Genomic DNA, 55,531 nt, shown 5'->3' on the forward strand with positions numbered 1-55,531 from the left:
CGTATCTGGTGGAGCTGTGGTCGGGGTTGCTCGAGACGCCGGTGTCGCCCGAGGACAACTTCTTCGATCTTGGCGGACACTCGATGGCGGCCGTGCAGATGGCCAGCCGCGTCGCCAAGGAGACCGGCGCCAAGCTCAAGATGATGCCGCTGGCGACGCAGACGCTGGCGCAGCTGGCGATGGAGTTGCCGTCGTCCGCGTTCCCCGCGGTGGAAGAGACCGTCGTGGCGAAACAGGCCACGATCAATCCGGATATGGATGCCGGCCGTGCGTTCTACTTCGGTGCCCGCGAGCGTCGTCGATTCGGCATGTGGCACAGACCCGATGCCCCGACGGACGCATCGGGCCCTCGCGTGCTGGTGGCGCCGCCCTTGCTGCAGGAGGGCATCATGAGCCAGCGTGCGTTGTGGTCGCTTTGCGAATCAGTGGCGGGAGCCGGCACGCACGCGCTCCGTTTCGACTGGTATGGCGCGGGCGATTCGGCAGGCGATACCACCGACCTGAGCCTGGCCGGCATGCAGGAAGACCTGCGTGAGGCGCTTGAATCGCTCTCGACCGTGGCGGGGCAGCCCGGCCGCGTGCTGGCATTGCGCAGTGCCTGCCTGCCCGTGCTGCTGCAGGCGACCGCCGGCTCGGCGCCGGTCGATCTGGTGCTGTGGGACCCCGTGCTGCAGGGTGGACCGATGATCGAGCGCTGGCGCCACCAGCATCGGCAGCAGCTCGCCGGCGTGGGCCGCTACATCGTCCGCAAGCCCGCGCCCTGCGCCGACAACGAACTGCTGGGTTTCGAACTCGCTACCGGCTTTGCCGATGCGCTGGCGCAGCTCGATTTCCGTCAACGACCCTTGCCCCCGGGCAGCCGGGTGCTGATCGTGGCCTGGACGCCCGACGCCGACCTGCAGGCTTTCATCGACACGCAGCGTGCCGCGGGCGTCGTCGTCGAGGTGGCCGCACTGACGACGGCTGACCAGCCGCCCTGGGATGATCCCGTCCAGTTCGAGAACCAGGCGCTGCCGAGGCGCAGCCTGGTGCAGTTGGCGACGCTATTGACGGAGAGACGGGCATGACGGTGATGACGGCCTTGATGGAGCAGACGGCTGACGCGGCCGTGGATGTCGAACCGGTCGGCGGCGTGGTGGAGACAGCCCATACCTTCGGCGATGGACTGGTCGGCGTCCTGACCCGTCCTGCAGGCGCGATCCGGGGCAAGTCCGCGCTGATCCTGCTGAATGCAGGGCTTGTGCAGCGCGTCGGCCCGTTTCGCATGTACGTGCAGATGGCGCGTGCCTTGGCGGAGGCCGGCTTCGTGGTGTTCCGGTTCGACCAGTCGGGGCTGGGCGACAGCCCGGTGTCGTCGCGGGCAGGCGAGGGACGGAAGCTGGGCGAGGCGGTGGCGGCCATGGACCTGGTCACGGCGCTGACAGGAGTGCGCAGCTTCGTGCTGGGAGGACTGTGCTCCGGCGCCGATGACGCGTTCAATATTGCGCCCCACGATCTGCGCGTGAATGGCCTGTTGCTGCTCGATGGCGTGGCGTATCCCACCTTCCTGTACAAGCTGCGCCATGTCATGCCGCGCCTGCTGAATCCCGCGAAGGTCATGCGGGGCATCGGGCGACTCCTGCGAAGGACCTCGGGCGCGGCTGCGGCGACCATCGATCCCAACAGTTTCCGCGATTTTCCGAGCCGGCCCGAGGCGATCGAGCGCCTCAAAGCGTTGGAGACAAGAGGCGCCGACATGCTGCTGCTGTACACCGGCGGCGTGGACCGCTACTACAACCATCGGCGCCAGGCACGGGAGTGCTTTGGAGACGTGGCGCGTTCACCGCGCATCAGGACCGAGTACTGGGCTGATTGCGACCACACGTTCTACGTGGGGGCGCACCGTCGTCGTCTGGTGGATACCACGGTGGGCTGGATGACGTCCCGCTTCCGGGACTGAGCGGCGCGCAGCCGCTCAGTCGGCGGTGTAGGGCGGCTCGCGCTGCCGCAGTACGCGCGCCGGTATGCCGCCCACCGTCGCGCCATCCGGCACGTCCGCCAGCACGACGGCGTTGGCGCCCACGCGGCTGTGGTGGCCCAGCCGCACCGCCCCGACGATCTTGGCGCCCGCGCCGATGAAGACATGGTCGCCGAGCAGCGGGGAGACGTACTTCTCGGCGCCGATGGTGACCTGGTGTTCGATGTAGACATGTGCGCCGCCGCGCACGCTGCCGTTGATCACCACGCCCTGGCTGTGGATCAGCACGAAGCAGGGCCCGAAGTCGGCGTGGCGACCGATGATGCACTGGCCGAAGAACGCATTGAGCTTGTTGAACACCATCGCCAGCGGCGCCAGCCGGTGCCGCTGCGACCATTGCATCAGGCGATAGCACGCCATCGCGAAGGTCCCATCGGTCAGCAGCGCCTTCACCAGCGTGCGTGGACGGTCGTCCCCATAGCACCAGCGCGCCTTGGCCTTGAGGTCCTCGACAAACAGCATGGGTTCTCCCGGGTTGGTCCGTGTTCCGGTGGCAGGATACGTGGCCGCGGGGCCAGCGTCAGCACGGCTCCGCCGGCCGCTGGCCGGACTCACCTGCCGGATGCGTTTGATTATCAGTCGGGAACTGGGGAGAACGGGCATGAGGAAGGACGCACCACGAGCCGCTGCAACATCATCCGGAACCCGTTCCGGCATGCACCGTCTTCGGGCGGCGTGTCGCGTATCCCGTTGTCGCTGAGGGAGCGGGTCCATGACGGAGTCTTCCGGCGCAGGCAGGCGCCAGCAACTCGCGCGCTGGTTCCACCGTGCGAATGTCTTACCTCTGGCCGGTCGCGTGCGTGACGCGCTGTTCAACGACCTGCGCATCCTGGCCTATCACCGGGTACTCGATTCGAGTGAACCGGCGGACTTCGATTTCGACCTGGAGCTGATCAGCGCCTCGGCGTCGGATTTCCGCGACCAGATGACGGCGGTCAAGAAGGACTTCGTGCCGATGCGCTTCGACCAGGTGATCGACTGCCTGGATCGTGGCGAGCCGTTGCCCCCGCGGGCCACGCTGATCACCTTCGATGACGGCTACGACGACAACTACCGTATCGCCTTCCCGATCCTGCAGGAACTGGGCATGTCGGCGATGTTCTTCGTGTCCACCGGTCATATCGACTCCGGCGCGCCGTATGCCTACGACTGGGCCGTGCACATGATCTGCCGGACGCCGGCCGATCGCCTGCTGCTGCCCGAGGCCGGTATCGATTGGCCGTTGCCCCCGACCATTGCCGGACGGCGGCAGGTCGCGAGTCGATTCCTGAGCAGGCTGAAGGAATTTCCAGCCGTGGTGCAGGAGCGCCTGGTCGCCACCATGGAACAGGACTGGTCCCTGCCGCGTGCGCCCCACATGCACTGCCAGCCCATGTCATGGGCGCAGCTGCGAGAAATGCAGGCCGGCGGCATGGAAGTGGGCTCGCACGGCGTGCACCACCGCATGCTGGCCAAGATGCCGCATGAGCTGATGATCCAGGAGATCAACGAATCCAAGGCGATGCTCGACAGGAACCTGAATCTTCCTGCGCAGGTGCTGTCCTATCCCGTCGGCGGATTCGATGCTTTTGATGAAGTGGTCGTCCAGGCAGCCCGTTCCGCCGGCTTCCGGCTGGCATGCAGTTACGTGTCGGGGACCAGTCGCCTGCAGTCGGATACCATGTATTCGCTGCGTCGCCTGCACGTGGAGCGTTACGTGGACGCCGCTTGGTTCCGCGGCATGATGGAACTGCCGGAGTTGTTCGGATGACGGAAAGGCAAGTACAGGGGCTTGGCCGGATCCTCATATGTTCCCGATGATGATGGTTTACCTGGTGCTGGTCATCATCCGGCCCCAGGACTACCCCGAACTGCAGGGGGCGATACCGCTCCCGTTGCAGCAGGTGGCCCTGTTGCTGGCAGGCGTGGCCTGGCTGATGTCGGGCAGGCGCATGAACAGCGCGCCGCAGAATCTGCTGCTGCTGCTTTTCATGCTGGCGATGATGCTGTCGGTGGCCGTCAACGGGTGGATCGGCGGCGCGGTGCCCATCTTCCGCGACTTCGCGCCGGTGGTGCTGGCGTATTTCCTGCTGTGCAATGCCACCTTCACGGCCAGCCGCCTGCGTATCGCGATGGCCGTGTTCTGCCTGTGTGCCACGGTACTGGCGGTGCACGGCATCGAGCAGGCCGCGCTGGGCACCGGCTGGACCGGCATGAAACTGTCACAGGGAACGCGTATCCAGTACGTGGGCATCTTCAGCGATCCCAACGACCTGGGCATGCTCTTCGTCATCTGCGTGCCGATGGCCATGTACCTGGCACAGCTCGGTGGATGGCTGGGGCTGCGACGGCTGTTCTGGTGGGTGATCGCCGCGACGCTGGTGTACGGCATCTACCTGACCGACTCGCGTGGCACGGTACTCGCCTTGCTGGCGGTTTTCGGGATCTATCTGTGGCGGTCGCGGGGCCTGCTGGTGGCCGGCACGCTGGGCGCGGGAGCGCTGGTGGTGCTGATGGCCTTGCCTTCGCGCATGCAGGAGCTGGAGGTGGGCGAGGAATCCGCGATGGACCGCGTCTACTCCTGGTACGAAGGCATGCAGATGTTCAAGGACAATCCCATCTGGGGGGTGGGCAAGGGCGCCTACACGGACATCTACCAGCTGACCGCGCACAATTCGCTGGTGCTGGTGCTGGCGGAGATGGGTATCGTGGGTTTCACCCTGTGGCTGATGTTCATGGGGTACTGTTTCTGGATGATGGTCAGCATCGTGAAATGGCGGCCCACGCGCGCGATGCTCCAGGATGAAGAGAATTTCGGTCCGTCCGTAGTGCGCCAATGGACGGACGACCGTGCGATCGCCTTTGTACTGCTGCTCTCCTTGTCCGCCTTCGCGGTCTGTGCCTTCTTCCTGAGTCGCACCTACGTGTCCATCCTCTACCTGCTTGCCGCCCTGGTCGTGGCCCATTACTCGATGGTGAGGCGGCGCTATCCGTGGGTGGCCGAGATGCGCATCAGCGACCACCTGCTGGCATGGCCGTTTCTCTCCGCCGCTGCCGCGGTGGCGATGTACATCGTCGTGCGAATCCTGCTGGTCATGGCATGAACAAGCCCACTTCCATGCTCAGCAGGACGATGTTCTCGACGGTGGCGATCTACACCGAGTTCGTGCTCGGCATGCTGGTGTCGATCATCATCGCCCGCCACCTGCAGCCGGCGGGCTTCGGCATCTACAGCGTTGCGGTGTGGATGGTGGCGCTGGGCGTGGTGCTGGCCAATTCAGGCACCGGCACGGCCGCCATCAAGTTCGTGGCCGAATTGCGTGGCAGCGGCGAAACCGAGCTGGTCGCGCCGGTGCTTGCCTATATCCGGCGCGCGCAGCTGGCCTTCCTGGCCTTGGTGCTGGTGATCGGTTCGCTGGTGCTGTGGGCGGCGGGCGGGCGCGTGCTTCCGGAGCTCCATCATGGGCTGCTGTTCGCCTTCCTGGCGCTGTCGGTGGCCATGCGGTCCCAGTACATGCTCAACGTGAGCGTCGCGAAGGGCATGGAGGATTTCCGCTCCGTGGCGATGATGGTCGCGCTGGCGGCGCCCCTGACACTGGCGATGGTGGGCGTGGCGGTGCTGATGGACGCGCCCCTGCCGGCCTTCCTGATGATCTTCGTCGTCTCCAGCCTGTTGCTGTATGCCGTGTCGGGCCGCCGCATCCGGCGCTTGCTGCCACAGGCGAAGGCGGGCGTGGCGATACCGGAGGAGTTGATGGCACGCGTGCGCCGGCACATCCGTCTGACCGCGGTGACGGTCAGCATCGGGTTCCTGATCGGCAGCGAGATCGAGGTGGTCTTCCTGAAGATGTTCGTCAGTGAAAGCATGGCCGGGCAATTCAAGGTGGCCTACCAGCTGGCGAGCGGTGCGACCCAACTGGTACCGGGGGTCTTCGGTGCCATCCTGTTGCCGATGATGGCCAGTGCCCTCAGGCAGGGCAATGCCATCGCCGCACAGCGCTTCGTCACCTCCACGCGCTACCTGGCCTTGCTGGCGGCTCCGCTCATTGCCTTCTGCATGTTGTTTTCCACGGCCATCATCGACGTGCTGTACGGCAGCGCCTACGCGCCGGCAGCCCCGGTCTTTGCCGCGTGCCTGCTTGGGTCTGCGCTGTCGATGGTGATGCAGGCCGGCACCAGCCTGCTGGTCAGCGCGGACCGTCAGGGCAGCATCCTGAAGCTGCAGATCGTGCTTGTGGTCGTGAAGATCGGGCTGGGCATCGTGCTGATCAAGCGTTACGGCCTGCACGGCGCGGTCTATGCCTTCTGGGTGGTGACAGCGTTGTACGTGACCGTCGCCACGTCGCTGGCGGTCCGGACAAGCGGCGCGATGCTGGAGTGGGGCAGGCTGGCGCGCATCGCCCTGGCCGGTGTGGTGAGTGCGGCCCTGGCCTATCCCGTGCTGCGCCACCTGCCGCCGCTGCCCGCGATCGCCGTGGGCGGCGCGGTCGTGTCCATCGCGTACGCGTTGATGACCTTCCTGCTGGACTGCTGGAGTGCCAGCGAGATCGAGCAGATGCAGGCCTGGCATGGTCGCCTGGGCAGGCGCCGTCTCCGCGCCGTGGACCTGCTGCTGGACCAGGCCCATCGCCGCTCCGGCGCATGACAGCGTGTTGGCCGTGGCCTCGGCCCGGCGCGGTTTGCGTTCCTCCTAGATAACAGACCGCACGCCCAGGAGCACCTGGCTGCGGGCGGTCGATATCCTCAGGGGGTTGCCTTGTCCATGCTGGTCTGGTCGTTGGTCGTGCTGCTGTCGTTCGCCGTGCTTGCTGCCGGCGGGCTCTACATGGTGTTGCGACTGCGCAACATGCAGATCTGGATGGCGGATTACCTGCGTCGCCGTTCGCCGCCGCCGGTCACGGGGCCGGTGCACGTGATGTTCTGCTTCGTGGACCATTTCGAACCGATGTGGAAAGGCGCCGACCTGGACACCGAGCGCGCGCGCGTGGATCGCTGGTGCCGCGACTACCGCGCGCTGGCGGGCCGCCACCGCGATGCCGACGGGCGGCCGCCGCAGCACAGCTTCTTCTATCCGGAAGAGGAGTACCGCAAGGAGCACCTGGACAAGGTCGCGTCGCTGTGCGCGGACGGCTTCGGCGAGATCGAGATCCACCTGCACCACGACAACGATACCGAAGCCAATTTCCGCGAGTGCATGTCGCGCTTCGCGAAGACACTGAACGAACAGCACGGCGCGCTGCCGATCGATCCGGAAACCGGGCAGATCCGGTTCGCCTTCATCCATGGCAACTGGTGCCTGGACAACTCGCGCAAGGACGGGCGCTGGTGCGGGCTGAACAACGAGCTCATCCTGCTGCGCGAGCTGGGCTGCTATGCGGACTTCACGCTGCCCGCCGCGCCCAGCGAGGCGCAGACCTCCACCGTGAACCGCATCTACTACGCCAAGGACGATCCCCACTGCGCGAAATCGCACGACACGGGCATCCCTGTGCGCGTCGGCGGTCAGGCCAGTGGCGACCTGATGATCATCCAGGGCCCGCTGGGGTTGAACTGGAAGAGCCGCAGGATGGGCATCATCCCGCGCATCGAGAACTCGGACATCCGCCGCAGTTCGCCGCCCACGCCCGATCGCGTGGACGCCTGGGTCAATGCCGGCATCCACGTGGAGGGACGTCCGGAATGGATCTTCGTCAAGATCCACACGCACGGCACCCAGGAGCCGGACATGGACACGCTGCTGGGCGAGCCTTCGGAGCAGATGCACCGCTACCTGGAAGAGCGCTACAACGACGGCGTCCACCATGTGCTGCACTACGTCACCTCGCGCGAGATGTACAACATCGTCAAGGCGGCTGAAGCCGGGATGATCGGCAACCCGAATCAGTACCGCGACTACGCATTGCCGCCGCCGCCGTCATCGTGGGCCGGTGCCCGCGAAGCGGTCGCGCAGGGAGCGGCCGCGTGAAGCGCCTGCGCGGGCGCGTAAGCGTGGTGATGCCGGCCTACAACGCTGCGGAAACCATCGAAAGCTCCATGCGGTCGGTGCTTGACCAGCGCCATGCGGACGTCGAACTGCTGGTGGTGGACGACGGTTCGCGCGACGGCACCCAGGCCATCGTCGAACGACTTGCATCGCAGGACCGGCGCATCACCGCCATCCAGCTGCCGTCGAACGGCGGCGTCTCCACCGCCCGCAACACGGGTATCGAAGCCGCCACGGGAGAGTACGTCGCGTTCCTGGACAGCGACGATCGCTGGCACCCCGACAAGCTGAAAGTGCAACTGGCTGCCATGCGCGAAGCGGGCGTCCAGGTGGGCTACACCGCCTACCAGCGCGTTGACCCCGAGGGGCGCGTGCTGTCGACGGTACGGCCGCCGGCCAGTGTCCGCTATGCGGGCATGCTGAAAGGCAACTGCATCGGCAACCTGACCGGGCTGTATGCGCGGGCGCTGGGCGAAGTGCGTTTCCCGCGCGCGGGCCATGAGGATTACGTGTTCTGGCTGCGCGTCGTGCGGCTTGCGGGCCAGGCGATCTGCGCCCAGCCCGACCATCCGCTGGCGTACTACCTGGTGCGGTCCGGCTCGCTGTCGGCCAACAAGTGGCGCGCCGCGCGCTGGCAATGGCGCATCTATCGCGATTACGAAGGCATCGGCGTGCTGCCGGCCAGCTGGTATTTCGTCAACTACGCGGCCAACGCGGTGATGAAGCGGATGTAGCGGCCACGGCCGCGCTCGCCAGGGCCGTGCCGGATGTCGCTTTCGCGCACGGACGGGATACCGCCTCTCACCGCCGGTAGATCACCGCAAGCATCAGAGAGTTCTCAACATAGCTCTCGGTGGAGCCGGAGCTGTCGCGTTCGGCACGCTGATAGTAGCCACGCACATGCCAGTGGCGCGAAAACTGCTTGGTCAGGGCGACGCTGTAGATGGAGTAGCGGTCGTTGCGGAACTGGTTATCCAGCTCGCGCTCCTGCCTGACGGCGGCCGCGGAGAGGATGAAATCCGAACGCAGCTTGTAGTCGGCATAGAAGTTGAGCGACTTGATGTCCTGGTCTTCGTCGGAGTTCGTCTGGTAGCGGATACGGTCGTAGTAGGGATTGACCTGTACCATCAGGCGCTCGCCTTCGAACCTGTAGTTGAGCAGGATACGGCGTTGCTTGAAGGTCTGTGGCCCGATGGGAAGCAGGGGATCGGACGGATCGTCGATGATGGGCCCCTCGCCGTCCGTGAGCGGGTCGCGACGCCAGATGAGGTACTCGGCCGCATCCGAGAACTCCATGTTGAAGCCCGCCGACAGGGTTGTGCGTGGCGCTACCTGCCATTCCACGTTCCCACGCAGCAAGGGCGCGGAATCGTCGCCCTCATAGTTGTCCGGCCTCAACTGGGAGTAGCCCGCGTCGATCTCGAGATACAGCGATGCCAGGCGGCTGGTGTAGCCGACATACGCGTCGTAGCGGCGGTAGTTGAACAGGGCGCCGTCGTCGTCGTAGTCCGTCTGCAGCGCGTCCAGGTTCACCGACACGCTGTCGGTGGACCGTACCAGGCGCTCCAGCCGGGTGGCCACACTGTAATGATTGCCCTGGAAGTCCTCGCTCTCTTCGGCATAGGTATTCACGAACCTCAGGTCCACCTGGCCGCGCGTGGCATCGCTGAAGCGGGCACGGAACGTGGGTCCGGCCGTCAGCACGTTGACCTGCTGCTGGTTGCTGGGCACGAAGCTGTTGAGGACGTTGACCGCCTGGCGACTGAGCGTGTCCGTGACCTCGAAATCGATCCGCTCGGGCACGATCGTCCAGTTCATGCGTCCTGCCAGCTGGCCCTGCAGCTCGCTCTCGAACGTGTCGTCGAGGTAGTAGGGGTATTGCAGGTTGCCGTTCATGGTCAGCTCCAGGGTCGACCCCGCCTGCTCGACATCGAAGTTGAGCTCGGGGGAGATCACCGTGTCGCTGGTTTCGTCGGTCTCGCTGAGGCCGATATTGTCGCTGTAGAGCACCGAGGCGCCGACGTCATACTGGATCCTGACGGCATGCGCCGCCTGGGGTACAGCGAGGGCCATGGCCAGGAACAGCAGGCCGTGGCGCGGGGACCGCTTGCGTCGATTCCTGGGTGCGCTTGGCATGGGCATGCTCCTAGACGCCTTCGTTGAACACGACGCCGGCGAATTTCTGCTTGTCGAAGTTGGCGGCGGCTTCGGCGATCGCCGCGGGCGTGTCGCGCCCGTAACCGGCCACCAGCACCACCACGTCGGCCAGGTCGGCCAGGATGCGTGCATCCGGCGCGCCGCGCACGGGGGGGCCGTCCAGGAAGATGTGGTTGCTGGAGTCGCGGCTGCGCAGCGTGTCCAGCAGCAGGCGCATCCGGTGCGAGGAGAAATGCTCCGCGCCCGTCTCGCGCGCGGTGCCGGTGGGCAGCAACTGCAGCCGGGCGATGCCGGTGCTGTACAGCAGGTTGTCCGCTTCGGCCTCGCGCAGTTCCAGGTAGTCGATCAGGCCGCTGCCGGCCGGTGCCAGTTTCATCGCCTTGTCCTGCGACGGGAAACGCACGTCGCAGTCCACCAGGATGACGCTCTTGGCTTCGTCGAACGCCATGGCGGCCGCCAGGTTCCGCGCCACGAAGCTGCCACCCGAACCGCGGCTCACCGGCACCACCAGGGTGATGAAGTTCCCCTGCGTATGCGCCAGCAGGTGCGTGCGCAGTTCGCGGAAGGCGTCCACTTCCCGCCGCTCCTGGTCGGAGCGGTAGATGGTGTTGCGGTCTTCCAGCTGCGCTGGCGTCAGTGCCGTGGTGGCGGACCGTGGCGCAATGGAGGTCCCGGTACCCTCGGGTGAACGGGGGACGGGGCGGAGCGCACGGTTCATAACACCTCCAGCATTTTCAGCATGTAAGCCATGCCATAGACCACGGGAACCATCGAGAACAGGGCCGTCGCCAGCATCAGCTTCCGGGCCCCCTGCAGGCGTTTCTGGCGCGTGCGGTAGGGCGGCATGGTGCCGATCACCTGCAGCCCGGTTTCGCGCTCGATCTGCTTGGCCGACCGCGTGCGCGGATCGAACTTGATCAGCGCGAACAGCATGGCGAGCGGCACGGCCACCCCCAGCAGCAGCCCGGCGCCGGCGATGTGCATGGTGCGCAGGCCACTGGGGCGCAGCGGCATGGCGGCCGGCTCCTGGATGCGGAAGCTGAGGCCGCGCTGCTCGGCGTCCAGGTTCATCGAGACGCGTGCGTTCTCGCGGCGCTTCAGCAGGTCCTGGTAGAGGTCGCGGTTGACCTCGTAATCGCGGGTCAGTTCGGCCAGCGTGCTCTCCGACGCCGCGATGCGGTTGCTGCGGCCCATCTCGTCGCCCAGCAGCGATTCCGCGGTGGAGATGCGCGCGGCGGTGGCGGCGCTGCGGCGGCGGGCATCGGCCAGCTTGCTGCGCAGTTCGCCGTACAGCGGATTGAACGCCGCGGGTCCATCCAGCGATTGCCCGGCACCGGCGACGCGCGGTTGCGATTCCTCGCGGCGCAGCTCCTCTTCCAGGTCGCGCAGCTGGTGCTGCACGCGCACCACGTCCGGGTGCTGTTCGGTGTACTGCAGCAGCAGGCGGTCGCGCTCGGACTGCAGTTCGGCCATGCGGGCGCGGAACTGGCCGGCCCGGGTCTGCACCAGCGTGATTTCGCTCTCGCCGGACAGTTGCGACTGCAGCGCTGCTTCCTGCGAACGCAGGTCGATCAGTTCCATGCGGCCGGCTTCGATCACGCGCCGCAGTTCGCCGATGCGGGCGTTGACGTCGGCATCGGTGCCCGGCCGTGCATCCGGGTTGCCCTGGCGGAAGGATTCCAGCTGCGATTCGGCCTGGGTCAGCTTGGTGTGGTACTGCTGCACCTGCGAGTCGATGAAGCCATAGGCCTCGCTGCTCTCGCGTTCCTTGGTGGACAGGCTTTCCTGGATGACCAGTTCGGCGAAGCGCTTGGTGACTTCGTACGCACGTTCCGGATCCGAGTCGGTGTAGGTGATCTGGATCAGGTTGGCGCGGGCATTGGTCACCATCGTGCGGCCGCCGATCTTCTCGATCAGCTTTTCCTGCTCCACCGGCGACGGGTTGTCCTTCAGCCAGCCACCGGTCTTGAGGATCTCTTCCATCACGCGGCGGCTGAAGGCCACCTCACGCAGGATGCTGGCGCGGTCGACCACGCTGGTGGCCACCGCGCGGCCCTCCATCAGCGGCGTGATGATGTTGCGGTCCTCCACCAGGATGCTGGTGGACGACGAGTACTTCTTCGGCAGCATGATGCCGATCACCAGCGCGATGACCGCGATGCTGGCGAACAAGCCCATCAGCAGGACGGCACGGCGGCGGAACTCGCTGATGCCCACGGGCAGCAGCGTCTGCAGTGCCGAGCCGGTTTCCTCCGCCCCCGGCCAGGTCGCGTTCTGCTTGCTCACAGCGTGCGTTCCGGGACGGTGATGACGTCACCAGGCGCCACCGTGAAGTTGGTCGACAGGTCGCCACGGTTGAGGATGCGGTCCAGGCGTACCTGGTAGCTCTGGGTCGACTCGGTGCCTTTGCGATACAGGTTGGAACGGTCGGCGGCGGCGAATTCGGTGACGCCACCGGCGGCCAGCACTGCATCCAGCACGGTCATGCCGGGCCGGTAGGGAATCGACACGGGCGTGCGCACCGCGCCGGTCACGCGAACGCGCGAGAGGTATTCATGGCTGCGCAGCTCGGTCAGGATCACCGCCACCTGCGGGTCGCGCACGTAGGCAGCCAGCTTGGTCTGGATGTCCTTGGCGACGTCGTCCGGCGTGCGGCCACCGGCGGCCACATCGCCCACCAGCGGCACCGAGATCATGCCGTCGGGGCGCACCGGCACGGTGATGCCCAGTTCCGGGTTGCGCCACACTGACACCTGCACGATGTCGTCCACCCCGATCTGGTACGCATCGACGGCGGCACTGGTCTGGGGCGGAGGCGCTTCCTTGCTGCCGGCGGAGCCGGAGGCGCAACCCGACAACATCAGGGTGCAGGCAATGGCGGCAAGACCGGCGAGAAGTCGGTTCATGGATGGATCCCCTGTAGGTGCAGATGCTCAAAAGAACGCAGGCACTGGCACAATCCGGCCATTCAGGAGCGCAGGGGATCCCGGGGCGTCACGCCTCGTAGAACTGCCGGTACCAGTCGACGAAGCGGCGCACGCCGGTCTCGATGGAGGTGGAAGGCGAGTAACCGGTATCACGGCTGAGCGCTTCCACGTCGGCGTAGGTGTCGGGCACGTCGCCGGGCTGCATCGGCAGCAGGCGTTTCTCGGCCTTGCGCCCCAGGCAGTCCTCCAGCACCTCGATGTAGCGCAGCAGCTCGACCGGCTGGTGGTTGCCGATGTTGTAGACCCGGTAGGGCGCCAGCGAGCTGGCTGGCGTGGGATTGAGTGGGTCGTAGTGCGGATCGGGACCGGGCACGCGGTCCAGCGTGCGCACGACGCCTTCGACGATGTCGTCGATGTAGGTGAAGTCGCGCGTGTGCCGGCCGTGGTTGAACACGTCGATCGGTTCGCCCGCCAGGATCTTGCGGGTGAACAGGAACAGCGCCATGTCCGGTCGCCCCCACGGCCCGTACACCGTGAAGAAGCGCAGGCCCGTGGTGGGCAGGTTGAACAGGTGGCTGTAGGTATGCGCCATCAGCTCGTTGGCCTTCTTGCTGGCGGCATACAGGCTGACCGGGTGGTCCACGCTGTCCTCCACCGCGAAGGGCAGCTTGCGGTTGGCGCCGTAGACCGAGCTGGACGAGGCATAGACCAGGTGCTCGATGCCGCGGTGGCGGCAGGCTTCCAGGATGTTGAGGAAGCCGACGATGTTGCTGTCGATGTAGGCGTGCGGGTTTTCCAGCGAGTAGCGCACGCCGGCCTGGGCCGCCAGGTTGACCACGCGCTGCGGCTGGAATGCATCGAACACCGCGTCCAGGGCGGCGCGGTCTTCCAGCGCACCCTGCGCGAAGCGGAAACCGGGGTGGGGCGTCAGCCTGGCCAGCCGTGCCTCCTTCAGGCGCGGGTCGTAGTACGCATTCAGGTTGTCGAAGCCGAACACCTCGTCGCCGCGCGCCAGCAGGCGCTCGCTGAGGTGGTAGCCGATGAAGCCGGCGGCGCCGGTGACCAGTATGCGCATCTACGCAGTCTCGAATCGTGGGGGCTGGAAGGAGGAAAGCATCAGAGGGCGTCGTCGGCGCCGTCGCGGGGCAGGGCGCGCTTCACGTCGAACACCACCGCCTGCGGCTTGCCGAGTGCACGGATACCGTCGGTGCCCAGCGCGACGAATTCGCGATGGGCCACCGCCACGATGACCGCATCGTACCCACCGGCGACAGGCTGGGGCAGCAGCTCCAGCCCGTATTCCGTGCGGGCTTCGTCGCGGCTGACCCAGGGGTCGTGGACGTCGACGCGTGCGTTGTAGCTGCGCAGCTCGTCGACGATGTCGATGACGCGTGTATTGCGCAGATCGGTGCAGTTTTCCTTGAAGGCCAGGCCCAGCACCAGCACGCGCGCGCCGGCCACCGGCAGGTCGCGCTGCGCCATCAGCTTGACCACGCGCTGCGCCACGTGGCTGCCCATGCCGTCGTTGATGCGGCGACCGGCCAGGATCACTTCGGGGTCATAGCCGATCTGCTGGGCCTTGTGGGTCAGGTAGTACGGGTCCACGCCGATGCAGTGCCCACCCACCAGGCCGGGACGGAAGGGCAGGAAATTCCACTTGGTGCCGGCGGCTTCCAGCACCTCGTGGGTGTCGATGCCCATGCGGTGGAAGATCAGCGCCAGCTCGTTGACCAGCGCGATGTTGACGTCGCGCTGGGTGTTCTCGATGACCTTGGCGGCCTCGGCCACCCGGATGCTGCTCGCGCGGTGGGTGCCGGCACCGATGATGCTGCCGTAGAGCGCATCGACGAAGTCGGCCACGGCCGGTGTGGAGCCCGAGGTGATCTTGGTGATGGTCTCCAGCCGGTGCTGCCTGTCGCCGGGATTAATGCGTTCGGGACTGTAGCCGGCGTAGAAGTCGCGGTTGAACGCGAGGGATGACACGCGTTCGATGATCGGCACGCAGACTTCTTCTGTGGCACCGGGGTAGACGGTGGATTCGTAGATGGCGATGCCACCCTTGCCGATGGCGCCGCCCACGGTGCGGCTGGCCGACTCCAGGGCCCGCAGGTCGGGCCGCTTGTACGCGTCGATCGGCGTGGGCACGGTGACGATGAAGACGTTGCAGCCTTTCAGCGCCTCGGGGTCGTCGCTGAAGGCGAGCCGGGTAGCGCCTTCCAGTTCCTCCGGCGACACTTCCAGCGTGTGGTCGTGGTGCCGGCGCAGTTCGGCCACGCGCTTGCCGTCGATGTCGAAGCCCAGCGTGTCGAAGCGGCGGCCGAAGGCCACCGCCAGCGGCAAGCCGACATACCCCAGACCGATCACGGCGATCCTGGCCTGGTCCAGCGCGGGCAGCGGTGCGGTCATGGGCGTTCAGGCGTCCTGGGCGTGGTACATGGCGTGCAAGTCTATCGGATGCGGTGCGCGTTTCCGGCGGGACTGCCCGCGGACTGGCCTGATCGCGCGGCCGATGACGTAACAGTGGGTAACTTCCGGCATGCGGCCGGACCTGTGACCCTGGGGAGTCATGATGCGGATCCTGCTTTGCGGAGGTGCCGGCTACATCGGCGCCCATGCCTATGTGGTGCTGGCCGAGCGCGGCCATGAGGTGGTGATCGCCGACAACTTCAGCAACAGTTCGCCGGGCGTGCTGGCGCGGCTGCAGGCCATCACCGGCCAGCCGGTGGCCTTCCAGCCGTTGGACCTGCGTCACCGCGAAGCGACCGTCGGGTTCTTCGCGCGCCAGCCGTTCGACGCAGTGGTGCATTTCGCCGCGCTGAAGTCCGTCGGTGAATCGTGCGAACGCCCGCTGGACTACTTCCACAACAACATCACCGGTACCCTCAACCTGCTGCACGGCATGCAGGCCGCGGGCGTGAAGCGGCTGGTGTTCAGTTCGTCGGCCACCGTGTACGGCGACCCGGCCAGGGTGCCGGTCAGCGAGGACGCCGCGCTGCAGGTCACCAATCCCTACGGGCGCACCAAGCTGGTCATGGAAGAACTGATCGGCGATCTCTGCCGCAGCGACGCCACCTTCCATGCCGCCAACCTGCGCTACTTCAATCCGGTGGGCGCGCACGCCTCGGGCCTGATCGGCGAAGATCCCGGCGGCATTCCCAACAACCTGATGCCCTATATCTGCCAGGTGGCCGTCGGTCGCCGCGAGCGGCTGAGCATCTTCGGCGGTGACTATCCAACGCCCGATGGCACCGGCGTGCGCGACTACATCCACGTGATGGACCTGGCACGCGCGCATGCCGATGCGCTGGACTACCTGGTGCGCGAGCGGCACTCGCTCACCGTCAACCTGGGCACGGGGCAGGGCATCAGCGTGCTGCAGCTGGTCAACGCGTTCGCCGACGCATCGGCGCGCGACATTCCGTACGAGATCGTCGCGCGACGCCCGGGCGATGTCGCCGCGGTGTATGCCGACCCCACCCTGGCCAACCGCCTGCTTGGCTGGCGGGCGGAACTGGGCGTGGAGGCGATGTGCCGGGATGCATGGCGCTGGCAGGCCCAGAACCCGCAGGGTTATCCCGCGCCCTGAGCAGGCCGCGTCGTGATGCGGTTGGCAGAATGGCCGCTACATCCGCTGGCATCACAGTGGACCCTGTGCCGCCTTTGCCCGAGAATCGGCTGAACCGGCCACCAGCGCATTCCGTTGCCCCTCGACGCTGCACACGACATTGCGGAACGCAACCGCTCACGCTACGGCCTGCGCATGTACCGCATGCGCGCGTTGGGCCTGGGGCTGGGCGGGTTGTGCGTGGCGGCGGTGCTGTACGAGCACACCGCGTCGACAGGCCTGTGGCTGCTGCTGGCGTTCAACGCACTGGCATGGCCGCACCTGGCCTACCTGCGCGTGCTCCAGGCGAAGAAGGAGCCGCTGCAGGCGGAATTCCAGAACCTCACCTTCGACGCGGCGAAGGGCGGATTCTGGATCGCCGCGATGCACTTCGACGCCTTGCCCAGCGTCCTGCTGGCGGTGATGCTGACGATGGACAAGGTCATCATCGGCGGCGCTCGTTTCGGCCTGCGCACGCTGGCTGCCATGGCGCTGACATGCGTGGCCGCCAGCGCGGCCTGGGGTTTCGCCTTCGAGCCCTACACCAGTTATCCGGTGGTGCTGGCGTGCCTGCCGTTCCTGGCCATCTATCCGATGGCGATCGGCGTAGCGACGCACGCGCTGTCGCGCAAGGCGCGGCAGCAGAAGGAACTGCTGGAGAAGATGGCGCGCTTCGATGCGGCTACCGGCCTGATGAACCGGCAGCAATGGCTGTATGCGGCGACGATGGAACTGCAGCGCTTCCAGCGCACCGGCCGGCCGGCGGTGCTGGTGTTGATCGACATCGACCGCTTCAAGGACATCAACGACGGCTACGGCCATACCATCGGCGACGCGGTGGTGGAGGATTTCGCCCGCCTGCTGAAAGCCTGCCTGCGCGATACCGACACCGGCGGCCGCTATGGCGGCGACGAGTTCGGCATCGTCATGCCCGACACGCGCTGGGAAGAGGCCATCGTGGCCGCCGAGCGCCTGCGCCGGCAGGTGGCGGCCTTCTCGTTCACGCGCGCGGCGCTGCCGTGCACGGTCAGCATCGGCCTGTCCGAGCCGCATGCCGGCATCGCCACGGTGTCCGACTGGATCAACAGCGCCGACAGTGCGCTGTACCGTGCCAAGGCCAAGGGCCGCGACTGCATCGTGGTCGGGTGCTGACGCCGCTCAAGCCAGCAGTGCGTCGATCACGGCCTGCGGCTGCTTCATCCAGGCGAAATGGTCGGCCCGCGTGCCCAGCGCGGCGTGGTGCAGTACGGTGACGTGATGCGTGCTGGCGGGCATCTTGGCCATCAGTGCGCGCAATGAGCTTTCCGGCGCCAGCCAGTCGTCATCGAACAGCACGCCATGGATCGGCACGGCCACCTGCCGCATGCCGGCTTCCAGATCCTCGGCCATGCCGGCTGCACGATAGCGGCCACTCAGGCCCACGCGGGCCCAGTCGCGGATCAGGCTGCGTGCCTCGTCGCCGCCAAATCCCAGCCGACGACCGGGCAGGATGCCGTGCCAGTCCGCCAGCCACGGTGCGAACTGGTAGAACATCGGCAACGCATAGCCACGGGGCGCGGGAAACGTACGCCAGTGGGGCGTGCCGCTGCCGACCAGCCAGAGCTGCGCGAAGGCCTGCGGCTGTTGGCCCAGATGGCAGGCGGCGAGTTGTCCGCCCAGGCTGTGCCCACCGATCAGATGCGTGGCTGCTGGCACATGGCGCACCATTTCCGCATGGCTGAGCGGCAGGTCGTGCAGCAGCAGTTCGCGGTAACCCCAGTCGTGCTGGCGGCTGGCGCGCAGGCTGCTGCTGCCGTTGCCGCGCCATTCGTGCAGGAACACCGCGATGCCGCGTTTCGCCAGCTGCTCGGCCAGCGGCAGGTAGTGGCGCGCCGCGACCCCGAGGGCAGGGACCCACAGCAGGGCGCTGTGCGCATGCGTGGGGATGCGTGCGATCAGCGTGTATCGGTGCCCGTCGGCGGACGCCAGCGGGAATTCGTGTGCGGCGATGTCCGCGGTAGAAGGATCCAGGTTCATGGTGCAGGTGCGGCTCCAAAATGGTCGAGGACCACCACGTCGCTGCGGCCGGGCCGATAGCCGTCGCGCAGCGCGGCGTGCACGTAGTCCGATGCGGCAACGCAGGCGTCCTTCATCGGCATGCCCTGCGCGCGCCGGGCGGCGATGGCCGAGGCCAGCGTGCAGCCGGTGCCGTGCGCGTCCAGCGCCAGCCGTGGATGCGCGGTTCCGGTGATGCCCAGCGCATCGGCATACAGGTCCACCACGTCGCCATCACCGGGCAGGTGTCCTCCCTTCAGGAAGACGGCGCGCGCGCCCAGCTGCAGCAGCTCGGTGGCGGCCGTCCGCATCGCGTCCAGGTCCGGGATCGCGCGCCCCAGCAGCAGCTCCGCTTCCGGCAGGTTGGGCGTCACCACGTCCGCCAACGGCAGCAACCGGGTGCGCAGCGCGTGCAGGGCGGTGTCCTCGAGCAGTTTCGCGCCGCTGGTCGCGACCATCACCGGGTCCACCACCACCGTGTGCGGGCTGTACCGTGCCAGCGCTTCGGCCACCACCCCGATGACATCGGCCGTCGCCAGCATGCCCAGCTTGACCGCGCGGATGTCGAAGTCGTCGAAGCACGCCTCCAGCTGTGCGCGCAGGAAATCCATCGGCGGCACGTTCACCGCGGTGACGCCACGCGTGTGCTGCGCCGTCAAGGCGGCAATGGCGGACAGGCCGTGCACGCCATGCGCGGCGAAGGTCTTCAGGTCAGCCTGGATACCGGCGCCGCCGCCCGAGTCGGAGCCGGCGATGGTCAGGGCGGAAACAACGGAAGGCGAGGTCATGCCGGCATTGTGCCATCCGGCATCGCGTCGAGGGCTCGCAGAAGCCGCCTCAGTCGCCGTTCGCCACCGGCAGTTTCCATTGCCGGTAAAGCACGTAGCCGCTGCCGGTCAGTCCGGTCAGCAGGGCCGGCGCGAGCAGGGCGTCGTAACCGAGGTGGCGGTACAGCCACGCGCCCAGCACGCCGCCGCCCAGGAATCCGCTGATGATCAGCATGCTCAGCGTCAGTCGCCGTACCGGCAGCGGCATGCCGCGCAGGAAATGCCCCAGCCCGATGCCGAGGTCGGTGAACATGCCGCTCAGATGCGTGGTGCGCACCGCTGCGCCGCTGTAGGTGGTCACCATGGCGTTCTGCAGGCCGCAGGCCGTCGCTGCGAGCAGGGCGCCCCAGATCTGATGCTGCTTGAACAGCGGGATCGCTGCCGCGAGCAGCAGCGACTCCAGCGCAAGTGCCACGCCATAGCGCCGGCCGAGCTGCAGGGTCTGGTCCTGGATGATCAGGCCGCTCAGCATCGCGCCCAGGCAGAACGCGATCAGCATCCCCCACAGGTGGCCGATGGCGCGGAGGTCACCTTGTGCAAGCGCGGCGCCCAGCAGACTGGTCGTGCCGGTGAGATGGCTGACGGCCTGATGCTCGAAGCCGAGATACCCGATGACGTTGATCATTCCGGCCACACAGGCCAGCGCGATGGCGCCGATCCATACCCAGCGGGGAAGGTGGAGGCCCATCAGAAATCGATCCGCATCACCGAGCGGCGTTGCGTGGGCCTCGCCACCTCGGTGAACCCACAGCGCTGGAACACGCCGCGTGCGCCCACGCGCAGCTCGCCCCACGGGATGTCGCCGTCGCCGGTCGCCATCGGGTAGCCCTCCAGCGCGACGGCACCGTTTTGCCGCGCATGGGAAATGGCGGCGGTGGCAAGTGCCTGGCTAATGCCGCGCTTGCGGTAGCCCGCGCGCACGACGAAGCAGACCACCGCCCACACCGACGGGTCTTCCTTGTCTTCGTCGCGTCCGGCCCAGGGGACGGGGGAGTTGCGCAGCGGTGCGAAGTTCGAGCGTGGCCCCACCCGGCACCAGCCCACCGGATCCGCAGCCAGATAGGCGACCAGTCCGGGCGCAGCTGCACGGGAGCGGCACACTTCCTTGCGGAGGAATGCCTCGCGCACGTCGCGCGGCATGTGCCAGTACTCACGCAACGGCAGGATGGCACGCTGGCACTGGCATTTGGCCGCTTCGCCGCGGGTCCCGAACACCGATTGCACGTGCTGCCACCGCGCACGCGTGGCCGGCCTGACAACCACTTCATCCGCACCGTCCACCGTGCACCTCGTCGCGAAGAATGCCGGACCCTCCTGACCCAGCCGGGGCCTGGTGTAGGCCCCGGCGCGTGCTTCAGAGCACTTCCGACGCGTAATCCGCCAACCTCGAGCGTTCGCCACGCCGCAGGGTGATGTGCGCGCTGTGCGCCCAGTCCTTGAAGCGGTCCACCGCGTAGGTCAGGCCGGACGTGGTTTCGGTCAGGTACGGCGTGTCGATCTGCTCCACGTTGCCCAGGCAGACGATCTTGGTGCCGGGGCCGGCGCGGGTGATCAGCGTCTTCATCTGCTTGGGCGTCAGGTTCTGGGCCTCGTCGAGGATCAGGTAGCGCGACAGGAACGTACGCCCGCGCATGAAGTTCATCGACCGGATCTTGATGCGGCTGGCCAGCAGGTCGTTGGTCGCCGCGCGGCCCCACGAGCCGCCTTCCTGGTTGTGGGTAAGCACTTCCAGGTTGTCGGTCAGCGCGCCCATCCACGGCGTCATCTTCTCCTCCTCGGTACCCGGCAGGAAGCCGATGTCCTCGCCGACGCTGACCGTCGCGCGGGTCATGATGATCTCGCGGTAGCGCTGCTGGTCCATGGTCTGCGCCAGCCCGGCGGCCAATGCGAGCAGCGTCTTGCCGGTGCCGGCGGTGCCGAGCAGGGTGACGAAGTCGATCTCCGGGTCCATCAGCGCGTTGAGCGCGAAGTTCTGCTCGCGGTTGCGCGCGGTGATGCCCCACACCGCATGCTGGCCATGGCGGAAGTCGTCGACGATGGTCAGGGTGGCCTTGCGTTCGGCGCCGATGCGCACCACCCGCAGCTCCACCTCGTCCTCGCCGGGCAGGTAAAGGTACTGGTTGGGATGCCAGTCCTCGTCGTCCGCCATGGTCACTTCGTAACTGGTGCGGCCCTTGTCGCTCCAGCTGCGCAGGTCGGCGTTGTGCTTGTGCCAGAAGTCTTCCGGCAACTGCAGCGCGCCGGTGTACAGCAGGCTGAAATCGTCGAGCGCGCGGTCATTCTCGTAGTCCTCGGCCACCAGTCCGCTGATCGAGGCCTTGATGCGCAGGTTGATGTCCTTCGACACCAGGATCACCGGGACTTCCGGATGTTCCTCGCGCAGTTCCAGCACCGATGCCAGGATCTTGTTGTCCGGTGCGATGGCGCCGAACGTGCGGCCGGGATCCACCGGCTTGGTCTGGAAGTACAGCTTGCCGATATTGCTGCGCGGCTTGAGCTGCAGCCCTTGCGGGTGGTTCAGCACGATGCCGGCCTGGATGTGTTCCGCACCGGCGCCCTCGATGAGTTCATTGAGGAAGCGGCTTACCTGGCGTGCGTTGCGGCTGACTTCGGACGTGCCCTTCTTGGCGTTGTCCAGTTCCTCGATGACCTGCATGGGCAGGAAGACGTCGTGCTCCTCGAACTTGAACAGCGCGGTGGGGTCGTGCATCAGCACGTTGGTGTCCAGCACATAGATACGCTTGCTACGGGTCATTCAGGCAACCTCATGGAGGTGAATGTGTGAACACGGACGCTTTTGCCGCGGACAGCAGCGAACCACCATGACCCGCCGCGGCGCGGGATGGTGGACAGGGTGGAAACGGATTCGGTCACTGGGCTTGGTGGGCCTTCAGGGCTTCCAGCACGGCATCGGCATGGCCGGGGACTTTCACGCCGCGCCATTCCTGCGCGATGCGGCCGTCGGGCGAGATCAGGAACGTGCTGCGCACCACGCCCAGCACCTTGCGGCCATACATGTTCTTCTCGTGGATCACGTCGAAGGCCTTGCACAGCGCTTCGTCGGCGTCGCTGACCAGGGGGAACTTGAACCCTTGCTTGGTGCAGAAGTTGTCGTGCGACTTCACCGAGTCGCGCGACACGCCCAGCACGGTGGCGTTCAACTTCTTGAATTTCGGCAGCAGCGCGTTGAAATCCAGCCCTTCGGTGGTGCAGCCCGGCGTGCTGTCCTTCGGGTAGAAGTACAGCACCAGCCAGTGGCCGGCATGGTCGGCGAGGGTGGTGGTGGCGCCGCCGGACAGCGCCAGCGGCAGTTTCAATGTCGATTTCGGTAGGGCGTTGGCGCTTTTTGCCGTCATCGTCAGAACTTCATCGGATCCATGATCGCGTCCAGGTTCAGATGGTCGCAGAATTCGAGGAAATCGTCGCGCAGCGCGGCGATGTGCATGTTGGCCGGCACGCCGATGGTCACCTGCGCCGAGAACATCTCCGCACCGGTCTGCATGGCGCGGTAGCGCGTGCTCTGCAGGTTCTCGATGGTGATGCCCTGGCGGTCGAAGAAATCGGCCAGCTGGAAGAGGATGCCGGGCTTGTCGGCGGCGACCACTTCCACGATGTACGGCAGCAGGTTGGACTGCACCACCTTCGGACCCGTGCGGTAGAACACCAGCTTCAGGCCTTCATCGCGCTCCAGGCGCGAGAGCATGGCTTCCAGCTTGGCTACCGCGTCCCAGGAGCCGGTGGCCAGCGCCGTCACAGAGACGTCGCGGCCCACCGTCGACAGCCGGGCATCCACCAGATTGCAGCCGCTGTCGGCGATGCGGCGCGTCACCGACAGGAGCGGCGACTCCGGATGCGTCGTATAGGCGGTGATCAGGAGGTGGTTTTCGGTCGGCGAGGGCCGGGGCGTGGAGTCGGTCAAAGGGGCTTCCGGCATTACAGCGAGTCTGAATGGCAGCCGGGCGAGTCCCAGGTGCTGGCGGCAGCATACTTGCCCGCCCTTTGACGCCGCAAGTAACATGCGGCCGACATCTCCGGCCGGGTCGGGACAATCGCGCTTGCCGCGCCTCCCGACCGGCGGCCCCTTCCACCGAGACCTTTCCCTTGCATCTTTCCGGCAGCATCACCGCATTGGCCACGCCGTTCACGGCGGCTGGCGAACTCGACCTTGACGCCTGGCGCGCGCTGCTCAAACAGCAGCAGGATGGCGGTACCCAGGGTGTCGTGGTGGCCGGGTCCACGGGTGAGGCGGCAGCCTTGTCGGACGAGGAGTACGACACCCTGCTGCGGATCGCGGTTGAGCAGCTCGGCGGACGGATTCCGGTGCTGGCCGGCACCGGCCAGATGAATACCGCCAAGACCATCGCCGCCACCCGTCGCGCGGCGGCGGTCGGCGCGCAGGTCGCGCTGGTGGTGACGCCGCCCTACGTGCGGCCGACGCAGGCGGGCCTGATCGCGCACTACCGCGCGGTCGCCGACCAGGGTGGCCTGCCGGTGGTGCTGTACAACGTGCCCGGCCGCACCGGTTGCGACCTGCTGCCGGAGACCGTGGCGGCGCTGGTCGACCACCCCGGTATCGTCGGCATCAAGGAAGCCCGCGCCGAACCCGAGCGCATGGCCGCGCTGCTGGCGTTGCGCAGCGACACGTTCGCCATTCTCAGCGGCGATGATCCGACTGCGTCGCGCGCCATGCTGGCCGGTGCCGATGGCCTGATTTCGGTCGGTTCCAATGCCTTGCCCGCCACCTTCCGCCGCCTGTGCGATCTGTCGCGGCAGGGCGACGCCGCCGCGGCTGCGCAGCTGAACGCGCAACTGCAAGACCTCTACGGCTTTCTTGGCGTGGAATCCAACCCCATCCCGGTCAAGGCGCTGCTGCAGCGCCAGGGCATCGGCGAAGGCCTGCGCCTGCCGTTGCAGGTACTGTCTGCCCCCCATCATTCCACCGCCGACCGGCTGGCCACGCTGGCCGCCGCGTTGGAAGCACAATCCAGCCGCGAAACGATCGCGGCCTGAACCCAGGAGAACACCACATGCGTCTTTCGTCTTCCCTTTCGCGTCCGCTTGCCCTGGTGCTGCTGGCCGTTTCCGTGGCCGGCCTGTCGGGCTGCAAGTGGTTCACCAAGGGGGCCAAGGGCGAATACGCACTGCCGCCGGAAGCCCGCGCGCTGGAAGTCCCGCCGGACCTCAACCTGCCCAGCACCGCCGGCGCCATGCAGATTCCCGGTGCTGCCGCCGCCACGCCCGCCGGCGCATCGGCCACGGCCGCCAGCGCGACCGGCTTCAACATTCCCGGCAGCCGCGATGACGCCTTCACCAAGGTCGGCGAAGCGCTGGGCGGCATCGACGGCGTGACCATCGCCAGCCGCGCACAGCTGCTGGGTACCTACGACGTGGCCTACGAAGGCGCCAATTTCCTGGTGCGCGTGGTCGGCGTGGACGCAGGTGCCTACATTTCCGCCGTCGATCCCCGCGGCCTGCCGGCCACCGGCGAAGCCCCCACCAAGTTGATGGCGGCGCTGAAGGCCAAGCTGGGCGGCTGATCCCAGCACGTCCCTGACACGAGAAAGGCGCCGCGAGGCGCCTTTCTTCGTCATGGCATGCCCGTCTCTGGTGCATGCCTTGCCGCGTGACGGCCGATCAGCGCTCCAGCAGCGGCAGCTTGTCGGTCTTGCCTTCCCAGTCCTTGGCGTCGGGCAGCGGTTCCTTGCGCGTGGTGATCACCGGCCAGGCCTTGGCCAGTTCGGCATTCAGCGCCACATAGCCTTCCTGGCCCGCGGGCACGTCGTCTTCCGGATAGATGGCATTGATGGGGCATTCCGGTTCGCACAGCGTGCAGTCGATGCATTCGTCCGGATCGATCACCAGGAAGTTGGGGCCTTCGTGGAAGCAGTCCACGGGACAGACTTCCACGCAGTCGGTGTACTTGCACTTGATGCAGTTTTCGGTGACGACGAAGGGCATGAGGTTCGATGTGCTGCGGAGGAAACCGCGCAAGTTTAAATCACCGCGTCATCCAAGATGGAAATGTTTACCGGCGGTGCCGAAGTGCTTGCTTGAGATAGGGCGCGGAACAGCCCACCCGCCTACGGCGGCGTTGCGCCATCTCAGTCGGGATCGTTCCAGTGGAAGCGGTTCGGCGGGTAGAGCCTATCTTATATTTCCATAAATGGAACGACCTATTGGTTTTGGCTGCCTTTATCCCATCCGTGTTGAGGATCATGCTGCACGCCTCACCACACACCGGAGCACCGCCATGATCACCCTGCGCCCCGCCACCTCCCGCGGCCATGCCAACCATGGCTGGCTGGATTCGTGGCACAGCTTTTCCTTCGCCGAGTACTACGACGACAAGCACGTGCACTGGGGCCCGTTGCGCGTCATCAACGAAGACCGCGTGGCCGCCGGCCGCGGCTTCGGCCAGCACGGCCACCGCGACATGGAGATCATCAGCTACGTGCTGGAAGGCGCCTTGGGCCACAAGGACTCCATGGGCACCAGCTCCAGCATCGTGCCGGGCGACGTGCAGCGCATGAGCGCCGGTACCGGCGTGCAGCATTCCGAGTTCAACTACAGCGAAACCGGCACCACGCATTTCCTGCAGATCTGGATCATCCCCGACAAGCAGGGCGTGGCACCGTCGTACGAAGAAAAGCGTTTCGCCGCTGAAGAGAAGCAGGGCCGCCTGCGGCTGGTGGTCAGCCCGGACGGCGCCGATGGTTCGATCAGCATCCACCAGGATGCGCGCCTGTACGCCGGTCTGTTCGACGGCGACGAGGCGGCGGTGCTGCGCCTGGCCGAGGGACGCCTGGGTTACGTGCATGTGGCGCGCGGCGAAGTGACTGTCAACGGCCACACCCTGTCGGCCGGCGATGCGCTGCTCTACGAAGGCGAGCCGCTGGTCAGCGTGGGCCAGGGCATCGGTGCGGAAGTGCTGGTGTTCGACCTGCCGCCGTTGAAGTAACAGGCGATGGCGCCCGGACGCCGCGGTCATGAGAAAGGGTGCGCGGATGCGAACCCTTTTTCGTTCGCGGGACGCGCGATCAGGCGAGCATGCGTTCGGCGACCAGGAAACCCGCCGTCATGGCGACTACCAGCAGCGCCCCTTGCAGCCGGGGCGGCGCGGGCAGCGGCACGTCCAGCAGGCGGCAGCCCATGCCGATGGCCAGTGCCAGCACCAGGCCGAGCAATGTCAGCATCATGGGCGTCCTCCCTGTTTCGTCTCACCGGTCGGTCCGCCGCAGTGCGCGACGTGGCGTGCTTCGCGGCGCGCCATGAAACGGTCGGCGACCACATACCCCAGCGTCATCGCCACCACCAGCAGCGCGCCCACCAGCACCGGCGGCGCCGGCACCGGGATGCCCATCCAGCGACAGCCGAAACCTATCGCGAAACCCAGCAGCACGCCGGCGAGGAATTTCAGGTTCATGCCATGCCTCCGGGCGCCTGCGATGGCACCGGCACGGGACTGCCCGGCGCACCGCCGATGAAATGCCGCACGACGGGTGCGTGCGTCGGGTCCTGCAGCAGGGCCTTGATCGCGTCCTGCAGCGCGCGCTCGTCTTCGGTGACGCGTTCGTGCTGGCGCAGGTGCTCGTGCCAGGAACAGTCGACGAAGTATTCCAGGTAGGTGCCGGGCTGCGTGCTGTCTTCGGCCACGCCCCATTGCACGGCGCCGTTGCGACGGCGCGCGTGCCCCAACGGCTGCATGCGGGCCAGGAATTCCTCGCGCCGTGCGATATCCACCCGGTACTCGACCGTCACCAGCACCGGTCCGCGGTCACCACCGACATCGCCCGCGACCACCGGTTGCGGCCAGTGGCCGGACGGGGTGACGTTGACCCGCGCGGCCTCGCCCAGTTTGAATCGCCAGCTGGCGAGTGCAGCGATCACCGTGCCGATCGCCGCCACGATCAGCGCCATCGGCGTTCCGTAGGCCTGCGCGACCGCGCCCCAACCCAGGCTGCCGACGGCCATGCCTGCGGAAAACACCACGATGTACAGCGAGAGCGCACGTGCCCGTACCCACGCCGGGACCGATGTCTGCGCGGCGATCTGCAGCGATGACAGCACCGTGATCCACGCGAAGCCGTTGAACAGCGACACCACATACAGTGCGGGGATGTCGCGCAGCAGGGCAAGCGCCAGCATGCAGGCCGCATAGACCGCGGTGGCGGCCAGCACCATCGCGTCGGGGTCGAAACGCGTGCGCAGCGCCGGCAGCAGCATGGCGCCGGCGATCGCGCCGATGCCGATGCAGCCCAGCAGCAGGCCATAGGTGCCGGCGCTGGCGCCCAGCTCCTGCTTCACCACGATGGGCAGCAGCGCCGTCAACGCGCTGGCGAAGACGAAGAAGCAGGCGGCCTTCACCAGTACCGACTGCAGCACCGACGCCTGCCTGGCGTAACGCAGCCCGGCGCGCAGCGCCGCGCCGAAGGTTTCCGGCGGCAACGCCGAGGAAGCGGGAGAGCGCCGCCATCGCCACAGCACGATCGCCACGCCGAGGAAGCTCAACGCGTTCACCGCGAATGCCCACGCGATGCCCGCCTGCGCCACGATCAGGCCGCCGAGCGCGGGGCCGATGGAGCGCGCGATGTTCATGCTCAACGAGCCCAGCGCCACCGCCGGCCCCAGCATCGGCCGCGGAACCAGCTCGGGCGTGGTCGCCTGCTGCGCGGGCATCGCCATCGCCGCGCCGATGCCCAGCGCGAACGTCAGCGCCACCAGCGTCCACGGCCGCAGCATGTCCAGGTGCGCCAGCACCGCCAGCGTGCTGGCCACCAGCAGCATCCACAGCTGCGCGATGATCAGGTAGCGCCGCCGGTCGACGATGTCGGCCAGCGTGCCGGCCACGATTGCCAGCAGCACGACGGGCAGGGTGGTGGCGGATTGCACCGCGGCCACCATCAGCGGCGAACCGGTGGTTTCCGCCATGACCCAGGCGGCGGCGACATCATGGATCCAGGTGCCGATGTTGCCGACCAGGATCGCCAGCCACAACGCGCGGAATGTCGGTTGCTGAAGCGGTGACCAGGGTCCTACGGGTGCGGGCGTCGCCATCGGTCAGAACGCGAAGCAGGAGCAGCCCATCGCGCCCCAGAAATTCCGCAGGTCATGCGTGGGCGTGGCGTGGTGTGCGGCATGACCGTGCTCGTGCACCTGGCAGTGCTTGCCATGGGCATGCGATACCGCCGCGGTCGCCTGCGCCAGGGTGCCGCCCTGGTAGCCGCCGAAGCGGTTGACCGGCGACCAGTCGGGCATGGGGGGCGGCAAGGTGGGTGCGAGCGGGGCATACGGTCCGTCGCCATGCACGATGCGTCCGCCCACTACCGTCAACACGCTGGTGATGTCGGGGATGTCGGCCTCGGGCACGCTGAAGAAATCCGCGGACAACAGCGACACGTCGGCGAACTGTCCCGGCGCCAGCCGCCCCTTGTGGTCCTGTTCGCTGGAGAACCACGCGCTGCCCCGGGTCCACAGCGCCAGCGCCTCCTCGCGTTCCAGCCGGTTGTCGTCGCCGTACATGCGCAGTCCGCCGAGCGTGCGCCCGCTGACCAGCCAGTACAGCGCCACCCACGGGTTGTAGCTGGCGACACGGGTGGCGTCGGTGCCCGCGCCGACCGGCACGTCCGCCTGCAGCATGCGGCGCACCGGCGGGGTGTGCTTCAGCGCGTCGCTGCCGTAGCGTTCGGCGAAGAACTCGCCCTGGAACGCCATGCGGTGCTGGATGGCGATGCCGCCGCCCAGCGCACGCACGCGGTCGATGTTGCGCGGCGAAATGGTCTCGGCGTGGTCGATGATCCAGTGCAGGCCATCGAACGGCACCTCCCGGTTCACGCGTTCGTAGACGTCTAGCACGCGGGTGATGCTCTCGTCATACGTGGCATGGATGCGGAACGGCCAGCGCTTCTCCGCCAGCAGGCGAACGACACTGTCCAACTCGCCCTCCATGCCGGCCGGCAGTTCGGGGCGCGGTTCGCGGAAATCCTCGAAGTCCGCCGCCGAGAACACCAGCATCTCGCCAGCGCCGTTGTGGCGCAGCATGTCGTCGCCCTGGCGCGGCGAGAGCATGCCCGACCAGCGTTGGAAGTCGGCCAGTTCCTGCCCCTTCTTCTGGGTGAACAGGTTGTAGGCGATGCGCACGGTCAGTTCGTCGTCCGCGTGCAGCTTCTGGATGATCTCGTAGTCTTCCGGGTAGTTCTGGAAGCCGCCGCCCGCATCGATCACCGACGTGATGCCCAGCCGGTTCAACTCGCGCATGAAGTGGCGCGTGGAGTTCAGCTGGTACTCGGCCGGCAGCTTCGGCCCCATGGCCAGCGTCGCGTACAGGATCAATGCATTGGGCTTGGCCAGCAGCAGGCCGGTCGGGTTGCCTGCCTTGTCCCGCTGGATCTGACCGCCCGGTGGATCGGGCGTGTCGCGGGTGTAGCCCACCGCGCGCAGCGCGGCGCGGTTGAGCAGGGCGCGGTCGTACAGGTGCAGCAGGAAGACCGGCGTGTCCGGCGCCAGCGCGTTGATCTCCTCCAGCGTGGGCAGGCGCTTCTCGGCGAACTGGTGCTCGCTGAAACCGCCCACCACCCGCACCCATTGCGGCGCCGGCGTGCGATCCACCTGGGTCTTCAGCATCGCCATGGCATCGGCCAGCGAACGCACGCCGTCCCAGCGCAGCTCCAGCGTGTAGTTCAAGCCGCCGCGGATCAGGTGCGTGTGGCTGTCGTTGAGGCCGGGGATCAGCCGGCGTCCGCCGGCGTCGACGATGCGCGTGGCCGCGCCCGCCGTGGCCATCACCGTGGCTTCGTCACCGACGGCCAGCACGCGACCGTCGGCGATCGCCAGCGCCGACGCCGACGGCGTGGCGGCATCGAGCGTGGTGATGCGGGCATTGCGGATGATCAGGTCGGCCATGCGGCGGTCTCCCGGGTAAGCGCGGCCGGACGTGGCCATGACGGCGGCCGCGGCAGCGCCTTTCAGCAGGCGACGGCGCTGGTCATCCACCGAAGGCATCGCGCGGGTTCCATGGGCGCCGCCGGCGTTGCGACAGCAGGTGGTCGACGGAGAGCGAACCCGCGCCGGTCAGCACCAGCGAGAAGCAGGCCAGCGCCCAGAACAGGGGATACTCGATGCCGCGGTGCATCCAGAACCAGCCGCCGTCCAGGTTCAAGACCACGGTCATGCCGAGGAACAACGCCGCGACGAGCGCCGACACGCGCGTCCATGCGCCCAGCACCAGCAGGATGCCGAGCGCGGTCTGGGTGCCGGCCAGCAGCAGCGGCAAGGGTGCCATGGCGGGCAGGCCGAAATGCGTCAGCTCATCGGCGAACCCGCCAAGCCCCGGGCCGCCGAACCAGCCAGCCAGCTTGCCCAGCCCATGCGGCAGCAGGAAGCCGCCGGCGGCGGCGCGCAACACCAGCAGGCCGGCGGCGCGCACATCGTGGCGCACCACCTGCTCCGGCGCGCACGCCGGCGGGGAAACCACATCCACCCGTGGCGCCGTCCGGTTCAATGCCCGCCTTCCGAGGCGCCAAACATGCTCTTGGCGTACTGGATGCCCAGGCCATAGCCGCCGCCATGCAGCTTGGCGATGCCAGTGGTCAGGTCGTAGGTCGCGCTGCGTCCCCAGTCGCGCTGCAGTTCCAGCAGGTACTGCACGCTGGTCAGCGGGCGGACACCGGCCTGGACCATGCGCTGCATCGCGCGCTCGTGCGCCTCGGCGGTGACATCGCCGCAGGCATCGGCGATCACGTAGACCTCGAAGCCCTGGTCAAGCGCGGACAGCGCCGGCCCGACGATGCATACGCTGGTCCACAGGCCGCCGAGCACGATGCGTCCCTTGCCGGAGGCATTCACCGCCGCGACGACCGCTGTATCTTCCCAGCAGTTCATGGTGGTGCGGTCGAGCACCTTCGCATTCGGGAAGGCCTCGGGGATTTCCGGGAACAGCGGGCCGGAGAACGACTTCTCGGCGACCGTGGTCAGCAGCGTCGACACGCCGAAGCCGGCCGCGCCCTTGGCGACCAGCGCAACGTTGTTTCGCAGCATCGCCACGTCGATGGAGTGCGTGGCGAAGGCCATCTGCGACTGGTGGTCGATCAGGATGAGGGTGTGGTCGTTCGGGGTGAGCAGGGTCTTGCCGGCGGCGGGGGTGGCGGTAGGCATGATGGTCTCCGTGCGTGGGGGAAACGCCGACTTTCACCCGCCAGGGGCTACGCCGGCTTGCACCGGCGTGCGCGGGTTCAGCCGTGCAGCTTGATGGCGGTTTCGGCGACGCGCTGGCCCTGGTAGCGCGCGGCGTCGAGTTCGTTCTGCGTAGGCTGACGCGAGCCGTCGCCGCCGGCGATGGTCGTGGTGCCGTACGGCGAGCCGCCGGTGACCTCATCCAGCTTCATCTGGCCGGCGAAGCCGTAGTCCAGGCCCACGATGACCATGCCGAAGTGCAGCAGGTTGGTGATGATGGAGAACAGCGTGGTCTCCTGCCCGCCATGCTGGGTGGCGGTGGAGGTGAAGGCGGCGCCGACCTTGCCGTGCAGCGCGCCCTTGGCCCACAGGCCGCCGGCCTGGTCCAGGAAGTTGGCCATCTGCGACGACATGCGGCCGAACCGCGTGCCGGTGCCGACGATGATGGCGTCGTAATCGGCCAGTTCGCCGATGGTGGCGATGGGCGCGGGCTGGTCCAGCTTGTAGTGCGAGGCCTTCGCGACGTCCGCGGGCACCAGTTCCGGCACGCGCTTGATGTCGGCGGTGGCGCCGCCCGCGCGCACGCCTTCGGCGACGGCGTGGGCCATCGTTTCGATATGCCCGTAGGCGGAGTAGTAGAGGATCAGGACCTTGGCCATGGCGGAATTCCTGTGCAGGGGAGGGGTGCGCCGTTGGCGGCGCCACCGGGGACGTTACGCCGCGCGGGTTACCGGCGTGTGCAGGCGGCAGAACTCCCGCGGTGAGTAGCCGGTCATCCGCCGGAACGTGCGGGTGAAATGGCTCTGGTCGAAGAAGCCCAGCGACGCAGCGGTGGCGGAGATCTTCTGCGGGCCGCGCGTCAGCTGCTCCTTGGCCAGCGCGATGCGCTTGGCCAGCACGTATTCCATCGGGCTCTGGCCGGTGCTGATGCGGAACAGGCGCGCGAAGTGGAAGCGGCTGATGCACGCGGCGCCGGCGACGTCGGCCAGGCTGAAGGCATCGCCGATGTGCCGGTCGATGTAGTGCAGCGCCCGCGCCAGCGCGCGCTCGCTCAGCCCGCGGCTGTAGCGGGCTGGCGCCGTGCGCTCGGGAAGGCTCCAGGGCGCAGGTGCCTGCGGCACGGCATCCAGAAGCGTCGCGGGGTCGGGGAGGCCAGGGGAATGCAGGTGGACGTCCACGCGGGTCTCCTTGTGCGGTTCCGGCAGGGGGCGGTCGCGGCGGCATGTTCGGGGGCGCCGCCGCGCCGTGCCACCCATGGTCGACGTTCGTCCGGGTCGGGATAACCCCAATAGGTGCATCCGCTGTCTCACCCGTTTGGGGAGTGGTGCAGCCGCTGCGCGCGTGCTGATGGCCTGCAGCCAGGTCGGCAAGCCGTCCCGCCTTCCTTGCATGTCCCGGCAACGGCGATGGAAGTTGCCTGCAGGGATGCCGCGAACGTATCGTGGTGCCACCGGCTTCGCCACCTGGCCAGTGGAGGCCGCTGACACGATGGACACTTCCCCCATGCCCATCCGCATCCTGACCGTCGACGATCATCCGCTGCTGCGCGAAGGCATCGCCGCGGTCATCGAGGGTCAGCCGGACATGCGGCTGGTCGGCGAGGCGACCAACGGGCTGGAGGCACTGGAAGCCTTCCGTGCCTGCCGTCCCGACGTCACCCTGATGGACCTGCAGATGCCCGGCATGGGCGGGGTGGAGGCCATCGCCGCGATCCATCGCGAATTCCCGACCGCGCGCATCGTCGTGCTGACCACCTACCAGGGCGACGTGCAGGCGGTGCGCGCCTTCAAGGCCGGCGCCTGCGGCTATCTGCTCAAGAGCATGCTGCGCAGGGAGCTGCTGGACACCATCCGCGGCGTGCACGAGGGGCGGCGGCGCATTCCGCCGGAGATCGCGAACGAAATCGCCGAACATGCCGCGGACGAAGCGCTGACCCCGCGCGAGGTCGAAGTGCTGCGGCAGGTGGCGTCCGGCAACGGCAACAAGCGCATCGCCACGCAACTGGCCATCTCGGAGGAAACCGTGAAGGCGCACATGAAGAACATCCTGGCCAAGCTGGCTGCCAACGACCGCACGCATGCGGTCACCATCGCCCTGAAGCGCGGCATCATCGAGATTTGAGGGCTTAAGGAGTTCTTAAAGACCAGGCGGGAGCATGGCAGCGCCGGATTGCCGGCCCCCCATCCCCCGAGGTCTTGATGAGAGCGTCGCACGCCTGCCTTCCGCTGTTGTTCCTGCTTCCCCTGGCCGCACACGCCCAGGTCGTCGAGCGCACCGACGCGACGGCCCTGGACCAGTTGCCTGTCCGCTGGAGCGCCGGCGTGGCGGCGGTATCGCGCGACAGCGAATACGCCGGGGAAGGCACCCGCACCCGCCTGCTTCCCAACATCGCGTTCGACGGCGAGCGCTTCTACCTGCGCGGCGCCGCGTTCGGCTACCGCGTCCATGCCAGCGACCGCTTCGAACTGCGCACCTTCGTCGCCGGCCGGCTGGACGGCATCGATGCCGACGATTTCGGCAGGGCCGAACTCGCGCGCCGTGGCATCGACCGCGACCTGCTGGATGATCGCGATGACAGCGCCGATGTCGGCGTCGCGGGCAGTTGGAAGGGCAAGGCAGGCAAGCTGGAACTCGATGTGCGTGCGGACGTCACCGATACCTCCGGCGGCCACGCCGTGGCACTGGACTACAGCTATCCCTTCCGCTTTGGCCGGACGTCCCTGGTTCCGTCCGTGGGCGCGATCCGCCTGTCCGACGACATGGCCAACTACTACTACGGCACCCTGGACAGCGAGATCGCGCGCGGCGTGGTCGCCTACCGGCCCGGCGCCGTCACCGTGCCGCGTGCCGGCGTGTCGCTGGTCCATCCCTTCGCCAAGCGCTGGGCGTTCATCGCCAACGTGGAGTACCGCGTGCTGCCCGACGAGCTGAAGGACAGCCCGCTGGTGGAAGAGGGCATGGATGGCAGCGGCTCCCTGTTCCTCGGCATTTCACGCGGCTTCTGAGCGGCGCGTTCCCCTGCATCCCCCGATGGAGATTCCCATGTTGCTGAATCCCGATGTTGCCCGCGTGGTGTCCTCACTGCTGGCACAGGTCGATGACGATCCCTTGCAGGTGCAGGGGCTTCCTTTCGCACCGGTCGCGCCCGGAACGCGACTGGTCCGGGTGACGCGCGCCCACGCCAGTGCCCTGATGGCGATGTGCGACCGGCACGCAGCGGAAATCGCGCACGCTCGCATGCCGCCGACGACCTCGCACGGCAGCGTGCTGGAGCTGATGGAGGCCTTGTTCGAGCCGCCGCTGCGCGCCTGGGCGTGGCTCGCCGAGGACGACGGCCAGCCCGCCGGCTATCTCTTCGCGACGGTGGGCTTCTCGATGCTGGAGCGTGCGTACTACTTCAATGTGGAGGCGCTGTTCGTTCCCGCCAGCCGGCGGCCATCGGGTGTCGCGTCCGCGTTGCTGACGCAGGCGCGCCGCATGGCCGCGGAACTGGGTTGCGTGGACGTGCGATGGCAGCTGCCGGTGTGGCAGCAGGCCGAACGCATCGCCTTGCCCGGCCACGGCGATGCCGCGGCGGTGGCGATGGTGCAGTACGTGTTCCCGACGATGGGCGGGGATGCCGATGTCCACTGACGGATCGGTCCGCTCGCGCCCGCCACGTCGCAGGTTGCGGCGGTTGGCGGCGGCCACCTGCGTGTCGGCGCTGGTCGCCGGCTATGCCGGTGCTTCCGGATGCAGCACGCTGCCTTACCCGGCCTCGCCGCAGTACGGCGACGAAGGATTCCGCAATCCGGCGCCGCCACGCGCGATGGGATTCCGCGAAACCGCCAGGCTCTGGCGGGATTTCCTGCTGGGCAGCAAGCCGGCCGGTACCGTGCCTGCCAGACCCATCCCGGTCACGCCCATCACGGTTGGGCAGCTGGAACAGGCGGCCGATGGCACCGTGTACCGGCTGGGACACTCCACGGTGCTGATCAAGCTGGATGGCCGTTTCGTGCTGACCGACCCGGTGTTCTCGCAACGCGCCTCGCCGGTGCAATGGGCCGGGCCGCAACGTTTCCACGCGGCGCCGATCGACATCGAGGCCTTGCCGCCATTGAGCGCGGTGGTCCTGTCGCACGACCACTACGATCACCTGGACAAGGCTGCGATCCGCATGCTCGTGGCCAAGACCGATCTGTTCCTGGTGCCGCTGGGGGTGGGCGATCGGCTGGTCCGCTGGGGCGTGCCGCCGGACAAGGTCCGCCAGCTGGACTGGTGGGAAGACACCACCGCGGCCGGCATCCGTTTCGTTGCCACGCCCTCGCAGCACTTCTCCGGGCGTACGCCGTTCGACCGCAACGCCACGCTGTGGTCGTCCTGGGTGATCGACGGCGGCGGACTGCGCCTGTTCTTCAGCGGCGATACCGGTTACTTCGACGGGTTCCGCACCATCGGCGAACGCTACGGACCCTTCGACCTGACGTTGCTGGAATGCGGTGCCTACGATCGCCGCTGGCAGGACGTGCACATGCTGCCCGCGCAGACGCTGCAGGCCCACCTGGACCTGCGCGGCGACTGGCTGCTGCCCATCCACAACAGCACGTTCGACCTGGCCTTCCACGAATGGCAGGCCCCGCTGGAAACCCTGACGACCCTGGCCGAGCAGGCGGACGTGAAGATGACCACCCCGCTGATCGGACAGCCGGTGGTGGTGCGCGAGGCGATGCCTTACCCGCGCTGGTGGCGGGCGATGCCGGAGTGATGCCGGCTGCGCATGTCAGGAGGCGCGGCCGCTCAGTCCGCGCCTTCCTGCGCCGCCGGGAAGCGGAGCGTGCAGCAGAAGCCGCGCCCCGACAGACCTTCCGCCACATGCACGGTGGCGCCATGCGCCTGCGCGATGCGGGCGACCAGCGACAGGCCGATGCCGCTGCCGCGCGCGCCGTTGCCATGGCTGCCACGGAAGAAGCGTTCGAAGATGCGCTCGCGTTCTTCCGGCAATACGCCCGGGCCGTCATCGCAGACGCTCAGTTCCGAGGTGCCGGGATCATCGCCGCGGCAGCAGCGGATCTCGATGCGCCCGCCGGGCTCGCTGTAGCGCAGGGCGTTGTCGACCAGGTTGCGCAGCAGGATGCCCAGGTCGTCCAGATCGCCGTACACGCTGGCGGGCTCCGCGCGGATCGATATCGTCTGGCGCTGGCGCGACGCCATCGATTCGAACTCCCGGGCCACCATGGTGGCGACTTCCGCCAGTTCGACGGCCCGGCGGTCGTTGTGGCGCCGCGAGGCGTCCACGCGCGCGGAGTCCAGCAACTGCTGCGCCAGCCGCGAGGTGCGTTCGATGCCGTGCGCCAGTTGGTCGAGCGCGTGGCGCGCATCGGCCTGGCTCCCCGCGCGCAGGGCCACTTGTGTCTGCGTCAGCAACGCCGCCAGCGGCGTGCGCAGTTCATGCGCGGCATCGGCCAGGAACTGGCGTTCGCCCTGCATCGCCTGCGACAGGCGCCCCAGCAGGTCATTGAAGGAATCCAGCAGTGGCTTGATCTCGCGAGGGATGCCGGCCGTGGGCAGCGGTGCCAGATCCATCGCGGCGCGCTCGCCGATGGCGCGGCGCAACCGGTTCATCGGCCGCAGGCTCCAGTGGATGGCAGTGCCCACCAGCAGCGCCAGCAGCACCAGCACGATGCCGCCGGTCAGCATGCTGATCTTGATCCAGTAAGTGAGTTCGGCGCGCATCGCGGATTGCGCCTTGCCAGCCTGCACCTGAACCCGCCCGCTGGCATCGGTGGCCGCATAGACGCGCCACGGTTCGCCGCCTACCTGCGTGACCGCGAAGCCGGGGGCGAAATCGGGCCGCAACGGCTGGTCCGGCGCGCCGGCCGACACCACTACCGCCTTGCGCGGGTCCAGGACCCAGACCTGGTAGCGCAGCGTGTCGAACTTCTTGCCCTGCAGCGGGGTGGTCGGCAGCGTGAGGCGCGGTCCGGTGCCCAGCGCGTCGATCTCGGCCGGCATCGACATCAGGATGTTCTCGCTGACCTGCTGCAGGAACTGGTCGTTGTGCCCCTTCTGCTGGCGCGTCATCTGCGCGTACTGGCTGCCCAGCCAGCACAGCCAACCCACCACCAGCGGCGTCATCACGGCGAACAGCAGCTTGGATTTCAACGAATGCGTCATTCGCCGCCCCCCAGCCGGTATCCGAAGCCATGCACCGTGGTGATGACGTCCTCGCCCAGCTTCTTGCGCAACAGGTGGATGTAGACCGCGATGGTATTGCTCTCGATGGTGCCGTCGCCGCCGTAGACCAGCGACTCCAGCATGTCGCGCGCGACCACGCGCCCGGGGCGCTCCATCAGGGCCAGCAGGGTGCGGTATTCGTGCACGCCCAGCTTGATCGGGCGGCCGGCGCGGGTGATGGAACGGTCGGCGGGATCCAGCACGATGTCGCCGTGGTGCAGCACCGGCGAGACGCGCCCCTGGCTGCGCCGCACGACGGCGCGCAGGCGCGCACTGAGTTCATCGGGCTGGAAGGGTTTGACGATGTAGTCGTCCGCGCCGGCATCCAGGCCGCGGACACGGTCGCTGAGCTGGTCGCGTGCGGTGACGATCAGCACGGGGGTGGTGTCGTAGCGCTGGCGCAGGGCCATCAGCACGTCCAGGCCCGAACCGTGCGGCAGGCCCAGGTCAAGCAGCACGGCGGTATAGCCATGGTCGACCAGCGCGAGACGCGCGGTGGCGACATCCTCGGCACGGTCGATCTGCCAGCCGTCCTGCACCAGCGCGGCCGCCAGCGCGTCCCCCAGCATGCGATCGTCTTCAACCAGCAACAGGCGCGACACGGGCAGCCCTCGGAAAGATGGAGGCCCCATCCTGGGGCGAAGCGATTAAACCGTTTTTAATGGCGTCCGCGGGCCCCGAACGCACAAAACCCCGCCGGAGCGGGGTCTTGAGCGGTCCACCTGCCACGGTTCTCAACCCGTGGCCCATGCCGGATGGCGCTCCCTAGGGGACTCGAACCCCTGTTTTAGCCTTGAGAGGGCCACGTCCTAACCTCTAGACGAAGGGAGCGTTTGGGTGATGCCGGCGTAGCGCATTAGTATATGCGGCGGCGCCGGCCCCGGGCAATCGTCCCGGCCGCCCGCCAGACCCTTCTGCATGGAACCGCCGCCATTACGCCGCACACCGCTCTGAGAACCATCCCGCGCGACCAGCACACCATTTCGCGCAAGGACATCAGCCCGAATGCGCTGCGCGTGCTCTACCGCCTGCGGGACGCGGGTTTCCAGGCCTACCTGGTGGGCGGCGCGGTGCGTGACCTGCTGGTGGGCGGGCACCCCAAGGATTTCGACGTCGCCACCGACGCCACCCCCGAGCAGGTCCGCCAGCAGTTCCGCAACTGCCGCCTGATCGGCCGCCGCTTCCGCCTGGCACACGTGGTGTTCGGCCGCGAGATCATCGAAGTGGCCACCTTCCGCGCCAACACCGATGACGGCAGCGGCGACCGCGAGATGGACAACGGACGGCTGGTCCGCGACAACGTCTACGGCACGGTGGAAGACGATGCCGTCCGTCGCGACTTCACCGCCAATGCGCTGTACTACGCCATCGACGACTTTTCCGTGCGCGACTACGTCGGCGGGTTCGAGGACGTGATGGCGCGTACGCTGAAGCTGATCGGCGACCCCGAGCTGCGCTACCAGGAGGATCCAGTGCGCATGCTGCGCGCGGTCCGCCTGGCGGCGAAACTCGATTTCGTCATCGATCCGGCCACCGCCGAGCCTATTGCCCGCCTGGCACCCTTGTTGTCCGAGGCGGCGCCCGCGCGCCTGTTCGAGGAAATCCTGAAGCTGTTCCTGTCAGGCCATGCCGTGGCGAGCTTCGAAGGCCTGGAGCGCTTTGGCCTGCTGAAGGTGCTGTTGCCGGAGACGGCCGCCGCGCTGGCCTCCAACCGCAGTGGCGCGCTGCGGCGCATGCTGCTGGAAGGGCTGGCCGGCACGGACCAGCGCGTGGCCAACGACGAGCCGGTCTCGCCGGCTTTCCTGTTCGCGCTGCTGCTGTGGCCTGCCTACTGCCGCGCCCTGATGGGCCTGCAGGCGCAGGGCGTGCATGCCGAAGAGGCCCAGCGGCGCGCTGCCGACCGGGTCACGCTGCATCAGCTGAACACCATCGCGCTGCCGCGGCGTTTCTCGCTTCCGATGCAGGAGATCTGGCTGCTGCAGACGCGTTTCGCCAACCGCCAGCGCAAGCGCGTGATGCGCCTGTTGTCGCATCCGCGCTTCCGTGCCGCGTTCGATTTCCTGGCCCTGCGCCTGGCCGCATCGCCCGAGCACGCCGACGACGTCACCTTCTGGCGTGACGCACAGACCCAGTCCAGCGAGGAGCTGGCCGCGTCGCTCGGCGTGGCCGTGCCCGGCGACTCGTACGTGGAAGAAGACGCCGCGCCTTCCAAGCGCCGCCGTCGCCGTCGCCGCCGCAGCAGCACCACCGCACCGGAATGACCGGGCATGTGATCGCCCACATCGGCCTGGGAGCGAACCTGGGCGATGCGGTGGCGACCGTGGCAAGTGCGATGCAGGCGCTCGACCGCTGGCCCGGCATCGCGCTGCAGGCGGCCTCGCGGCTGTACCGCACGCCGGCCTGGGGCAGGGAAGACCAGCCCGACTTCATCAATGCGGTCGCGCGTGTGCAGACCAGCCTCGCGGCGCCCGCGCTGCTGCAGGCCTTGCTGGCCATCGAGGCCGAGTTCGGCCGGCATCGTCAGGACGGCGAGCGCTGGGGACCGCGCACGCTGGACCTCGACCTGCTGCTGTACGGCGACGCGGTCATCGACCTGCCCGGCCTGCGCGTGCCGCATCCCCACCTGCATGAGCGCGCGTTCGTGCTGGTGCCGCTGCTCGAGATCGACCCGGTGGCCCGCATCCCCGGTTACGGTGACGCGCGGGATGCTGTGTCCGCGTTGGAAATGTCCAACATCCATCCGCTATGAGTGGATAATGCGGGGCTATGAGCACACAAGCCGACAGCAAGCCCTGGACCGTTCCCGCCCTGGCTGACGCCAAGCGCGAGGGCCGCAAGCTGGTCATGTTGACCGCTTACGACAACAGTTTTGCCCGGGTGCTCGATGCGCAGGGCGTCGACCTGGTGCTGATCGGGGATTCGCTGGGCATGGTGGTGCAGGGGCACGACTCCACGCTGCCGGTCACGGTCGAGGACATCGTCTATCACACCCGTGCGGTGGCACGCGGCCTCACCCGCGCACTGCTGGTGTCCGACCTGCCGTTCCAGTCCGATGCCACGCCCGAGCGGGCACTGCAGGCGTCCATCGCGCTGCTGCAGGCCGGCGCGGAGATGGTCAAGCTGGAGGGCGCAGGCCACAAGCTGGACGTGATCCGCTTCCTGGCCGAACGCGACATCCCGGTCTGCGCACACCTGGGCCTGACCCCGCAGTCGGTGCTGAAATTCGGCGGCTACAAGGTGCAGGGCCGCGACGAAGCCGCCGCGGCGCGCCTGTTGGCCGATGCGCAGGCCGTCGCCGATGCCGGGGCGTCGCTGCTGGTGCTGGAATGCGTGCCGTCGGCGCTGGCCGCCACGATCACGGCTTCCATCGCCATCCCCACCATCGGCATCGGCGCCGGACCCGGGTGCGACGGCCAGGTGCTGGTGCTGCACGATTTCCTTGGCCTGGACACCGGCCATCGCCGTCCCAAGTTCGTCAAGGATTTCCTGGCCGAAGGCGGTTCCGTCGCGGGTGCGGTGCGCGCCTATGCCGACGCGGTACGCAGCGGGGCATTCCCCGATGCGGCCCATTCCTACTGATTGACCGCATCGCCACGCCATCGCCACAGGGGCCAAGATGATCGAGACCATCACCGAACTGGATGCCCTGCGCGCGCGCGTCAGCGGGTGGAAACAGCAGGGCCTGCGGGTCGGGTTCGTGCCGACGATGGGCAACCTGCATGCCGGCCATTACTCGCTGGTGATGCTGGCGCGCCAGTACGCGGACCGCGTGGTGTCCAGCGTGTTCGTCAACCCGACCCAGTTCGGTCCGAATGAAGACTTCACCCGCTACCCGCGCACACCCGAAGCGGACATGAGTGGACTTGAGGGTGCCGGCTGCGACGTACTCTGGCTGCCCACGGTGGAATCGATGTATCCGTTCGGCGTCGAGCTGGCGGCCCGGGTACACGTGCCGGGCGTCAGCAGCGTGCTGGAAGGTGCGCATCGGCCGGGGCATTTCGACGGCGTGTGTACCGTCGTCAGCCGCCTGTTCAACCAGGTGCAGCCCGACGTGGCCGCGTTCGGCAAGAAGGATTTCCAGCAGCTGGCGGTCATCCGCCAGATGGTCACCGACCTGGCGTTCCCGGTGCAGCTGTTGCCCGGCAGCATCGTGCGCGAGCCCGATGGCCTGGCAATGAGTTCGCGCAACCAGTACCTGTCCGCCGACGAGCGCCCGCGCGCCGCGGAGATCCGCAAGGCCTTGCTGGCCATGCGCGATGCGCTGGTGGCGGGCACGCCCCGCGCCGGTGTCGAAGCCGCCGCGGCGCAAAAGCTGGCCGATGCCGGTTTCGTCGTGGACTACACCGTGGTGCGTCGCCCCGACCTGTCCGAACCCGAGGACGGCGAAGCGGGTCCCAAGGTGGCCCTGGTGGCCGCCAAGCTGGGCCGGACCCGGCTGATCGACAACCTGGAATGGTGAACACGGCGGCCGGCGGCACCCGGCGCTTCCGCTGCTAGACTTTTCTTCTCACGAACGACGAATCCCCCCATGCAACTCAGCCTGCTCAAGACCAAGATCCACCGCGCGACCGTCACCCATTCCGAACTGAACTACGAGGGGTCGATCGCGATCGACGCGCTGCTGCTGGAAGCCACCGGCATCCGCGAGTTCGAACAGGTGCACGTATGGGACGTGACCAACGGCAGCCGCTTCACCACGTATGCGCTGCGGGCGGAGCCGGGCAGCGGCATCATCTCGCTCAACGGTGGCGCCGCTCGCCACGTGCAGGTCGGCGACCTGGTGATCATTGCCGCCTTCGCAAGCATGAGCGAAGAGGAAGCGGCCAGTTTCCAGCCGAAGCTGGTCTATGTCGATGGCCAGAACCGCATCACCCACACCAACCATTCCATCCCCACGCAGGCCGCATGAGCATGACGACGGGTCTTGACGCCTTGCAGTCCCACGCCGCGCGCCTGCGCGGAACGCCGTTGCGCGAACTGCTGGCACAGGACCCGCAGCGGGCACGCCAGCACGCGCTGCGCAGCGGCCCGCTGTACCTGAATTTCGCGCGCCAGTCCTACGATTCGGCGGCATTGTCGGCGTTGCTCGCACAGGCGCAGGCGGTCGATCTTGCGGGTGCGTTCCGGCGCCTGTTCGACGGTGAGCAGGTCAACGTCACCGAGGGGCGTGCCGCCCTGCATACCGCCTTGCGTGGCCAGAATTCCGACGCGGTGATCGCGCGTGAAGCCTTCGCCAGCGCCAGCGCGGTGCGCCAGCGGATGGCGGCGCTGATCGCACAGCTGGAGGCCAGCGATGTCACCGACATCGTCAGCGTCGGCATTGGCGGTTCGGACCTCGGGCCGCGTCTCGTGGCGGATGCGCTGCGTGATCCGCTGCCGGGTCGCTTCCGCGTGCATTTCCTGTCGAACGTGGATGGTGCGGCCGCGCAACGCACGCTGGCTCCGCTCGACCCGTCGCGCACCGCGGCCATCCTGATCTCCAAGACGTTCAGTACGCAGGAAACGTTGCTCAATGGCGGCATCCTGCGTGACTGGCTGGGGGGCAGCGAGCGCCTGTACGCCGTCAGCGCCAATCCGGAACGCGCCGCGTCGGCCTTCGACATCGCAGCCGAGCGCGTACTGCCGATGTGGGACTGGGTGGGTGGGCGCTATTCGCTGTGGTCGGCCGTCGGCCTGCCCATCGCACTGGCGATCGGTTTCGACCGCTTCGAGGGCCTGCTGGAAGGCGCGGCCCGCTTCGACGCGCATGCGCTTGATGCGCCGCTGGCGGACAACATCGCCGTGCGCCATGCACTGACCGCCGTGTGGAACCGCAATGTGCTGGGCCACGCGGCCCAGGGCGTGATGACCTATGACCAGCGGCTCGCGCTGCTGCCGGCCTACCTGCAGCAGCTGGTGATGGAAAGCCTCGGCAAGTCGGTGAGGCTGGACGGCAGTCCGGTCGGCGTCGATACGGTGCCGGTGTGGTGGGGCGGTGCGGGCACGGATGTGCAGCACAGTTTCTTCCAGGGACTGCACCAGGGCACGCAGGTCGTGCCGCTGGATTTCGTGGGCACGGTGCGCAACGACGATCCCTACGCCGAGAACCACCTGGCATTGATGTCGAACCTGCTGGCGCAGAGCGAAGCGCTGGCGAACGGGCAGGCCAGCGAAGATCCGCATCGCAGCTACGCAGGTGGGCGCCCCAGTACGATGATCCTGCTGGATGCGCTGACGCCGGAGTCGCTGGGTGGGCTGATCGCGATGTACGAACACAGCGTCTATGCGCAGTCCGTACTGTGGGGCATCAACGCTTTCGACCAGTTCGGCGTGGAGCTCGGCAAACAGCTGGCCAACGGGCTGCTTCCGGCGCTGAAGGGCGAAACCCAGGCGAAGGATCCGGTGACGCACGCGTTGCTCGCCGAGATCGCCGCCCGCGCCTGAGGTCGGCGCTCGTCCTGTTTTCCGGTAGGAGCGACGTGAGTCGCGACCGGACAGATGAAGCGTCAATGGCCGTGCATTGTGCTGATCGCGACGGCGGTGGCCCGGAAGAAGCAACGCCGTGTCCGTTCGCGTGATGCATGCCCCCCGTTCGTTCCGTTCGCGCGCGCGACTCACGTCGCTCCTACAGGGGGCGGTGTTGCTGCAGCGCCCACGCCACGTGCTCGCGCACGACCGGTGAAGGATGGTCCCGTCGGCTTGCCAATGCGGCGAGCACGTCGGGTGTCGTGGGCGCATTGCCCAGCGCGACGGCGATGTTGCGCAGCCAGCGTTCGTGGCCACTGCGGCGGATCGCCGAGCCCTCGGTGCGGCGCAGGAACTCGTCTTCTTCCCACGCGAACAGCTGTGGCAGCGTCGCCGTATCCAGCTCATTGCGTGCGCGGAAGTCCGGCTCGTCGGTACGCTGGGCGAACTTGTTCCACGGACAGACCAGCTGGCAGTCGTCGCAACCGAAGATGCGGTTGCCGATGGCCGGCCGCAACGCCTCGGGGATCGCGCCTTCGTGCTCGATGGTCAGGTAGGCGATGCAACGCCGCGCATCCAGCCGGTAGGGTGCGGTGATCGCCTGGGTCGGACAGACATCGATGCAGCGCATGCACGTGCCGCAGTGCGCCGTGGCCGGTGCGTCCACGGGCAACGGCAGGTCGACGTAGATCTCGCCCAGGAAAAACCACGAACCGCCGTCCTTGTCGATCAGACACGTGTGCTTGCCTATCCAGCCGAGCCCAGCATTGCGCGCCAGTGCGCGCTCAAGCACGGGGGCCGAGTCGACGAACACGCGATGGCCGAAGGCGCCTACTTCGGCCTGCAGTCTTTCCGCAAGCTTCTGCAGGCGTTGCCGCATCAGCTTGTGGTAGTCGCGACCAAGCGCGTAACGCGCGACATAGGCGCGCTCACCATCGCGCAGCGTGTCCCAGGCGTCGTCACTGTCGTTGCGTCCGTAGTCCAGTCCCACCGAGATCACCCGCAGCGTGCCGGGGATCAGTTCCTGCGGACGCGAACGCTTGTCCCCGTGCTGCGCCATCCAGTCCATCGACCCGTACAGGCCCTGCGACAGCCAGTCGCGCAGGTGATCCTCATCCTGGCCGAGTTCGATGCCGGCGATGCCGCAGCGCTGGAAGCCCATCTCGCGCGCCAGTGCACGCACGCGACGCGCAAGGGCGGCGTAGTCGACCAAGGGGGCGGCAACGGGTTCCATGGCGCGATTATAGGAGGCCACGGTGCGCAGCCTCCGCTTCACCGCGTTACCAGGCCTGCAGCGCCGGATCCGTTCACTGTTCCACAACCCGGCAGGGGTCTAGAATCCGGCCATGTCAGGCACCTTGCCCCTCCACGCCACGCTGGCGGCACGCGAACTGGACCAGCGTGCCACGCGGCTGCTCGGGGGCGATAGTTACACGCTGATGCAACGCGCCGGCCAGGCTGCCTGGCAGCATCTGCTGCTGCACTGGCCGCAAGCGCAACGCATCGTGGTGGTGTGCGGCCCCGGCAACAACGGAGGCGACGGCTACGTGCTGGCAAGGCTCGCGCACCGCGCCGGGCGTCTCGTGCAGGTGGTACATCTTCCTTCGCATGTCCCCGCCAGCGAAACCGCACAGCGGGCGTGCACCGACTACGTCGCGTCGGGTGGCAAGGTGGAGCTCTTCCGCGACACGCTCCCCGTGGCTGACGTAGTGGTGGATGCCGTCTTCGGCATCGGCCTGTCTCGCGCGCCGGAAGCGGATGCCGCGGCGCTGCTGGGCGCGATCAATGCGCAGCCGGCACCGGTGCTGGCCCTGGATGTGCCCAGTGGCGTCGACGCGGATCGCGGCAGCACGCCGGGGGTGGCCGTCGTCGCGACGCGCACGCTGCAGTTCATCGTCCGTCATGCCGGATTGCATACCGGCGCCGCACTTGAATGCACCGGCGACCTGGACCTTGAAGAACTGGATCTTCCCGCCGAGGCATTCGATGACCTGCAGCCACAAGCATCGTTGTTGAACCAGGAAGCCCTTGCGCTTTGGCTGTTGCCGCGCCGTCGCAACACGCACAAAGGCGAGTCCGGCCACGTGCTGTGCCTGGGCGGCGAGCACGGCAGTGGCGGCGCCATCATCCTCTGCGCGGAGGCGGCATTGCGCAGTGGCGCCGGCCTGGTGAGCGTGGCGACGCAGGCGGGGCACGTGGCCGCGATGCTGGCGCGTCGGCCGGAGGCCATGGTGCATGCAGTGGAATCCGGCGATGCGCTGCAACCGCTGCTTGCGCGTGCCCATGTCCTCGCCCTCGGGCCGGGACTGGGGCAGGGCGAATGGGGGAGGGCGTTGTTCCAGCTTGCGCTGGACAGTGGCAAGCCCGTCGTGCTGGATGCGGATGCGCTGAACTTGCTCGCGCACGCACCTCGTGCTCTGGATGACGCCATCCTCACCCCGCATCCCGGCGAGGCCGCTCGCCTGTTGGGCTGCACTACTGCCGAGGTGCAAAGCGATCGCATCGCCGCGGCGCGGGCGATGGCGGAACGCCACGCCTGCGTTGTCGTGCTGAAAGGCGCGGGGACCGTGGTGGCCGCACCGGGCGCGTCACCACGCATCATCGATGCCGGCAATCCCGGCATGGCCGTCGGGGGCATGGGCGACGTGCTGACCGGCGTGATCGCCGCGTTGCGTGCGCAGGGCCTGTCGTCATTCGATGCCGCCACGGCGGGTGCGGTGCTGCACGGAGCGGCGGGCGATGCCGCCGCCTGGGACGGGCAACGTGGACTGCTGCCGTCGGACCTGATGCCGCACATCCGCCGGCTGGCCAATCCCTGACGCTTCACTGGCGTGCGCGAGCGCTTAGAATCGCGCCATGCAGCAGATCCTTCTTCCCGACAGCGACGCGACCGATGCATTGGGGCGTGCGCTTGCGCTCACGCGCGTGTCGCCCGCGGTCGTGCACCTGCGCGGCGATCTGGGCGCGGGCAAGTCCACGCTCGCGCGTGCGTTGCTCCGTGCATTGGGCGTGCAGGGCGCGATCCGCAGCCCGACCTACACGCTGGTGGAACGCTATCCGTTGGAAGACGGTGAGGCCTGGCATCTGGATCTCTACCGCATCGGCGATGCGGGTGAACTCGAATTCCTCGGCCTGGATGAAGGCACGGCGGTGCTCTGGCTGGTCGAATGGCCGGAGCGGGGCGGGTCCAGCCTGCCGAAAGCCGACCTCGTGATCGGACTTTCAGTGGAAGGCCTCAGCCGCCAGGCCCGGCTGGACGCCCTCTCGGGCAATGGCGAGGCCTGGCTGTCGCGACTGTCCGGATACCCCCATTTGACCCAGTTGCCAGCATCACCTGTCCAATCCAGTTAGGAACATCGGGCAGGTTGCGGATTATTAAGGGAAAAGTGGTTGCATTCCCAAGGTGATAGTGCTTGAATCCGCGGCATGAGCCTGGGGAACCTCACCACTGCCATGTTCCGTTTTGCCCTGACGGGCATTCTGGCGTGCGCAGCCGGGGCCGCGTTGGCGGGTGAAGTGACCACGGTCAGCCTCAACCAGGGGGCTACCGGTACCCGAGCGGAAATCCAGTTGGCGGGCAGCGGCCAGTACAGGACCCTGACACTGGCAGGCCCGGACCGCCTGGTGGTGGACCTGCCGGCGTCGCGTGCCAAGGCCGGGCTGCGCCTGCCGGGCGCGGCCGGCATCGTGCGTTCGGTGCGCACCGGCCAGCCCGATGCCAACACCCTGCGCATCGTCTTCGATCTGGCGGCGCCGGTCGCGGCACTGAAACCCCGCATGGAGCAGGTGGAAGGCGGCGCGCGCCTGGTCATCGAATGGCCCGGGGATGGCCCCGCAAGCACGCCGGCTTCGACCGTGGCGGTCACCACGCCCGCGGGCACGACCGGCACTGCGGCGGCTTCCGTGCCGTCCACGTCGCCCACGTCGCCCGCGCCGAATGTGCAGAACGATGCCGCCCGTGCGACCGCCCTGCTGACCGCCAAGGTCGTGCAGGCCGGGACAGCGCCTGCGCCGTCGCCCCCGGCTGTCGTGGCCACGCCCGTTTCCCCGCCCACCACTGCGGTTTCACCGCAGGCGATCCTCAACGGACAGGCCGCGACCACTGCCGTCGCGACCATGCCCGCTGCAGGCTCACCCGGTTCGGCGGCCGCCAACCTCCCGTCCGCGACGACGGCGCCGGCGGCGGACGTGCCGGCGGTTACCGCCGCGCCGGCTCCCACGGTGTCGCCCGGGGTCGCCTCGCTCGCCGGCACGCGCCCGCTGGTGATCGCGATCGATCCGGGCCATGGTGGGCAGGATCCCGGTGCCATCGGCCCGACGGGGCGCTATGAGAAGCATGCCGTGCTGGCGATCTCCAAGGAGCTCGCCCGCCAGATCAATGCCACGCCGGGGATGCGCGCCTATCTGGTGCGCGACAACGACGTGTATGTGGAACGCCCGCAGCGTGCGCGCAAGGCGCGGACGGCGAAGGCCGACATGTTCGTGTCCATCCACGCCGATGCGGCCGAGAACCGCAGTGCCTGGGGTTCGTCCGTCTACGTGCTGTCGCTGCGCGGCGCATCGTCGCAGCACGCGCGCTGGCTGGCGGACAAGGAAAACGCCTCCGACCTGGTCGGCGGCGTGCGGCTGACCAAGGACACACTGTCCAACGTGCTGCTGGACCTGGCGCAGAGCGGCCACATGAAGGCCTCGCAGGATGCGGCCGGCCACGTGCTCGACGGACTCAAGCAACTGGGCAAGACCCACAAGCCGCAGATCGAGTTCGCCAACTTCGAAGTACTGCGCAACTCCGACATGCCGGCCATGCTGGTGGAAACGGGTTTCATCTCCAATCCCGACGAAGAAAAGCGCCTGTTCGATCCCGGCCACCAGCGCAAGGTCGCCGCTGCCGTGCTGAGCGGCATCCAGTCGTATTTCACCCGCCAGCCACCGCCGGGCACGCTGTTCGCGGCCCGCGCGCAGGCGGCCGCGGAAGCCCGTGCGGCCGCCTCCGGCGGCTCCGCCGGCGCGCCCTGATCCGCCCGCTCGGCTATCATCACGGCTGATTCCCAGAGACGGCGCACCTGCGCCGCCCGAACGTGCCGATCCGCCAGCTGCCTGACACCCTCATCAACCAGATCGCCGCGGGCGAAGTCGTCGAACGTCCTGCGTCCGTCGTCAAGGAACTGGTGGAAAACGCGCTGGATGCCGGTGCACGCCGCATCGACATCGATCTCGAGGAAGGCGGTGTGCGGCTGATCCGCATCCGCGACGACGGCAGCGGCATCGCACCGGACGAGTTGCCGCTGGCGGTGTCGCGCCACGCCACCAGCAAGATCGCATCGCTGGATGACCTGGAAGCCGTGACCACGCTGGGCTTCCGCGGCGAAGCCCTGCCTTCCATCGCCTCGGTCAGCCGTTTCTCGCTGACGTCGCGTCGTGCCGACGACGAGCATGGCACCTCCCTGCAGGTCGAAGGCGGCAGGGTGGGCAATGCCGTGCCGAAGCCGCATGCCATCGGCACCACCGTGGAGGTGCGCGAGCTGTTCTACAACGTGCCGGCGCGGCGCAAGTTCCTGCGTGCGGAACGCACCGAGATGGGCCACATCGAGGAATGGCTGCGCTCGCTCGCGCTCGCGCGCCCGGACATCGAGCTGCGCGTCTCGCACAACGGACGCCCGTCGCGCCGCTACAAGGCGGACGAACTGGAATCGCTGGCGCGCCTGAACGAAACCCTCGGCGAGGACTTCGCCCGCAGTGCATTGCGCGTGGACCACGCCGCGGCCGGCCTGCGACTGCACGGCTGGATCGCGCAGCCCAGCTATTCGCGTGCCAGCGCGGACCAGCAGTACGTCTATGTCAATGGCCGTTCCGTGCGTGACCGCAACATCGCGCATGGCGTGAAGATGGCCTACCAGGATGTCCTGTTCCATGGCCGCCAGCCTGCCTATGTGCTGTTCCTGGAGATCGATCCCACGCGCGTGGACGTCAACGTGCACCCGGCCAAGCACGAAGTGCGTTTCCGCGACACGCGGCTGGTGCACGACTTCGTCTATCGCACGCTGCACGAGGCCTTGGCGGAAACACGCGCGGGCGTGGCTGCGCAGGAGAGTGCGTCGCCTTTCGCATCGCCATCCGGTCCTGCCGTGCCTTCCGCATGGATGCCCACGCAGCAGTCACCCCTCGGCTTGAGCGTGGCGGAAGCGCCGGCGGCCTACGCGGCGCTGTATGCCGCCCCGCCTGCGTCGGGCTCGTTTACTGCGAGCGACGCCCTGTATCCGGCGCCCGTGCCCACGCCGCTGCCGGCGCACGACCCCGACGGCATCCCGCCGCTCGGTTTCGCCATTGCCCAGCTGCATGGCATCTACATCCTGGCGGAGAACGCCGACGGCCTGATCGTGGTCGACATGCACGCGGCGCACGAACGCATCGGTTACGAAAAGCTCAAGTCCGCGCATGACGGCATGGGCCTGCGTTCGCAGCCGCTGCTGGTGCCGCTGGCGCTGGCGGTCGCCGAGCGCGAGGCCGAAGTGGCCGAACGCGAAGCCGACACGCTGGCGGCCTTGGGTTTCGACGTGACCCGCAACGGTCCGCAATCCCTGACCGTGCGCAGCGTACCGGCGTTGCTCTCGGGCGCGGAGCCCGAGGCCCTGCTGCGCGATGTGCTGGCCGACCTGCGCGAGCATGGCCAGACGCGTCGCGTGGCGGCCGCCCGCGATGAACTGCTGTCCACGATGGCCTGCCACGGTGCGGTGCGCGCCAACCGCCGCCTTACCGTGCCGGAGATGAATGCGCTGCTGCGCGAGATGGAAATCACCGAGCGCTCGGGCCAGTGCAACCATGGCCGCCCAACCTGGGCGCGCTTTTCATTGAACGAGATCGACCGCTGGTTCCTGCGAGGACGTTGACATGGGGATGAAGACTGCGTGGCTGGGGATGGCCATGCTGATGGCCGCGCTGGCGGGTTGCCAGCAGGCAGGTGAAGACGACAACCGCACCGGCAAGGTGATGGATGCGCGTTTTCTCGCCGACAACGCGACCTGGCGCGAACAGCGCAAGCTCGAGCTGGTGGCGCCCGACGGCTGGACCAGCCTGGTGGGCCTGCACTGGATCGAACTGAAATCGCATTTCATCGGCAATGGCCCATCCAGCGGCATCAAGCTGCTAGTGGGTCCGCCGAAGCTGGGCATGGTGGCGCAACGGGACGGGCGCATCTTCTTCACGCCTGAGAGTGGCGTGGCAGTGACCCTGAATGGCGAACCCGTCACCGGCCGCGTTGAACTGCAGAGCGACCGCGACGCCAGCCCCGGCGTGATCGGCTTCGATGAAGGCAAGGGTGCGTTGTCGCTGATCGAGCGTGGCGGACGCCATGCGCTGCGCGTCAAGCATGCCGATGCGGAGTCGCGCATCAAATTCGTCGGACTGGACTACTGGCCGGCAGATGAGAACTGGCGCATCGAAGGACGTTTCATTCCACACCCGCCCGGCAAGACACTCACCATCATCGACGTGATCGGCGTGGCCACCGAGTCGCCCAATCCCGGTGCGGTCGAGTTCGAGCGTGACGGCAAGCCGTACCGGCTGGAAGCGTTGGGCCAGGCAGGGGGGCCGCTGTTCTTCGTGCTGGCCGACCGCACCAGCGGCCATGGCAGCTATCCGGCGGGCCGTTTCCTGGACGCCGCCGCGCCGGTGAACGGCAAGGTGGTGCTGGACTTTAACCGCGCCTACAACCCGCCCTGCGTGTTCACGCCATACGCCACGTGCCCGTTGCCGCCGGCCGAGAACCGCCTGGACCTGCGGGTGGACGCCGGTGAAAAAACCTACGCCAAGCCCATCAAGGTATTGTGACCATGGAGAGGACGATGAACCTGCGCAACCCGTTCAAGCCCGTCCTGCTTGGCTGCCTGCTGGCCACGGCCGCCACCGCCACGGCAGACACCGCCAAGCCGGCCGAGATTCCGGTGCCGCTGCTGTGGAAGGTATCGGACGCCGACAACGCCGTGTACCTGTTGGGCTCGTTCCATCTGCTCAAGCCCAGCGACTATCCCTTGTCGAAGGATGTCGACGCCGCGTTCGCCGATGCCGAGCGGGTGATGTTCGAAGTCTCGCCTGAGGAAATGCAATCGCCTGCCATGCCCCAGCTGATGATGCAGGCCGCATTGCGCACCGATGGCAAGACCTTGCAGCAGGATCTGGATGCCGCCACCTGGACACGCCTGCAGGCGTGGGCCGACAGGAACGGCCTGCCGCTGGCGAGTTTCGCGATGTTCGAGCCCTGGTTCATGGGCATGACCATCAGCATCATGGAAATGACCAAGCAGGGGCTCGACCCGAAACTGGGGCTGGACAACCACTTCATGGAAAAGGCGCGGGCCGCCGGCAAGCCCACCGCCGGACTGGAGCGTGCGCAGGACCAGATCGGCGTGCTGGATGGCATGGATGCGGTCGAGCAACGCCAACTCATCGCGGAGTCGCTGGAACAGGCAGAGAAGGGTTCGCTGGAAACCGAGCGCCTTCACGAGTCGTGGCGTCGCGGTGACGCCGAGGGGCTGTGGAACGGCATGGCGGCCGACATGAAACGCGAGTATCCGCGTCTCTACCAGCGCATCAACGTGGACCGCAACGACGCCTGGGTGCCGAAGATCAGGCAGCGCCTGACCGAGCCGTCATCGGATGACACGCTGGTGGTGGTGGGCGCGCTGCATCTGCTCGGCAAGGATGGCGTGGTCGAGAAGCTGCGTGCGCAGGGCTACACGGTCGAACGCGTGTGCTCGGCCTGCAAGGCGGGAGCCAGGTAAGCGGGTGCGGCAGGCACTCCGCCTGCTCTAGGCGATGCCTGAGGGCTGCATGACGATGCAGTCCACCGGGCATGCGGGCACGCACAATCCGCAGCCGGTGCACAGCGGGTCGATCACCACATGCATCTGCTTCGCGCCGCCGATGATCGCGTCCACCGGACAGGCCTGGATGCACTTGGTGCAGCCGATGCAGTCCGCCTCCACGATCATGGCGACTTCCGCCTGCCGGTGGACACCGCGGTTGCGGTCGTAGGGCAGGGCGGGTACGCCCAGCACGCGCGCAAGAGCCCGGGCGCCGGCGTCACCGCCTGGCGGGCAGTGGTCCACGCCAGCGTCGCCGCGCGCCATGGCCTGCGCATACGGCAGGCAGCCGTCGAAACCGCACTGTCCGCACTGCGTCTGCGGGAGGATGCGGTCGAGGCGCTCGACGAGGTCGGCGGTCATCGCCGTGGGCATCGCTGCGTGCGTCAGCGCACCGGCATGCCGGCCTGGGCGCCGGAGTCCGCGTCAAGCAGCGCGAGCGCGCCGCCATCGAACCCCGCCGACAGGATCATGCCTTCGCTGGTGCCGAAGCGCATCTTGCGCGGCGCGAGGTTGGCGATGAACACCACGTTGCGGCCGACTAGCTTTTCCGGTTCGGCGTAGCTGGCGCGGATGCCGGAGAAGATCTGTCGCTTCCCCAGTTCGCCCGCATCCAGTTCGAAGCGCAGCAGTTTGTCCGAACCCTCCACGAATTCGCACACCAGTACCTTGCCGATGCGAAGGTCGAGCTTGGCGAAGTCATCCATGCCGATGAAGGCGCTGTCGCCGGGGGTCTGCGCTTCGGCAGGCTTGGCGGCCACGGCCTTGCTGGCGGGGGTCGCGGCAGGCGCGGCGGCGAGGGTGTCCTTGGAGGCTTCGGTCATGGCGTCGATCAGTTTCGGGTCGATACGGGTGAACAGCGGCGAGTACGCCTGGATCGTGTGCCCCTGCAGCGGCGCAGCGACATCGCGCCACATCACCACCGGCGCGCTGAGGAACGCGTCGGCCTCGGCACTGGTCCGGGGCAGCACGGGCTTGAGTGCGGCCGCGAGGATCCGGAACAGGTTCAGGCCCTGCGTGCAGACCGCCTGCAATTCGGCGTCGGCACCAGGCTGCTTGGCGATCACCCAGGGCTTTCTCTCGTCGATGTACTTGTTGGCTTCGTCCGCCAGCGCCATGGTCAGGCGCAGCGCGGCTGCGGCGTCGTTGCGCTCGTAGGCGTCCTGGATGGGTTGCAGCGCTTCGACGAAACGCTGGTACATGGCCGGATCGGGCAGGGCATCGGCCAGGCGGCCGTCGAAGCGCTTCTCGATGAAGCCGGCGCAACGGCTGGCCAGGTTGACGAACTTGCCGACCAGGTCCGCGTTCACGCGGGCGATGAAGTCGCCCAGGTTCAGGTCGAGATCGTCGACGCCGCCGGAGGATTTCGCGGCGTAATAGTAACGCAGCGCTTCCGGTTCCAGCCCCACGTCCAGGTACGTGCGCGCCATGATGAAGGTGCCACGCGACTTGGACATCTTGGCGCCATCGACCGTCAGGTAGCCGTTGACATGCAGGCGGGTGGGTGCGCGCAGGCCCACGCCGTGCAGCACGGCGGGCCAGAACAGGCCGTGGAAGTTGACGATGTCCTTGCCGATGAAGTGGTGCAGTTCGGTATCGGTGCCGGCCCTCAGGTACGGATCGAAATCCACGCCCAGTCGCGCGCACAGCGTGCGGAAGCTGCTCAGGTAGCCGATGGGCGCGTCCAGCCAGACATAGAAATACTTGCCGGGCGCCCCGGGGATCTCGAAGCCGAAGTAGGGGGCGTCACGGGAAATGTCCCACGCACGCAGCCCGCCTTCCGCATCCAGCCACTCCATCAGTTTGGCCTTCACGCCCGGCAGCGCCACGTCACCGGCCAGCCATTCGCGCAGGAACGACTCGAAGCGTCCGACTTCGAAGAAGTAGTGCTCCGAATCGCGGACCTCCGGTGTGGCGCCGGACAGCACCGACTTCGGTTCTTTCAGTTCGGTGGGCGCGTAGGTGGCGCCGCAGACTTCGCAGTTGTCGCCGTACTGGTCGGCGGATCCGCAGTTGGGGCAGATGCCCTTGATGTAACGGTCCGGCAGGAACATGCCCTTGGCCGGGTCGTAGAACTGCGACACGCTGCGCCGCGCGATGTGGCCACCTGCGTCCAGCCGCGCATAGAACTCTTCGGTCAGTTCGCGGTTGGCGACCGAGTTGGTGGAGTCGTAGTGGTCGAACGCCACGCCGAAGGCGGCGAAGTCGCGCTCGTGGCTGGCCTGGATGTTGGCGATGAAGTCCTCGGGCGTCACGCCGGCCTTCTCGGCCGCCAGCATGATCGGCGTGCCATGGGTGTCGTCGGCACAGACGAAGAACA

Annotated in this window: 55 protein-coding genes, 1 tRNA gene and 1 pseudogene (2 of these 57 running past the window's edge); 28 read left to right on the forward strand and 29 right to left on the reverse strand. The window is 67.6% G+C overall.

What is annotated here, in order from left to right; all coding sequences use genetic code 11:
• A protein-coding gene (locus tag OVA13_RS01515; protein WP_267792078.1) for a non-ribosomal peptide synthetase crosses the window boundary here: on the forward strand, positions 1–1,067 show its final stretch. The gene continues 4,747 nt to the left of window position 1, outside the view; only the last 1,067 of its 5,814 coding nucleotides appear in the window; its start codon lies off the left edge, out of view; it ends in the stop codon at positions 1,065–1,067.
• The gene (locus tag OVA13_RS01520; RefSeq protein ID WP_267792079.1) at positions 1,064–1,939 is read left to right on the forward strand and encodes an alpha/beta hydrolase family protein; all 876 of its coding nucleotides are present in this window, start codon (positions 1,064–1,066) and stop codon (positions 1,937–1,939) included. The genes OVA13_RS01515 and OVA13_RS01520 overlap by 4 nt, the downstream gene beginning before the upstream one ends.
• Before the next feature lie 15 nt (positions 1,940–1,954).
• On the opposite strand, the gene OVA13_RS01525 is transcribed toward OVA13_RS01520, so the two are convergent.
• Complete coding sequence (locus OVA13_RS01525; protein ID WP_267792080.1) at positions 1,955–2,479, reverse strand: serine O-acetyltransferase; 525 nt, start codon at positions 2,477–2,479, stop codon at positions 1,955–1,957.
• Positions 2,480–2,729: 250 nt separating this feature from the next.
• On the opposite strand from OVA13_RS01525, the gene OVA13_RS01530 reads away from it, so the two are divergent.
• The 5 genes from OVA13_RS01530 (at position 2,730) to OVA13_RS01550 (ending at position 8,713) form a co-directional block, all read left to right on the forward strand.
• Positions 2,730–3,767 (forward strand): polysaccharide deacetylase family protein, encoded by a 1,038-nt coding sequence (locus OVA13_RS01530; RefSeq protein WP_267792081.1) that lies wholly within the window; start codon positions 2,730–2,732, stop codon positions 3,765–3,767.
• Between the two features lie 37 nt (positions 3,768–3,804).
• Complete coding sequence (locus tag OVA13_RS01535; protein ID WP_267792082.1) at positions 3,805–5,100, forward strand: O-antigen ligase family protein; 1,296 nt, start codon at positions 3,805–3,807, stop codon at positions 5,098–5,100.
• On the forward strand, positions 5,097–6,641 hold the full coding sequence (locus OVA13_RS01540; RefSeq protein ID WP_267792083.1) for an oligosaccharide flippase family protein: 1,545 nt from the start codon (positions 5,097–5,099) through the stop codon (positions 6,639–6,641). Before OVA13_RS01535 ends, OVA13_RS01540 begins: the two co-directional genes overlap by 4 nt.
• A 117-nt stretch (positions 6,642–6,758) precedes the next feature.
• Positions 6,759–7,961, forward strand: coding sequence for a hypothetical protein (locus OVA13_RS01545; RefSeq protein WP_267793596.1), 1,203 nt, complete (start codon positions 6,759–6,761; stop codon positions 7,959–7,961).
• Positions 7,958–8,713, forward strand: coding sequence for a glycosyltransferase family 2 protein (locus OVA13_RS01550; RefSeq protein WP_267792084.1), 756 nt, complete (start codon positions 7,958–7,960; stop codon positions 8,711–8,713). Before OVA13_RS01545 ends, OVA13_RS01550 begins: the two co-directional genes overlap by 4 nt.
• 67 nt (positions 8,714–8,780) lie before the next feature.
• Here OVA13_RS01550 and OVA13_RS01555 read toward each other — a convergent pair whose 3' ends face one another.
• The 6 genes from OVA13_RS01555 to OVA13_RS01580 all read right to left on the reverse strand — a co-directional run bounded on the left by OVA13_RS01555 (position 8,781) and on the right by OVA13_RS01580 (position 15,469).
• Positions 8,781–10,115: a porin family protein gene (locus OVA13_RS01555; protein ID WP_267792085.1), complete on the reverse strand. Its 1,335-nt coding sequence runs from the start codon at positions 10,113–10,115 to the stop codon at positions 8,781–8,783.
• A gap of 10 nt (positions 10,116–10,125) precedes the next feature.
• Positions 10,126–10,854: a P-loop NTPase family protein gene (locus OVA13_RS01560; protein ID WP_267792086.1), complete on the reverse strand. Its 729-nt coding sequence runs from the start codon at positions 10,852–10,854 to the stop codon at positions 10,126–10,128.
• Positions 10,851–12,422, reverse strand: a complete 1,572-nt coding sequence (locus OVA13_RS01565; RefSeq protein WP_267792087.1) for an XrtA system polysaccharide chain length determinant — start codon at positions 12,420–12,422, stop codon at positions 10,851–10,853. The genes OVA13_RS01560 and OVA13_RS01565 overlap by 4 nt, the downstream gene beginning before the upstream one ends.
• Positions 12,419–13,042: an XrtA/PEP-CTERM system exopolysaccharide export protein gene (locus OVA13_RS01570; protein WP_267792088.1), complete on the reverse strand. Its 624-nt coding sequence runs from the start codon at positions 13,040–13,042 to the stop codon at positions 12,419–12,421. Before OVA13_RS01570 ends, OVA13_RS01565 begins: the two co-directional genes overlap by 4 nt.
• Positions 13,043–13,130: 88 nt before the next feature.
• Positions 13,131–14,138: an NAD-dependent epimerase gene (locus OVA13_RS01575; RefSeq protein ID WP_267792089.1), complete on the reverse strand. Its 1,008-nt coding sequence runs from the start codon at positions 14,136–14,138 to the stop codon at positions 13,131–13,133.
• 41 nt (positions 14,139–14,179) lie between these two features.
• Complete coding sequence (locus tag OVA13_RS01580; protein ID WP_324288240.1) at positions 14,180–15,469, reverse strand: nucleotide sugar dehydrogenase; 1,290 nt, start codon at positions 15,467–15,469, stop codon at positions 14,180–14,182.
• 163 nt (positions 15,470–15,632) lie between these two features.
• Between OVA13_RS01580 and galE the strand changes: the two genes are divergently transcribed.
• Entirely contained in the window at positions 15,633–16,649 is a 1,017-nt protein-coding gene (gene galE, locus OVA13_RS01585) for a UDP-glucose 4-epimerase GalE (protein WP_267792090.1), read from the forward strand.
• Between the two features lie 114 nt (positions 16,650–16,763).
• Entirely contained in the window at positions 16,764–17,819 is a 1,056-nt protein-coding gene (locus OVA13_RS01590) for a diguanylate cyclase (RefSeq protein WP_267792091.1), read from the forward strand.
• Between the two features lie 6 nt (positions 17,820–17,825).
• On the opposite strand, the gene OVA13_RS01595 is transcribed toward OVA13_RS01590, so the two are convergent.
• The 7 genes from OVA13_RS01595 to OVA13_RS01625 form a co-directional block, all read right to left on the reverse strand.
• Positions 17,826–18,683, reverse strand: coding sequence for an alpha/beta hydrolase family protein (locus tag OVA13_RS01595; protein WP_267792092.1), 858 nt, complete (start codon positions 18,681–18,683; stop codon positions 17,826–17,828).
• Entirely contained in the window at positions 18,680–19,489 is an 810-nt protein-coding gene (gene thiD, locus OVA13_RS01600) for a bifunctional hydroxymethylpyrimidine kinase/phosphomethylpyrimidine kinase (RefSeq protein ID WP_267792093.1), read from the reverse strand. Before thiD ends, OVA13_RS01595 begins: the two co-directional genes overlap by 4 nt.
• Positions 19,490–19,538: 49 nt before the next feature.
• Positions 19,539–20,216 carry a YoaK family protein gene (locus OVA13_RS01605; RefSeq protein ID WP_267792094.1) on the reverse strand — a complete coding sequence of 226 codons (678 nt, stop codon included), beginning with the start codon at positions 20,214–20,216 and terminating at the stop codon, positions 19,539–19,541.
• Entirely contained in the window at positions 20,216–20,743 is a 528-nt protein-coding gene (locus OVA13_RS01610) for a GNAT family N-acetyltransferase (protein ID WP_267792095.1), read from the reverse strand. The genes OVA13_RS01605 and OVA13_RS01610 overlap by 1 nt, the downstream gene beginning before the upstream one ends.
• Before the next feature lie 139 nt (positions 20,744–20,882).
• Positions 20,883–22,283, reverse strand: a complete 1,401-nt coding sequence (locus OVA13_RS01615; RefSeq protein ID WP_267792096.1) for a PhoH family protein — start codon at positions 22,281–22,283, stop codon at positions 20,883–20,885.
• 115 nt (positions 22,284–22,398) lie between these two features.
• On the reverse strand, positions 22,399–22,884 hold the full coding sequence (locus OVA13_RS01620; protein WP_267792097.1) for a peroxiredoxin: 486 nt from the start codon (positions 22,882–22,884) through the stop codon (positions 22,399–22,401).
• Between the two features lie 2 nt (positions 22,885–22,886).
• Entirely contained in the window at positions 22,887–23,462 is a 576-nt protein-coding gene (locus OVA13_RS01625; protein WP_093490560.1) for a glycine cleavage system transcriptional repressor, read from the reverse strand.
• A gap of 167 nt (positions 23,463–23,629) precedes the next feature.
• Here OVA13_RS01625 and dapA point away from each other — a divergent pair, with 167 nt between their 5' ends.
• Positions 23,630–24,538 (forward strand): 4-hydroxy-tetrahydrodipicolinate synthase, encoded by a 909-nt coding sequence (dapA, locus tag OVA13_RS01630; RefSeq protein WP_267792098.1) that lies wholly within the window; start codon positions 23,630–23,632, stop codon positions 24,536–24,538.
• Between the two features lie 17 nt (positions 24,539–24,555).
• A complete protein-coding gene (locus OVA13_RS01635; protein ID WP_267792099.1) occupies positions 24,556–25,065 on the forward strand; it encodes a hypothetical protein in 510 nt (169 codons plus the stop codon).
• Between the two features lie 97 nt (positions 25,066–25,162).
• Here OVA13_RS01635 and fdxA read toward each other — a convergent pair whose 3' ends face one another.
• A complete protein-coding gene (gene fdxA, locus OVA13_RS01640) occupies positions 25,163–25,486 on the reverse strand; it encodes a ferredoxin FdxA (RefSeq protein WP_267792100.1) in 324 nt (107 codons plus the stop codon).
• A 292-nt stretch (positions 25,487–25,778) separates the two neighbouring features.
• Between fdxA and OVA13_RS01645 the strand changes: the two genes are divergently transcribed.
• Positions 25,779–26,486 carry a pirin family protein gene (locus tag OVA13_RS01645; protein ID WP_267792101.1) on the forward strand — a complete coding sequence of 236 codons (708 nt, stop codon included), beginning with the start codon at positions 25,779–25,781 and terminating at the stop codon, positions 26,484–26,486.
• 79 nt (positions 26,487–26,565) lie between these two features.
• On the opposite strand, the gene OVA13_RS01650 is transcribed toward OVA13_RS01645, so the two are convergent.
• The 8 genes from OVA13_RS01650 to OVA13_RS01685 form a co-directional block, all read right to left on the reverse strand.
• Positions 26,566–26,724 (reverse strand): DUF1427 family protein, encoded by a 159-nt coding sequence (locus OVA13_RS01650; RefSeq protein WP_142124313.1) that lies wholly within the window; start codon positions 26,722–26,724, stop codon positions 26,566–26,568.
• Positions 26,721–26,951 (reverse strand): DUF1427 family protein, encoded by a 231-nt coding sequence (locus OVA13_RS01655; RefSeq protein ID WP_267792102.1) that lies wholly within the window; start codon positions 26,949–26,951, stop codon positions 26,721–26,723. Before OVA13_RS01655 ends, OVA13_RS01650 begins: the two co-directional genes overlap by 4 nt.
• Positions 26,948–28,582 (reverse strand): MFS transporter, encoded by a 1,635-nt coding sequence (locus OVA13_RS01660; protein ID WP_267792103.1) that lies wholly within the window; start codon positions 28,580–28,582, stop codon positions 26,948–26,950. Before OVA13_RS01660 ends, OVA13_RS01655 begins: the two co-directional genes overlap by 4 nt.
• A 3-nt stretch (positions 28,583–28,585) precedes the next feature.
• Positions 28,586–30,427, reverse strand: a complete 1,842-nt coding sequence (locus tag OVA13_RS01665) for an amidohydrolase (protein WP_267793598.1) — start codon at positions 30,425–30,427, stop codon at positions 28,586–28,588.
• 82 nt (positions 30,428–30,509) lie between these two features.
• The gene (locus tag OVA13_RS01670; protein WP_267793599.1) at positions 30,510–30,965 is read right to left on the reverse strand and encodes a DoxX family protein; all 456 of its coding nucleotides are present in this window, start codon (positions 30,963–30,965) and stop codon (positions 30,510–30,512) included.
• Positions 30,966–31,021: 56 nt separating this feature from the next.
• Positions 31,022–31,678, reverse strand: coding sequence for a hydrolase (locus OVA13_RS01675; protein WP_267792104.1), 657 nt, complete (start codon positions 31,676–31,678; stop codon positions 31,022–31,024).
• A gap of 77 nt (positions 31,679–31,755) precedes the next feature.
• On the reverse strand, positions 31,756–32,355 hold the full coding sequence (wrbA, locus tag OVA13_RS01680) for an NAD(P)H:quinone oxidoreductase (RefSeq protein WP_267792105.1): 600 nt from the start codon (positions 32,353–32,355) through the stop codon (positions 31,756–31,758).
• A gap of 54 nt (positions 32,356–32,409) precedes the next feature.
• Positions 32,410–32,874, reverse strand: a complete 465-nt coding sequence (locus OVA13_RS01685; RefSeq protein WP_267792106.1) for a helix-turn-helix transcriptional regulator — start codon at positions 32,872–32,874, stop codon at positions 32,410–32,412.
• A gap of 310 nt (positions 32,875–33,184) precedes the next feature.
• Here OVA13_RS01685 and OVA13_RS01690 point away from each other — a divergent pair, with 310 nt between their 5' ends.
• From OVA13_RS01690 to OVA13_RS01705, 4 genes are all read left to right on the forward strand, one after another.
• Positions 33,185–33,817, forward strand: a complete 633-nt coding sequence (locus OVA13_RS01690; RefSeq protein WP_267792107.1) for a response regulator — start codon at positions 33,185–33,187, stop codon at positions 33,815–33,817.
• A gap of 77 nt (positions 33,818–33,894) precedes the next feature.
• Positions 33,895–34,701, forward strand: a complete 807-nt coding sequence (locus OVA13_RS01695) for a MipA/OmpV family protein (protein WP_267792108.1) — start codon at positions 33,895–33,897, stop codon at positions 34,699–34,701.
• A gap of 37 nt (positions 34,702–34,738) precedes the next feature.
• On the forward strand, positions 34,739–35,329 hold the full coding sequence (locus tag OVA13_RS01700) for a GNAT family N-acetyltransferase (protein ID WP_267792109.1): 591 nt from the start codon (positions 34,739–34,741) through the stop codon (positions 35,327–35,329).
• Positions 35,319–36,440, forward strand: a complete 1,122-nt coding sequence (locus OVA13_RS01705) for an MBL fold metallo-hydrolase (protein WP_267792110.1) — start codon at positions 35,319–35,321, stop codon at positions 36,438–36,440. The genes OVA13_RS01700 and OVA13_RS01705 overlap by 11 nt, the downstream gene beginning before the upstream one ends.
• A 32-nt stretch (positions 36,441–36,472) precedes the next feature.
• Here the strand turns inward: OVA13_RS01705 and OVA13_RS01710 are convergent, their stop codons facing one another.
• From OVA13_RS01710 to OVA13_RS01720, 3 genes are all read right to left on the reverse strand, one after another.
• Positions 36,473–37,849, reverse strand: a complete 1,377-nt coding sequence (locus OVA13_RS01710) for a sensor histidine kinase (RefSeq protein WP_267792111.1) — start codon at positions 37,847–37,849, stop codon at positions 36,473–36,475.
• A complete protein-coding gene (locus tag OVA13_RS01715) occupies positions 37,846–38,511 on the reverse strand; it encodes a response regulator transcription factor (protein ID WP_267792112.1) in 666 nt (221 codons plus the stop codon). Before OVA13_RS01715 ends, OVA13_RS01710 begins: the two co-directional genes overlap by 4 nt.
• Positions 38,512–38,665: 154 nt before the next feature.
• Positions 38,666–38,740, reverse strand: a tRNA-Glu gene (locus tag OVA13_RS01720).
• Positions 38,741–38,859: 119 nt separating this feature from the next.
• On the opposite strand from OVA13_RS01720, the pseudogene pcnB reads away from it, so the two are divergent.
• From pcnB to pgi, 6 genes and pseudogenes are all read left to right on the forward strand, one after another.
• Positions 38,860–40,170, forward strand: a pseudogene (gene pcnB / locus OVA13_RS01725) (polynucleotide adenylyltransferase PcnB); the annotation flags it as partial.
• An 8-nt stretch (positions 40,171–40,178) separates the two neighbouring features.
• A complete protein-coding gene (gene folK, locus OVA13_RS01730; RefSeq protein WP_267792113.1) occupies positions 40,179–40,658 on the forward strand; it encodes a 2-amino-4-hydroxy-6-hydroxymethyldihydropteridine diphosphokinase in 480 nt (159 codons plus the stop codon).
• A 17-nt stretch (positions 40,659–40,675) separates the two neighbouring features.
• Positions 40,676–41,488 carry a 3-methyl-2-oxobutanoate hydroxymethyltransferase gene (panB, locus tag OVA13_RS01735; RefSeq protein ID WP_267792114.1) on the forward strand — a complete coding sequence of 271 codons (813 nt, stop codon included), beginning with the start codon at positions 40,676–40,678 and terminating at the stop codon, positions 41,486–41,488.
• 37 nt (positions 41,489–41,525) lie between these two features.
• A complete protein-coding gene (panC, locus tag OVA13_RS01740; protein ID WP_267792115.1) occupies positions 41,526–42,368 on the forward strand; it encodes a pantoate--beta-alanine ligase in 843 nt (280 codons plus the stop codon).
• A gap of 69 nt (positions 42,369–42,437) precedes the next feature.
• Positions 42,438–42,818, forward strand: a complete 381-nt coding sequence (gene panD / locus OVA13_RS01745) for an aspartate 1-decarboxylase (RefSeq protein WP_267792116.1) — start codon at positions 42,438–42,440, stop codon at positions 42,816–42,818.
• Positions 42,815–44,332 carry a glucose-6-phosphate isomerase gene (gene pgi, locus OVA13_RS01750; RefSeq protein WP_267792117.1) on the forward strand — a complete coding sequence of 506 codons (1,518 nt, stop codon included), beginning with the start codon at positions 42,815–42,817 and terminating at the stop codon, positions 44,330–44,332. Before panD ends, pgi begins: the two co-directional genes overlap by 4 nt.
• A 181-nt stretch (positions 44,333–44,513) precedes the next feature.
• On the opposite strand, the gene queG is transcribed toward pgi, so the two are convergent.
• A complete protein-coding gene (gene queG / locus OVA13_RS01755) occupies positions 44,514–45,587 on the reverse strand; it encodes a tRNA epoxyqueuosine(34) reductase QueG (RefSeq protein WP_267792118.1) in 1,074 nt (357 codons plus the stop codon).
• Between the two features lie 112 nt (positions 45,588–45,699).
• On the opposite strand from queG, the gene OVA13_RS01760 reads away from it, so the two are divergent.
• The 6 genes from OVA13_RS01760 to OVA13_RS01785 all read left to right on the forward strand — a co-directional run bounded on the left by OVA13_RS01760 (position 45,700) and on the right by OVA13_RS01785 (position 53,130).
• Complete coding sequence (locus tag OVA13_RS01760; protein ID WP_267792119.1) at positions 45,700–47,172, forward strand: NAD(P)H-hydrate dehydratase; 1,473 nt, start codon at positions 45,700–45,702, stop codon at positions 47,170–47,172.
• A 37-nt stretch (positions 47,173–47,209) separates the two neighbouring features.
• Positions 47,210–47,704 carry a tRNA (adenosine(37)-N6)-threonylcarbamoyltransferase complex ATPase subunit type 1 TsaE gene (tsaE, locus tag OVA13_RS01765; RefSeq protein ID WP_267792120.1) on the forward strand — a complete coding sequence of 165 codons (495 nt, stop codon included), beginning with the start codon at positions 47,210–47,212 and terminating at the stop codon, positions 47,702–47,704.
• 102 nt (positions 47,705–47,806) lie between these two features.
• The gene (locus OVA13_RS01770; RefSeq protein WP_267793601.1) at positions 47,807–49,369 is read left to right on the forward strand and encodes an N-acetylmuramoyl-L-alanine amidase; all 1,563 of its coding nucleotides are present in this window, start codon (positions 47,807–47,809) and stop codon (positions 49,367–49,369) included.
• 62 nt (positions 49,370–49,431) lie between these two features.
• Entirely contained in the window at positions 49,432–51,240 is a 1,809-nt protein-coding gene (gene mutL / locus OVA13_RS01775; protein ID WP_267792121.1) for a DNA mismatch repair endonuclease MutL, read from the forward strand.
• A 40-nt stretch (positions 51,241–51,280) separates the two neighbouring features.
• Positions 51,281–52,180, forward strand: a complete 900-nt coding sequence (locus tag OVA13_RS01780) for a DUF1684 domain-containing protein (RefSeq protein ID WP_267793602.1) — start codon at positions 51,281–51,283, stop codon at positions 52,178–52,180.
• Positions 52,181–52,194: 14 nt separating this feature from the next.
• Entirely contained in the window at positions 52,195–53,130 is a 936-nt protein-coding gene (locus tag OVA13_RS01785; RefSeq protein WP_267792122.1) for a TraB/GumN family protein, read from the forward strand.
• Positions 53,131–53,157: 27 nt separating this feature from the next.
• Here OVA13_RS01785 and rnfB read toward each other — a convergent pair whose 3' ends face one another.
• Both rnfB and metG read right to left on the reverse strand, forming a co-directional pair.
• Positions 53,158–53,574: an Rnf electron transport complex subunit RnfB gene (rnfB, locus tag OVA13_RS01790; protein ID WP_267792123.1), complete on the reverse strand. Its 417-nt coding sequence runs from the start codon at positions 53,572–53,574 to the stop codon at positions 53,158–53,160.
• A 23-nt stretch (positions 53,575–53,597) separates the two neighbouring features.
• A protein-coding gene (gene metG / locus OVA13_RS01795) for a methionine--tRNA ligase (protein WP_267792124.1) crosses the window boundary here: on the reverse strand, positions 53,598–55,531 show its 3' portion. 127 nt of this gene lie beyond the right edge of the window; 1,934 of the gene's 2,061 nt are visible here — the last part of the coding sequence; the start codon falls outside the window, past its right edge — the gene reads right to left on this strand; it ends in the stop codon at positions 53,598–53,600.

Origin of the sequence: Pseudoxanthomonas sp. SL93, from assembly GCF_026625825.1 — a bacterium.
Classification (GTDB): Bacteria; Pseudomonadota; Gammaproteobacteria; order Xanthomonadales; family Xanthomonadaceae; genus Pseudoxanthomonas_A.

Excerpts from the sequence above, each read along its gene's own strand:
- OVA13_RS01525 (WP_267792080.1), bottom strand. The coding sequence starts at position 2,479 with ATGCTGTTTGTCGAGGACCTCAAGGCCAAGGCGCGCTGGTGCTATGGG.
- rnfB (WP_267792123.1), bottom strand. The coding sequence starts at position 53,574 with ATGACCGCCGACCTCGTCGAGCGCCTCGACCGCATCCTCCCGCAGACG.
- OVA13_RS01530 (WP_267792081.1), top strand. The coding sequence starts at position 2,730 with ATGACGGAGTCTTCCGGCGCAGGCAGGCGCCAGCAACTCGCGCGCTGG.
- OVA13_RS01535 (WP_267792082.1), top strand. The coding sequence starts at position 3,805 with ATGTTCCCGATGATGATGGTTTACCTGGTGCTGGTCATCATCCGGCCC.
- galE (WP_267792090.1), top strand. The coding sequence starts at position 15,633 with ATGCGGATCCTGCTTTGCGGAGGTGCCGGCTACATCGGCGCCCATGCC.
- OVA13_RS01615 (WP_267792096.1), bottom strand. The coding sequence starts at position 22,283 with ATGACCCGTAGCAAGCGTATCTATGTGCTGGACACCAACGTGCTGATG.
- OVA13_RS01560 (WP_267792086.1), bottom strand. The coding sequence starts at position 10,854 with ATGAACCGTGCGCTCCGCCCCGTCCCCCGTTCACCCGAGGGTACCGGG.
- OVA13_RS01700 (WP_267792109.1), top strand. The coding sequence starts at position 34,739 with ATGTTGCTGAATCCCGATGTTGCCCGCGTGGTGTCCTCACTGCTGGCA.
- OVA13_RS01625 (WP_093490560.1), bottom strand. The coding sequence starts at position 23,462 with ATGCCGGAAGCCCCTTTGACCGACTCCACGCCCCGGCCCTCGCCGACC.
- OVA13_RS01675 (WP_267792104.1), bottom strand. The coding sequence starts at position 31,678 with ATGCCTACCGCCACCCCCGCCGCCGGCAAGACCCTGCTCACCCCGAAC.
- OVA13_RS01760 (WP_267792119.1), top strand. The coding sequence starts at position 45,700 with ATGTCAGGCACCTTGCCCCTCCACGCCACGCTGGCGGCACGCGAACTG.
- OVA13_RS01645 (WP_267792101.1), top strand. The coding sequence starts at position 25,779 with ATGATCACCCTGCGCCCCGCCACCTCCCGCGGCCATGCCAACCATGGC.
- OVA13_RS01660 (WP_267792103.1), bottom strand. The coding sequence starts at position 28,582 with ATGGCGACGCCCGCACCCGTAGGACCCTGGTCACCGCTTCAGCAACCG.
- pgi (WP_267792117.1), top strand. The coding sequence starts at position 42,815 with ATGAGCATGACGACGGGTCTTGACGCCTTGCAGTCCCACGCCGCGCGC.
- OVA13_RS01650 (WP_142124313.1), bottom strand. The coding sequence starts at position 26,724 with ATGATGCTGACATTGCTCGGCCTGGTGCTGGCACTGGCCATCGGCATG.
- OVA13_RS01540 (WP_267792083.1), top strand. The coding sequence starts at position 5,097 with ATGAACAAGCCCACTTCCATGCTCAGCAGGACGATGTTCTCGACGGTG.
- OVA13_RS01570 (WP_267792088.1), bottom strand. The coding sequence starts at position 13,042 with ATGAACCGACTTCTCGCCGGTCTTGCCGCCATTGCCTGCACCCTGATG.
- queG (WP_267792118.1), bottom strand. The coding sequence starts at position 45,587 with ATGGAACCCGTTGCCGCCCCCTTGGTCGACTACGCCGCCCTTGCGCGT.
- fdxA (WP_267792100.1), bottom strand. The coding sequence starts at position 25,486 with ATGCCCTTCGTCGTCACCGAAAACTGCATCAAGTGCAAGTACACCGAC.
- OVA13_RS01695 (WP_267792108.1), top strand. The coding sequence starts at position 33,895 with ATGAGAGCGTCGCACGCCTGCCTTCCGCTGTTGTTCCTGCTTCCCCTG.
- OVA13_RS01655 (WP_267792102.1), bottom strand. The coding sequence starts at position 26,951 with ATGAACCTGAAATTCCTCGCCGGCGTGCTGCTGGGTTTCGCGATAGGT.
- panC (WP_267792115.1), top strand. The coding sequence starts at position 41,526 with ATGATCGAGACCATCACCGAACTGGATGCCCTGCGCGCGCGCGTCAGC.
- OVA13_RS01635 (WP_267792099.1), top strand. The coding sequence starts at position 24,556 with ATGCGTCTTTCGTCTTCCCTTTCGCGTCCGCTTGCCCTGGTGCTGCTG.
- OVA13_RS01605 (WP_267792094.1), bottom strand. The coding sequence starts at position 20,216 with ATGGGCCTCCACCTTCCCCGCTGGGTATGGATCGGCGCCATCGCGCTG.
- panB (WP_267792114.1), top strand. The coding sequence starts at position 40,676 with ATGAGCACACAAGCCGACAGCAAGCCCTGGACCGTTCCCGCCCTGGCT.
- OVA13_RS01690 (WP_267792107.1), top strand. The coding sequence starts at position 33,185 with ATGGACACTTCCCCCATGCCCATCCGCATCCTGACCGTCGACGATCAT.
- OVA13_RS01665 (WP_267793598.1), bottom strand. The coding sequence starts at position 30,427 with ATGGCCGACCTGATCATCCGCAATGCCCGCATCACCACGCTCGATGCC.
- OVA13_RS01780 (WP_267793602.1), top strand. The coding sequence starts at position 51,281 with ATGGCCGCGCTGGCGGGTTGCCAGCAGGCAGGTGAAGACGACAACCGC.
- thiD (WP_267792093.1), bottom strand. The coding sequence starts at position 19,489 with ATGACCTCGCCTTCCGTTGTTTCCGCCCTGACCATCGCCGGCTCCGAC.
- panD (WP_267792116.1), top strand. The coding sequence starts at position 42,438 with ATGCAACTCAGCCTGCTCAAGACCAAGATCCACCGCGCGACCGTCACC.
- OVA13_RS01785 (WP_267792122.1), top strand. The coding sequence starts at position 52,195 with ATGAACCTGCGCAACCCGTTCAAGCCCGTCCTGCTTGGCTGCCTGCTG.
- OVA13_RS01545 (WP_267793596.1), top strand. The coding sequence starts at position 6,759 with ATGCTGGTCTGGTCGTTGGTCGTGCTGCTGTCGTTCGCCGTGCTTGCT.
- OVA13_RS01580 (WP_324288240.1), bottom strand. The coding sequence starts at position 15,469 with ATGACCGCACCGCTGCCCGCGCTGGACCAGGCCAGGATCGCCGTGATC.
- OVA13_RS01705 (WP_267792110.1), top strand. The coding sequence starts at position 35,319 with ATGTCCACTGACGGATCGGTCCGCTCGCGCCCGCCACGTCGCAGGTTG.
- OVA13_RS01770 (WP_267793601.1), top strand. The coding sequence starts at position 47,807 with ATGTTCCGTTTTGCCCTGACGGGCATTCTGGCGTGCGCAGCCGGGGCC.
- OVA13_RS01520 (WP_267792079.1), top strand. The coding sequence starts at position 1,064 with ATGACGGTGATGACGGCCTTGATGGAGCAGACGGCTGACGCGGCCGTG.
- OVA13_RS01555 (WP_267792085.1), bottom strand. The coding sequence starts at position 10,115 with ATGCCAAGCGCACCCAGGAATCGACGCAAGCGGTCCCCGCGCCACGGC.
- OVA13_RS01620 (WP_267792097.1), bottom strand. The coding sequence starts at position 22,884 with ATGACGGCAAAAAGCGCCAACGCCCTACCGAAATCGACATTGAAACTG.
- tsaE (WP_267792120.1), top strand. The coding sequence starts at position 47,210 with ATGCAGCAGATCCTTCTTCCCGACAGCGACGCGACCGATGCATTGGGG.
- OVA13_RS01595 (WP_267792092.1), bottom strand. The coding sequence starts at position 18,683 with ATGAACCTGGATCCTTCTACCGCGGACATCGCCGCACACGAATTCCCG.
- wrbA (WP_267792105.1), bottom strand. The coding sequence starts at position 32,355 with ATGGCCAAGGTCCTGATCCTCTACTACTCCGCCTACGGGCATATCGAA.
- OVA13_RS01575 (WP_267792089.1), bottom strand. The coding sequence starts at position 14,138 with ATGCGCATACTGGTCACCGGCGCCGCCGGCTTCATCGGCTACCACCTC.
- OVA13_RS01710 (WP_267792111.1), bottom strand. The coding sequence starts at position 37,849 with ATGACGCATTCGTTGAAATCCAAGCTGCTGTTCGCCGTGATGACGCCG.